The following is a 57,671-nucleotide window of genomic DNA, read 5'->3' as shown; positions in this document are numbered from 1 at the left end:
GAGCAAGTCCCGTCATCGATACTGCTGTTCGGCGCGTGTGGGGGCGTATACGCATGGACAACTCCTGCGGTTTCTAGGGCACTTCCGGGGCACGACCAGCACGTAACTCGCTGGTTAAGTGGAATTAATGTGACGCTTAACCTAGAAGGGTGCGGGCCTCTGAACAAGGCCCAGGGGCCGAGTGGTTGAGGCTCGTATCCGGGCATTTACGATGCATGGGCCGCATTTCGAGGCTGTGCGAGGCAGAAGGGGCGGCGCGATGAACGAGAAGCGCACAACGGGACGAGGCACCGGAGCGGGCTCCGACCGCGAGCCGAGCGACGCGCACGGCCCGGGCTACGACGATCCCGGAACCGTCGGCCGGCGCGTACAACGGCTGCGCGCCGAACGCGGACTGACTCAGCGACAGCTCGCCGAACCCTCCTACACCCCCGCCTATATCTCCACCCTGGAGGCGGGCCGGGTCCGCCCGTCGGAAGCGGCCGTGCGCCACCTCGCGGACCGGCTCGGCGTGACGTACGAGGAACTGGCGACCGGACGCCCCGCCCGTCTCGCCACCGAGCTGCGGCTGAAGCTCGTCGAAGCCCAACGGACACTGGCCACCGGAGCCGCCGAGGACGCCGCCGCCACCTACACCCGGCTGCTCGCCGAGGCCGAGGGGCACGGACTCGACAGCGAACGCGCCGCAGCCCTGCTCGGGCTCGGCCAGTGCGCACTGGAGACGGGCGATCTGCCCGTGGCCCGCGGCCACTTCGAGGCTGCGGAGAGGCTGCTCGCCGACGCACCGCTCCCCCGGCGCGCCCCGGCCGTCCGCGGCCGGGCGGTCGCCCATCTGCTGGCGGGTGAACTCCGTTACGCCTGCTACCTGCTGGAAAGCGCCATCGACGAGCTCAACGCCTCCGGTCTGCAGGACCCCGGCGCACTCCTGCTGCTGTACACGGCCGCGATCGCGCCGTACATGGACATGGGTGCCCATGCCCGCGCCGCGCAGGCGGGTGAGCTGGCACTGGCTCTTGCACCGCAGGTGTCCGATCCGGAGCTGGTCGCCGGACTGCACCGGAGCGTCGCGCGCACGCTCATCGCAGCGGGCCGCACCACGGAAGCGGACGCCTCCCTCGCCAAGGCGGCCGAGATCTACCAACAGCTGGAGATCCGTACGGAGTTGGCACACTGCCACTGGATGCGCGGCTACGTCCACGCACAGGACGGCGACCTGTCAGGCGCCGAGACCGAGCTGCGCGCCGCCCGCGACATGCTGGCGTCGAAACGGGCCGCCCTGTACACGGCGCAGGTCGAGGTGGAACTGGCGGATGTGCTGCGCCGGCGCGGCAAGGCGTCCCAGGCCCAGGAGTTGCTGCATCGGCTCCTGGGCGAACTGCACCCCGACCGGGGATCGGTCCACGCCGGCGGCGCGCACCGGCTGCTCGGCCTCATCCACGAGGAACAGGGCAACCTCGATTCCGCCGAGGAGCACTACGTCACCGCGCTGGCCCTGCTGGAGCGGGCGGGCGCCGCAGGTGATCTCGCGGACATCTGCCGGCTCCTGGGCGATCTGCTACGACGCCTGGGCCGGACCGAGGCGGCGATGGACGCCTACCGGACCGGGCTCGGGCACCGGACCTCTCCCGGCAGCACCACGCTGGGACCGGCGCCGGTGCGGCCGCCCACCGCCTGAGCTCGGTCCGGCCGAGTCGGACCGCCTGCCCTCCACACCCCTGGGCGAGGAACGCCTCGACGATCCAGACTCTTTCGCCGGCATCGCGCGCGGCACCGAACCACGGCTCGGCCTTTCGCAGGGCGGCAGCCTCCCGGCGGTGCTCGTGGGTGAAGCCGACACCGAGGGCTCACGCACGGGCTGATCAGGATCAGAGTGCGGATGCCTTCCCACGTGCGCAATTCGGTGGGCGGTAAATAGTAGCCATGTATATAGTAGCCATGTACTCTATCTTTCATGAGCAACACACCTCAGGGACCGACCCCCGGCTTCCTGGTCTGGCGCCTGTCCATGAAGTGGCGAGTGGCCGTGGACCGGGCGATCGCGCCGCTGGGCCTGACACATGCGCAGTACTCACTTCTCGGATCCCTGCTGGGGATGCAGCAGTCGGGGCTGCGGCCCAGCCAGCGCCGGCTCGCGGACCACACCGGGCTCGAACCCCTCTACGTGTCCAAGCTGGCCCGCACCCTGGAGACCGCCGGCCTCATCGAGCGCACCACCGATCCCGGCGACACCCGAGCCGTCCAGCTCTCGCTGACCGATGAGGGGCGCGCGGTCACGCTCCGCGCGGTCGATGTCGTACGAGAGCTCCTCGACCGGCAACTGGCCCCGCTGGGCGGCCTGGACGGTGCGGACACCGAGGCATTCACCCGCATGTTGACAGCACTTCTCGACGTACCGATTCCCGCAGTTCCGATTTCATCGACCAGATCGACCAAGGAGTAGCCATGCCTGTCACACCGACCGTCAACGGCCAGGTCATCGGCCAGGCCCACTACGCCACCCGGGCCGTTCTCGAACGGCTGCTGGGGGCCACCGGAACCACGTTCCATCAGTCGGTGGCACTGAACGTCATCGCGGACAGCGGCGAGGCGATCGAGCGCGGCCGGCTCATCGACCGTATGACCGGCACGCTGAAGATCGACGCAGAGGTCGCCGAAGCGGCGGTGGCCGAGCTGTCCGCCGCAGGGCTGCTGGAGGAAATCCCGGGCAGTACAGCCCGCGTCGGCCTCACACCCGCAGGTCGTGACCGCCGGCATGCGCACAGGACCGGCATCGCGGACATCACGGCCCGGCTGTACGCGGGTCTGCCGGCCGAGGACCTGGCTGTGGCAGGCCGCGTACTCACCGAGGTCACCGCGCGGGCGAACGCCGTCCTGGCCGGGGCCTGAGGCATACCGTCCGCGAGAACAGAGCCCGCACGGCGCACCGGGCAGCCGTCATCCGGCCGACCGGGGCGACGGCTCCGGCGCCGGCGCGGGCTCGGGTGTGGGCGGCTGCGGAATCGGATCCGGTGACGGGCCGGGCGGGACGGGGCCCGGCGGCGGGGGCGGCGGCTCCGGCAGCGGCGCCGGAGGCCCCGGCATCGGCCCCGGGGTGGGTGCAGGTGGCACGGGGTCGGGGTACGGATTGGTCATCGGGGGCCTCCGAGCGGTTCAGGGTGGATCTCCTTCCACCGTCCCCCGGAGCGGCTGCCCTCGCCTGGTGAGTCCATGCGTACAGGTTCCGAATGATCCGCGCGGGTCCGGGACCCGAACGGCAGGTCAGCGCGCGGCGGCGAGGCCCGGCCGGGGGACTGGAGAGCACCGGGATCCGGGTGGCCGTACGGGTGACCGCATCGGCCATGGACGCCTGCGCCGGCACTGGGGCCTGCCCTCGCGCTGCTCGCCGAAGAGACGGTCCCGGAGCGCTTCGAGGACCGGGACACGGACCGGAGAGGTGTACAGGGGGACGAGTGCCGTCCGCCAACCGCTACAACCCCCCGGCCGATGGGATCACTAGAGCTCGGGGTGGGACTTGAGCTGGACCTTCGCCTGCTCCACGAGTTCGGCCGGGGCTTCGGGAGCCCGGTCGGGGTGACGCTGCGCCCACTTCGCGGCGTACGGGCAGAGCGGGACGACGGGAACGCCCTCACGGCCCGCCATGGCGTAGAACTCCTGGACGAGGGCACCGGCGATGCCCTTGCCCTCATGGCCGGGTTCGACGACGGTGTGCACGGCCACGAGCGCGGCGGGGTCGCCGTCCATCACGAAGTACGCGATGGCTCCAACGGCCTTGCCGTTCTCGTACGCGAGCAGGTTGCCGCTCACACGGTCGTCACGGATGTCGAGTTCGATCCGGTCGGTCTGTTCTGCCATGACGGGTGCTCCCTCGGTGGTCGAGCCGGATCAGCGCGCCGCGGGAACGGTGTGCGGGCTCCGTTCGGTAGCGGTGCCGGGTACGGGCTCGGAGGCATCGGCGCCGAGCGCGACGATACGGTTGTCGGCGTCGACGTGCACGATGCGCGGGGTCAGTCCACGGGCCTCGGCGTCGTCGACCTGGGCGTAGCTGATCAGGATGACCAGGTCACCGGGGTGGACGAGATGGGCGGCAGCGCCGTTGATACCGATGACACCGGATCCGCGCTCACCTTCGATGACGTAGGTCTCCAGGCGGGAGCCGTTGTCGATGTCGACGATGTGCACCAGCTCGCCGGGCAGCAGATCCGCGGCTTCCATCAGATCGGCATCGACGGTGACGGAGCCGACGTAGTGCAGGTCGGCCTGGGTCACGGTGGCCCGGTGGATCTTGGACTTGAACAGCGTACGAAGCACGGAGAAACTCCCGATTTGTCGGCTCTCTGCCTGCTGTGCAGGTCAAGGGCGGTGCCCGCAGCGTACAACCATTCGCATATTCGGCCAGCTGTCGCCGGGCGTCTCAGGATTCACACTGGCCCTTTGCCGACTTCTGATGACCAATCATGCCGAGACCGAACTGGCCCATGCCCTCGGTTCCGATCACACACCCTCGGTTTCCAGCCCGTCCGGCCGGTGCCGACTGGACGGTCCGAGTGTGGGACGTGGCCCCGGGGCAGGCCATGGTCGGGGCGTTCGCCGGACACACAGGAAGCATCGAGGCCCTCGCCGTCGCCCGCCTGCACGGTCGGCCGGTGCTCCTCACCGGTGGCAGCGACAACGCCATCGCCGCCTGGGACCTGATGACATGAACCTTGATCGGCACCCACCCGGCGGCTCATGACGCAGCTCGGATCACGTACTCCGGCCCCGCGCCCGGTCAGTTGCTTCAGTTCGGCAATGGTCGCGACGGCGCGCAGCCAGGTGGCCGCGGTGTCGTCGGCGGCGATCCCGCCCATGAGTTCGGTGCCGGCTCGCAGCCACTCCCGTACCATGTCGGCCGCCTCTCGGCGGGGCAGGGGCTCGGGCAGCTCCGCGGCGTGGGCGAGCCCGCCGGCGCGCACGGTGTCGGCGAGGAAGGCGACCGAGCGCGGCTCGGTGCCGAGGCGGTCGAGGATGACGGCTGCGGCCGCGGCGCCGTCGCCGAACAGGGCGGTGCGCCGGGTGCCGGGCTCGGCGGTGAGGCCGTAACGCAGCAGGACGGCGATGTCGAGCCGGGCCAGCTCGTCGTCCGTGCGGTCCGGCGGGTACGGGGCGTCGTCGTTCATGGCGGGACCTCTGGTGTCTCGTCTCGTCTGACTGATCCGCAGGGGCTCAGTTGACGGTGACGGTGTAGGTGATGCGCTCGGGAGCCTGGGAGGGGGACCCCGCCCCCGTGGTCGGGGTGGCGGAGGGTCCGGTCGTCTCGGGGGGCAGCGTGGAGTTGTTGCCCTGACACGTGGTGAAGGTGCAGTGCAGCAGCGTGAACCGGGTGGTCCCCCCGCCCTTGGCCTCGAAGGTGAAGGTGAGCCGGCCGCCGGCACCGGCCACCGGCTCGTCGCCGGAGTCCGACGCGTAGTCCTGGCCGCGGCTGACGAGCACCGAGCTGTCGGGCTCGGGGTCGACCAGGTACCAGTACTCGCGGGTGGAGGCGTTCTGGTCGACGGTGAGCGTGAAGCGCTCGCCCGGCTCGGCGGTGATGCTGGTGTCCTTCACCGGGTGGCTCGTCGGGCGGCTCGTGGAGCCGCCGGCCGGTTCGTCGGTGCCCGAGCCGCAGCCCGTGGCGAGAGCGAGGAGCGCGGCCGCCGCGATCGCGGCACCGCCCCTGCTACCGCGGAAGACAGACGCTGTACGCGTTGGGGAGATCACTGTTGGAAGCCTTGCCCATGTGGCCGTTGATGAAGTCGTCCTCGCTGACCCAGGTGGTCGAACCCCAGGGGTTGTACACCTGAAGCATGTCACCCTCCTGGGCGATGATGGTCATCGCGTGGGCGCCCTCCTTGCCCGAGACGTCGACCGGCACCGGCCGCCCCTGCGCCACCGACTTCTCGACTTCGGTGAGGACCGCCCTGCGGTCGGCGGTGCTGTCCAGGTCCTGGCGCTCGTAGTCACTGCCGGTGGCACTGCCGACGGCGGCGTCGTTGATCCGTTCCTGCCCCTCGGACCCCATGCCGCCCCAGTTCTCGCCGCCGTCACCTTCGGTGTGCAGCCGGTGCTGTTCGGCCACCAGCCGCTGCCTGAAGGCGTCGGGGTCGTCCTGCTGCCCGTCGGGGCCGCCGGTGAGGTCGAGCGCGTACAGGGGGTCAACCATGGCGCGGAACGTGACGGTGGACGAGGCCACGCAGGTGCCCTCGGAGCCGTCACCGCCCTGGATCCACCGCTGGCCGTCGAACGTAACGAAGTCCTTGTTGTTGTTGTTCGAGCCGTCCGGCGCCAGGCCCTGGTCGTTCATGCTGTCCGGGGCGGGGACCACCGGAGTGAGATGCCGGCGCAGCCAGTCGGGGTCCTTGCCGTGGATCTCGTCCTGGAACGTGCCGATCTCGGCGACGCTGTGGCCGGCGGGCGCTCATCCCGGCCCAGGCGATCGGCCGCAACTCGCCGTAGGCGCGCAGCGCGTACGAGCTGACACCGCGGCGCACCCCGCTCTTCCTCAAACCCCGAATTGGCGCCTCCACGTTGTGGCCGGCCGTGTTCACGCCGACGCCGCCTGCCCGCAGCCACCGGGCTACGGAACGTCCTCGCCGGGGGTGGCCTGGCAGTACTCCGGCACCCTGGGCACAAGGGCGCACAAAGGGCCGGACGGAAACCGCCCGGCGGCGCGGCCTGGCGTGCTCTCCACGCAAGGGGCGGTGGGTCGCTTGTGATGGCGACCGGTATCGCCCATGCCATGGATGCGTCGAGGGTCAGACCGACACCTGGCAAGTGCCTCTCCGGTCGGGGCAGCGCGCAACCGAGCACGGAACTCAGTGGTCGGCTTTGGAAGTCCTTCGGGGGTTGACGTGCGGTCAGGTCGAGTGGGCGGGTGACGACGAGGTGCAGACCGCACATGCAGTCCAGTGCGTGCCCGGGCGAACCGTCGAAGCTGACGGTGGGCGGCCGGCCGGCCTGGTGTGGGGGTGACCGCGGGCAGATGCCGAACGGGAGGTCGTGCGAGGTGTGAATGTGCCGATCGGCAGGTGGTCCCGGTCTCCCCTGGACGAGCGAGGGAACACTCTGCATGATCAACTGGTGACCACCCCAGAGACCGTCGTCGAACGCCAGCTCGCCGCCTACAACAGCCATGACCTCGAAGCCTTCGCGGCGACGTACGCCCCCGACGTCTGCATCAACCGCCGCGGCGGCGACCGCCTGCTCGGGCGCGACGCCGTGCGGGAGGCGTACGCGGACATGTTCGCCAAGGGCCGCTGCCGGGCCGAGATCGTCGGCCGACTCACCGAGGGCGACTGGGTGGTGGACCACGAGATCGCCCACGGCATCACGGACGACCCCCTCCGCGTGCTGGTCGCCTACCGGGTCCGCGACGGCCTGATCGACCACGTCGACTTCCTCGGCTGACTGCCGAACCTCTCCGACCGAACGAACCGTCAGAGGGTGTTCGGTACCGGCTTGGCGGCCGGCTCCGGAAGTCCTCCGGGGTTGATCAGGTCGGCGGCGAGGCGGAGGATTCCTCTTGCCGGTCGGCGAGGGTGTGCTGGTCGAGCCGGGCCGGCAGATCGTCCAGGTGCAGTACTGCCTGGACCAGACGGTGCAGACGACGTCGGCGACTTTCGGGAAGCACAGGCCGGCGATCCAGGCACCTACCGGCGCCGAGCTCCTGGCGGGCAGTCAGGCGCCCTTGAGCGCGTCGCGGACGGCGTGCGGCGCAGGGTGCCTGACCGTCCTGAATGATCCATCCGAGATTGGCCGTTGTCCTCCATGACTGTGGCCCGAGCCGTGGCTCCTACCTTGACCGCCTCCGAGCGCCGCCGGTTGAAAATGATGGCCCACGGTCGCAAGATCGAATATCAGGCCAGGCAGCGGGCATCGATCGTGGGACGGCGTGACCTGGTTCAGGCGCCCTCGCCATTGAGCGCGGCAGTGGCTAAGCCGAACCGAGTCAAGTCTCGGCCGCGCAGCTTCGGAATCGAAGGAACGGGAACCGAAGGAACGGGAACCGAACGGGCTTCCATTCCGTGGGGAAGCACCGTCGTCTTCATCGTGGTCGCCCGCACGATCGGTGGGGGATCATGTCAAAGACGCGTGGCTGCCGGGGCAGGCGTCGGCGAATGAGAGCAAGGGAAGACAATGCTGCCGGGGTTGGGCCTTGATGCTGCCGAGTCGGAGTTCTACCGCCGATCTTTGACACGGTCGGCGTCGACCGCCAAGGGGGTCGGTGACTCCATGGGCCTGTCCCCGCAGGAAGCCCGCCTTGTCGCAGAGCGGCTCTTGGCCCTGGGGCTGCTCGCCGGCTCCGCGGAGGGAGAACTGCGTGCCGTCCACCCTGTCCTGGCCTGCCACCCGCTACTGGAACGCGCCGAACGGCGTCTGGCACGTCAACGAAAGGAGCTCGAGCTGGGCCGCGCAACGGTCGACGAGCTGGCCGCCGAGTTCAGCATGGAGACGTCCTCTTCCCTTTCCGAGGCGGAGGTGCACCGCGGGGCCGCCGCGGCCTGGTCGTTCCTGGAGCACGTCGCTGCTACCGCGTCGACGTCGGTGCAGTGCATTGCCGCCTCCGGCGCCGCACCGGGAGTGGGGGAGACGTCCGACTACACGGCGATCAGCGAGCTCGCGGCCTTCACGGCCCGGCGGGGCACACACGTCCAACTCCTGCTTCTGGAAAGCATCGACATCCTGCCCAGCCTGGTGGACGGCGCCCACGCGATGGCAGCGACCGGTGTCGAGATTCGCACCGTGCCCACTCTCCCGGTCTGGGTGTTCATCGTCGACGACGAGTACGTCGCCACCGCCCTGGACCCTGCCGACAACCAGGCAGGGTTCATGGTCGTCCGAACGCCGGGGGCGGTTGCGGCCGCCGCCGATCTCTTCATCCGCCACTGGCGCGGAGCCTCACCGCTTGCCACTCCTGACTACCAGACCGCCCGCGACCTGATGCAGAAACATCGCGAGCTCATCGCGCTGCTCGCCGACGAGGTGAAGGACGAGGCCATCGCGCGGCGCCTCGGTGTCTCGGCGTCGACCGCACGACGACGCATCAAGGACCTTTGCCGCGAGTTCGAGGTGAACACCCGCACTCAACTGGTGATCAGAGCATGCCGGATGGGCCTGCTCGACTGAGTCGGACTCTGCAGCAGGGCGAACGGACCGGACGACCCGACCCCGCACTCTTCGCGATCTTGGTCACCTGTGCTCATGCAAGAGCTCACCACGCCGACCTGCGCAGACACACTCATGAGGCGCCCTACGGTGGTGACAGACCGCAGGCCGCAGCGCTCGAACGCACAGCGACGTTCCACTCTGCGGTCGGTCCCCTCACCACCGGAAGGTCGACCATGCCTGCGCACATGCCCGTGGGGCCTGCGAGTACAGGTACCGCCCGCCTCGGCGCAGCCCTTATGTCCCTCTCGCTCGCCCTGCTGCCATCGCCCTGGCAACCCCACAAGCCTGTGCCGCCGAGCAAGGACCGGTGTGCTTCTTCCGCGACACCAACAGCGCCGGCGGGGCCGGACACGCCGACCGGGCGGGCAAGGACACCGTCCGCGCCGACCACCACATCTGGGAACCGTTCAAGGGCAGGCCGTGAGGCAGCCCCTCGCCATGGGAGCTCGCATCGCCAGCGGCACCTGGCACTACCTGAACGCAAGCACCAGCATCCTCCCGCTCTCGAAGTACGACTTCCACCCCTGCCAGACAACCGTCGGCGGCAGCATTGCGCGGGCGCAGCGTACGTACCGCGCCGGCCCGCACGCACTACAACCTCCTCACGAACAACTGCCTGACGGCTGCCTGCGAGCTCTTCCGGGCCTACAGCCCCGCCATGCGCACCCGGCACCTGCCCAACGGCCTGGGAGGACGCCCCAACGCAGGCGGGCCGGGCCCGGCATACATCAACCCACCTCGCCTCGCATGCCCGCTGCTGGGGCCGGCTCAACCGGTAATGACCACGGTGCCCCACGCCGAGTCACTCCGCTGTCCCCCCATGTCGCCTGCTCGTTTACCCGATTCTCCACGGAGGCCCGAAGACAATGCGAAGAATCCTCCTGATCCTCGGTGTGGCCCTGACGGCCATGACGACCGGAACATTCGGCTACCTGGCCTTCCGCGGCCACCAGCCACCCCACCCGCCGGAAGGCGGCAAGCCGCCAGGCGCGCCCGCACTGCCGTACAAGCCGGGTAAGCCCCTGCCCGCCCAAGCAGCCGACGCAGCCCAGGATCTGACGTCCAGCGACCCCGCGACACAGCGGGCGGCACTCACCCCCGAACTGGATCAAGCCCTGGCCTCTGGCCGCCTGCTCCCCGAAGGCACCCGCATCAACCTGTCGAAGGGCAGCTGGCACGAAGACAGTGGCTACGCCAACGCCCAGGCCACCCTGACGAAACCCGGGAAACCCGCACAGCACATCCTCATCGGGTTCGCCAAGAGGAACGCCGGATGGCACGTCACCGCAGTGGAGGTCGTCAAGTGACACGCTCTCCGAGCCAGGCGCGAATCCTCGCCCTGTGCGTCACCCTGATGACACTCCTCGGCCTCAACTCAGCGCTCCCCGCGGTCGCGGCCCCCGGAACCTGTTCCGCCGGCGGCAGGGTCGCGCAGGTGGAGCCGCATGAGCCGGTGGCCAACACCACACCGGTCCTCTTCGTCCACGGCATCGCCTCCGGAGCCACCACCTGGAACGAACCGAAGGAGGCATACGCGGCGGACAAGGCACAGAAGACAGGCGCGACAGGGAAAACGGACGGGCCGGACAAGGGCTACTTCCCCGTGAGAGTCGCCAAACTGGCCCGCGTCACGGCGTGGACGTACGACTACTACGAGGCCCAGCCGGAATGGGTGACCGACAGCCGCATCGGTCCGGGGCTCGCCAACGCCATCAACTGCCTGGCCCGTACCACCGGACACAAGGTCGTCGTCGTCGGCCACTCCATGGGCGGCCTGGCCACCCAGTACGCAGCCTCACGCCCCAACGGCCTGCCCAACGGCAAGACGTGGCAGAACATTGCTGAGGTCATCACCATCGGCACCCCGACGCTCGGCTCCAAAGTAATCACCCTCCTCCAGTTGGCCCCGGACCTCATCGGCGCCGTCAACCGGCCCACCGGCCTGGCGATCGAAGCCGTCCTCAGCTTCTGTGCGGGATACGCCCTCACATCCGACGACGATCTGTGCGGGGTGCTCAGCGCACTCAAAGCACCCCAGGGCCATGCACTGAGCTACCGGTCGGACGAGATCAGCAAACTGCCGCCCTGGCCCAGTGAACTCCCCGTCCTGGCGATCGCCGGCAGCATCAGGTACGTCCTCCCCGACGAACCCTTCGAAGCCGCCTCCCCGCCCGAGGCCGAACTCGGGGACATCGCCGTCACCCTCGACTCCGCCACGGCCTACACGAACCGGACCGGCAAGGCGCACGTCCTCACCTGCCGCTCGAGCACCCTGGGCGTCCTTCTGGGCGGCTGCAACCACGTCAACATCAAGACCCACCCAACCGTCATGGCGACAGTAATCAAGCAAATCGAACGCCTCCGGGACGCACCGCCCACCAAGCCCGCCACCGGGAACCCGTGTCCCACCCCCGCGGAACTGAAGACGGCGGTCACCCGCACTCTGCAAACCCCCTCCGAGGTGCACCTCGGAGACAGCCGGTGCGAACCCGGGTGGTCAGCCGTCGTCTGGTCCGACACACCCGCCACGGACTCCGTGATCATCACGGTCTTCACTCGGACGGCCGGCCGACTGAAACTGGCCACCCACCTTGTGCCGGTCATGGAGGACGACCGCGACCCGGACTGGGTCCGCGACTGCAATCGGCTCCGCGGCATGAACCCGCCCGCCCGGCTACTCAAGTTCACAGGATGCCCTGCCACCGCGCAACAGCCGGCCGCCGCTGTCGACGGCGCCGCAGCCCTGCGGCTCATCCGGCGGAACAACTTCAGCACCACCGTCACCGCAGAGGTGATCACCCGCATGACCGGCCCGCTGCGCGCCGTCACGGCCTCCTGCGTCGGCAGCGCCAACGGCAACTGTGTCAGCGTCTTCTTCTTCTACGGCAACAGGTACGTAGGCCAGGCAACCGGGGCCAGTCAGCTCCGCATCGCGACGCAGAACGGTACGGAAGCCACACTCACTCGACCGATCTTCAAGGACACCGACCCCACCTGCTGCCCCTCAGGCGGAACCGAGACACATCACGTCCGATGGGGAGGCACTGCCATCACGTCCAGCCCCTCCCTTCCCTACTTCGAGCCGTCGAACGACCAGCTGTAAACAGCCTTCTCCGCTGCGCGGCTGGGCCCGGGACGCGTGTGGGCCGGCAGAGGGCGCGAGGTCCGCGACCATGGGGGCGACATCGCCCAGATGGTCCGGCAGACCCGGACCGCCCTGGAGCAGGATCACGGCCGGCTGCACGAGTCGTGTCCCCCAGCGCCACCGTGTTTCGGAAGTGGCCGTTGGGGTGTGCGGATAGTCGAGCTGCTGCGATCATCCGTGCCATGACAGTCGATTGGGCCGGTTCCCGCACCACTTTTCGGCGTGCCGGCAGTGAGGGAATGGACGACGTGTTGAGCGTGCTCGATGAGGCAGCGGGATGGCTCGACATGCAGGGGATCAGCCAGTGGCCGGCGCTCTTTGAGGCCGCATTGGTCGAGGAGGCGATCAGCCGGGGCGAGACGTGGCCGGTGGAGGTCGGGGTCGAGGTGGCGGGCACCGTCACGGTGGACCGGTCGGACCCGTTGTGGGCGGATGCTGGCGGTACGGCGGCATATGTTCACCGGATGGCGGTGCGCCGCTGGGCGGCCCGGCTTGGGCGCGGTCATCCTCGGCTGGGCCACCGAGACCGCCCGGCAACAGGGAGCGGATGCGCTGCGGCTGGACTGCGTGAAGTCCAACGACCGGCCGCGGTCCTACTACGAGGAGCGCGGGTTCGTCCACCGCGGAGATGTGCCGGTGGGCGGGGCTCCGAGCGAGGCGACGGCGGGCTGGAGCTGTAGCTGACACCTCAACATGCGAGCCCAGCGGTCGGCGCCGGGTTTCGCGCTTCCGGAACCATGGTCGTGTTTCTCAAGTCCACTGTTCTACAGAGAAGATGGATCCGGCTACTGGTGAGACGGCAGGAGGGGCGCGGTGGCGGCGTTCGCACCGTTGACTTCGGGGGACCCCGAACAGGTCGGCCGATACCGGCTTGCCGCACTGCTCGGCCAGGGCGGCATGGGCCGCGTGTACCTGGCCCGGTCGCCGAGCGGACGCACGGTCGCGGTGAAGGTGGTGCGCGCCGCCTTGGCGGACGACGCCGGCTTTCGGAGGCGGTTTGTGCGGGAGGTTGCAGCGGCGCGCCGGGTGGCCGGGTTCTTCACCGCCGCGGTGGTCGACGCCGACGCGGAGGGCCGTCCGGCATGGCTGGCCACCGAGTACGTCCCCGGGCTTTCCCTGGGGGACGCGGTGGCCGAGTACGGGGCCTGGCCGGAGCATGCGGTGCGACAGTTGGGGGCCGCGCTGGCCGAGGCGCTCGGAGCCGTCCACCGGGCGGGCGTGGTGCACCGGGACCTCAAACCGTCGAACGTGCTGCTCGCGGCGGACGGCCCCCGAGTGATCGACTTCGGGATCTCGGTGGCGGCCGAGGACACCCTGCTCACGGAGACGGGCGTGGTCATCGGCACCCCCGGGTTCATCCCGCCCGAGCAGCTGCGGGGTGAGAAGGTCGGCCCGGCCGCTGACGTGTTCGCCCTGGGTGCGGTGCTGGCGTACACGGCGGCAGGCACCAGACCGTTCGGGAACGGCGCGGGGCATGCGGTCAACTATCGGGTCGTGCACGAGGAACCCGACCTCGGCGGACTGCCGTCCGCGCTCGCCGAGGTGACGGCCCGGTGCCTGGCGAAGAACCCGGACCAGCGACCCGGGATACGGGAGCTGCTGCATGAGCTGGGGCAAGTCCCGGGTCATATGCCGGACGGCCCGCTCACGGAGGATCACTGGCTGCCCGGACCGGTCGCCGCCGCGATCGCCCGTGTCCAAGCCGCCCCGCTGCCGCAAGCCGCCGGTCCGGCCCCGGACGGCAAGGCAACCCCCGAGGCCACCCCGGGGCCTTCCCCCGTCACGGCCTCCCCCGCGGCGGAGACCTTTGAGACGTCCGCCGCCGAATCCCCTGCCGCCGGCGGCCGGAGCCACCCCCTGACCCGGCGCCGTCTGCTGATGGGGCTCTCCGCCACCGCGGTTCTCGGCCTCGGCACCACGGCAGCGCTCCTGAACGACTTGGGTCGTCCCGGCGAGCAGGAGAAGCCCCCCAGCGCGCCGAAGCTGAAACAGCTGTGGTCCAGCCCGCTGGACGGCGGGCTGTCGCTCGACGTGGTGGCGGACGGCGCGGTCTATCTCAGCAGCGAAGACCAAGGCACCCTGCTGGCCCTGGACGCCAGGAACGGCAGTCGGCGGTGGCAGCGGCGGGCCACGGGGGGCCACACGGTCATCACCTCCGTCTCCGGCGGGACGCTCTACTACGGCAGCGGCGACTATATGTACGCCGCGGACCCGAACAGCGGCGAGATCCGCTGGAAGGACAAGGACTACAGCCTCCACACGGCGCCGATCACGGTCGGCGACACCGCGTACGCCCGCTTCCAGACATTCGTCTTCGTGTGGGAAGCCAGCACCGGCAAGCCACTGCGGAAGTACGAGGTCGGCGCCGGGGAAGACATCGTCGTTGCCGACGGCACGGTCTACGCTCACGGCGGCCAGGTGCTGCACGCGGTGGACCCCGGTTCCGGCAAGGAGAGATGGGCTCACGAGGCCGACAGCGCCGCGGTCACCCGCCCGGTCGTGGCGGGCGGCACGGTCTATTTCGGCAGCCGCGACGGCACCCTGTACGCCGTCGACGCCCGGACCGGCACGGAGAGGTGGCGGCGTGGCTTCACCGGCAAGCTGTGGGACCCCCGGATCGCGGGCGGCTCGGCCGACCCGGTCACGGCCGGCGGGGTCGTCTACTTTGAGAACAACGCCTATCTGTCGGCCTTCGACGCCGGCACCGGCAAGCCGCTGTGGCGCCACAGCCCGACTGCGGACGAGGTCGACACGCTGACGGTGACCGCCGGCACCGTCCACTTCACCGACCGCACCGGGACGCTGTACGCCCTCGACGCCCGCAGCGGCCGTCCGAAGTGGACGGAGAACCTGGCGTCCGTGAGTGGGTGGCGCCCGCACATCGTCGACGGCACCGTCTACTTCGAGGACGGCGACCGGCTGCGCGCCGTTTCGGTGGTGACTTAACCCGGGGCGACGGTGCCGCGCAACGCCGGGCGACATGGATCAGGGCGGAGCACGCAGGCGCGAGGCCGACGTGTGGTCGTGGGTGTACCAAGGAAGTCGGACGAGTCGAACCGTGCCGTGCACGGGGCAGTGAGGGGAGCGACGGGTGGCGGGGTGCGCACCGCTGGAAGCAGAAGACCCGGGCCAGGCCGGGCCGTATCGGATCGTCGGCCGGCTCGGCTCGGGCGGCATGGGCCGGGTGTACCTGGCCCGGTCGCCCGGCGGCCCGACGGTCGCGGTGAAAATCGTGCGGGAGGAGCTGGCGGAAGACCCCACGTTCCGGCGACGGTTCGTCCGGGAGGTCGAAGCCGCCCGGCGCGTCACGGGCTTCTTCACCGCCGCCGTTCTCGATGCCGCCCCGGAGGCGGACCCGCCGTGGCTGGCCACCGCCTACGTGCCCGGCCTCTCCCTGACCGAAGCAGTCGCCGCACATGGCGCCTGGCCGGAGAAACCGGTGCTGGAGCTGGGCACCGCGCTGGCCGAGGCGCTGGAGGGCATCCACGGAGCCGAGGTTGTGCACCGCGACCTGAAACCCTCGAACGTGCTGCTCGCCGACGACGGCCCCCGGGTGATCGACTTCGGGATCTCGGTGGCCGCCGGGGACACCAGACTCACTCTGACCGGCACCGCCGTCGGCACCCCCGGCTACATGCCGCCCGAGCAACTCGTCGGCGAAGACGTCGGACCCGCCGGCGATGTGTTCGCCCTCGGCGCGGTCCTGGCGTACACGGCGACCGGGACCAAGCCCTTTGCAGGAGGCTCCGCGCACGGGGTGAACTACCGGGTCGTCCACGAGGAACCCGACCTCGGCCGCGTGCCGGCCCGACTCGCGACGGTGGTGGCCCGGTGCCTCGCCAAGGATGCCAAGCAGCGCCCGTCGGTGCCGGAACTGATCGAGGAGCTGGGCCAGTTCTCGGAGGCCGGCCGTACCGCGGGCGGGTTCACCGGGGCCGGCTGGCTGCCCGCACCGGTGGCCACCGAGATCACCCGCATCCAGGACACACCGCTGCCGGACACGGCCCCCGGCACCGCCCCCATCGAGGCGCCCGCCACCGTAACCGTCACTTCTGAGCAGGCCACGGCCGGTGCCGTGCCCCCAACCGCCGTTGCCACCGCGGCACTCGGGGCCGCACCCGGCACGGACCTTCCCACACCACCGCATCGGCAGCCGTCCGCCGGCCGGCTTCGGGGCTTCTCCCGGCGCCACGCCCTGATCGGCCTCGCCGGCGCCACGATCCTGGCGGTCCCTGCGGTCACGCTGCTCGTGCGCGACGGCCTCATCGACAGTGGCCAGAGCGACGCACGGGGCAAGAAACCCGATGTTCCGGCACGGAAGTTGGCCTTCGAAGAGCTGTGGTCCTACGAGAAAGGCCCCGTCGGCCCACCGGTGTCGTCCGAAGGAAAGGTCTACTTCGCCGACCACGACGGCAGTCTGCGCGCCCTCGACGCCGACAGCGGCGCCCTGGTGTGGAGTTACAACGAGCTGAAAGGGGCCCGGAATTCAGTGGATCTTCCTGATGGAGCACGGCACCCCATCGTTGTCGACGGGGCGGTCTATGTGTCCACCGAGGATTCGGGCGCGTTGCACTCGGTTGACGCCGGCACCGGGGAGAAACGGTGGAGCTTCGAGATCGGCAGTGAGCGGGCAGAGGCGGGCTTCGTCACCTTCTCTCCTGTCGCCGTCGCCAAGGGAACCGCCTACGTGGTCAGCATGTACTTCCAGGCGGAATCGGTCCTGCATGCGCTGGACGCCGAGACCGGCGAGGAGCGGTGGCACCGCGATGTCGACCGCGGCCTGACGCACGCGCTGACCGTGGCGGACGGCGTGATCTACTGCGGTCTGGGACAGGATTTCAAGAGCTACCTCTACGCCCTGGACGCGGACACCGGCACCCCACGGTGGCGGATCAAGACTGCCGATGACATCTGGGGCAAGGTGTCCTCGATCGCGGTCGACGGCAGCACCGTCTACTTCGGCACCGAGAACGGCGCCTTTTACGCGGCCGACACCACCAGAGGCGAACTCCGCTGGAAGTACCGGACACAGTCCGACGGCGCGGAGTGGACCGACCCGCCCCTTGTCACCGACGGCGTCGTCTACGGCAGCGTCAAAAACAAGCACACCCCCACCGAGGAGGGCCCCGGCCGCGCGTACGCGTTCGACGCCGACTCCGGCGAACGGCTGTGGACCTACGAAACGACGTACTCGGCCTCGCCGGTCACCCTCACCGGCGGCGCGGTCCACTTCAGCGACACCAACGGTTCCCTGCACGCCCTGGACCCCCGCACCGGCAAGTCCTTGGGAGACGCTCGACTGGCCGACGACACGGACCCGAGCCTGGCCGTCTCCGGCGACCGCGCCTACTTCGACGGCGGCGACGGCCGCCTGCACGCGGGGAGGATCTCTCTGACCGAGGGCTGAGCGCCCTGATCGGCGCGACCATCGGGCGGCAAGGAATCCCGGTCGATCTCCGGCACTCCCCTCATCAAGCCAAGACGTCGAACACCCCGATGACTGCAGGCATGCGCCGCCACGCATGCTTGTGACTCTGCTGCCGGTGACAACGTGGGCTGCGGGTACGACATTGCACCGCGAAACACGACTGCCGCCCTGCTGTGCAGGCACTCATCACGGCGGCGGACATGTCGATAACGTACCGCCGTCATCACTCAGCGTGATTCGGGCTCGAGCGGAGGGACAGCGGCACGGTTGTGCTGTTCGTGCGGATCGCCTCACCGCGGGCTGAGACGCGGGAGGGCCTGAGAGGCCGCGTCGTCACAAGCCTGCTCCCCCACCCGTCGAAGGGGCGAGCCGCCCGGTTCGGCCAGTCGCACCAATGCCCGGGCCGCATGTGGTGGGAGTGGACGAAGAGGGCGGTTTCCGCAGGTCCTAAGCTCCTGCGCAGTCGAGCAGGGAGGGATGCCGTGCAGAAGCTGGACGGGTCGGATCAGCTGAACAAGCTGGAGGAGGTCGGTGCCTGGCTGCGCCGCCGGTTGCCAGATCTGCTCGTCGAGAGCCAGGTGCCCGGGGCAGCCGTGGCGGTCCAAGCCGGTGATGAATGGGTCGAATCCGCGGCCGGTGTGCTGAGCACGGCCACAGGGGTCGACGCCACGGTGGGCTCTCTCTTCCAGATCGGGTCGATCACCAAGGTGATGACCGCGACGCTGGTCATGCAGTTGGCCGACGAGGGACGACTGGATCTGGACGCTCCCGTACGGGCCGTCCTGCCGGAGTTCCGGATCGCCGACGAGGAAGCGGCGCGAGGGATCACCACGCGGCATTTGCTGAGTCACGTCGCGGGTTTCGAGGGGGACATCTTCACCGACACCGGCAAGGGTGACGACTGCCTGGAAAAGTACCTGGGCGTCCTGCAGGACGTGCCGCAGCTCTTCGAGCCGGGCGCGATGTTCTCGTACAACAACGCCGGGTACTGCGTGCTCGGGCGGATCGTCGAGGTGCTGCGCGAGGAGCCGTTCGACGTCTGCGCCCGGCGGCACCTGTTCACTCCGCTGGGTATGAGTCACACCGCGAGTGACCCCTACGAGGCGATCGTCCACCGCACGGCAGTGGGTCACATCGAGACGGTGCCGGGGGCGCCGCTCGAGCCGACGCCGGTGTGGGCCCTGGCGCGCTCGAACGCACCGGCCGGATCGATGCTGGCGATGCGTGCGCGCGATCTGCTGGCCTTCGCCCGGATGCACCTCGCCGGAGGCCGGGGCCCCGACGGGGTGACCGTGCTCGGCCCGGAGACCGTCCAGGCCATGCAGCGGCCGCAGGTCACGCTGCCCGACATCGACCAGGGCGCCGCCTGGGGGCTCGGCTGGGAGCTCTTCGACCTGTCGGGCGGCACGGTCATCGGACACGACGGGAACACCATCGGTCAGTCGGCGTTCCTGCGCCTGGTGCCGGAGCGGGATGTCGCGGTGGCGATCGTCACCAACGGCGGCCTGTCACGGCGCGTGTACACGGAGATCGCGGGCCGGGTCCTCGGTGAACTCGCCGGGGTCGGTCTGCCCGCCTCGCCGGTGCCGGACGTGGGCGCTCCCGTTGCGCAGACGTCCCGGTACATCGGTACGTACACGTCCAGCACCGCCGAGACCACGGTGAGCCGGGACACCGCGGGGCGGCTGTGGCTGGAGCGCACTCCCCGGGGAGCCCTCGCCGAACTGGACGAGGCGCCGTACCGCACGGAGCTGGTCGGCAGGCGCGGTGACACCTTGATCCCGGTCGAGCCGGAGCGCGGGGTCCACGCACCGCTCGCCTTCCTCGGTGACGACGGGCAGGGACACTCGCTGTATCTGCACACCGGCCGGGCCGAGCGGCGGGCACAGCAATGAACAAGATGCACCGACGCGCGATCGTGGCCGACATGCACAACGACCTGCTGTGTGCGGTGGTCGCCCGGCCGGTGGACCGCTGGGCGGAGTTCTTCCGGGAGCGCTGGCTGCCGCAATTGCGGGCCGGCGGGGTGAACCTTCAGGCGCTGCCGGTGTTCGTCGAAGATCCGTACCGGCCGGAGGGGGCGCTTCGCCGCACGCTGCGCATGATCGAGGCGGCGCATCGGCTCGCGGCCGGCAACGCCGATGCCGTAACGCTGTGCACGGACGGCGCCCAGGTCGACCAGACGCTGGCTGAGGGCCGGATCGCCCTGGTGCTGGCGCTGGAGAGCGCACCCGGCGTGGGCGAGGACGTGGAGCTGCTGGAGACCCTGTTCCGGCTGGGGGTCAGGATCGCGTCCCTGGCCCACTTCGGTCGCACCTCTCTGGCCGACGGCAGCGGCGAGGACGCGACGGGCGGCCGGCTGACCCGCTCCGGGGTCGCGGCGCTGGCCGAGATGGAGCGCCTCGGCATGCTCTACGACATCAGTCATCTCGGCGCGTCCGGGGTCGAGCACGTCCTGGAGCTGTCCTCACGGCCGTTGATCGCCACGCACTCCAGCGCACGGGCGCTCTTCGACCACCACCGCAACCTTGACGACGAGCAGATCCGGGGCGTCGCCGCGGGCGGCGGAGTGGTGTGCGTGAACTTCTTCGCTCCGTACCTGCACGAGAGCGACTACTCGATCGGCCGACTGATCGACCACATCGAGCACATTGCCGGGGTGGCCGGCGTCGAACACGTCGGGCTGGGTCCCGACTTCATCAAGGAAGTACTTGCCGACACCACTCCCCCGTGCTGCGAGCCGGCCTTCGTCGAGGGAGTGCCTGCCGACGCCTGTCTGCCCGGGCTTGCGGGTCCGGCCGGGCTGCCGCTGGTCACCGATGCGCTGCAACAGCGGGGTTGGCCGGAGCGCGACATCGTCGCGGTCCTGGGGGAGAACGTACGGCGCCTGCTGCGGAACGAACTGGGCCGGCCCGCGTCCGCCGGCTGAGCGCCGTGCGCGGCAGGAGATTCCCTTCGTGCGATCGGAACGACGCACACCTGAATGTTCAGTGAACCCGACGAACGACGCCTGAAGTACGTGTCTCGAAATCGTCGGATGGTCGAGGAGATGGGGAGCCATATCGTGCGCGCGAGCGATGGTTTTGAGAACGCACGTGAGCCCGCGGACGGCAGCCGAGTGCTGACGATCCGCAATCTGTCGGTCGAGATCCGCCGGGGCGACCGGATCGTCCACCCGGTCTCGGGCGTCGGTCTGGCGCTCGATCGCGGGGAGACCCTGGGGATCGTCGGGGAGACCGGATCCGGCAAGTCCATGACCGGCCTGGCCGTGATGGACATGCTGCCGGACGGTGGCCGGGTGACCGGCGGCTCGATCGACTTCGGCGGTACGGAGCTCGTCGGACTTCCCGCGGACCGGTACCGGGCCCTGCGCGGCAACGACATCGCGATGGTGTTCCAGGATTCGATGACGGCCTTGAACCCCACCCGCCGCATCGGCGAACAGGTCGCCGAACCGGTGCGGTTGCACCAGGGCGCGTCGAAGCGGGCCGCGCGCGCACGTGCCGCGGAGCTGCTCGACCTGGTCGGGATACCGAAGCCCCTCGAGCGGTTGGACGACTATCCGCACCAGCTCTCGGGCGGCATGCGGCAACGCGTGATGATCGCGATGGCCCTGGTGTGCGAGCCGCGGGTCGTCATCGCGGACGAGCCGACCACCGCGCTCGACGTCTCCATCCAGGCGGAGATCCTCGATCTCCTGGACGACCTCAGGTCCCGGCTGGGCATGTCGATGATCCTCATCACCCACGACATGGGAGTGATCGCCCGGCACGCCGACCGGGTGGGCGTGATGTACGCCGGGCGCGTGGCCGAGACCGGGCCGACATCAGCTCTTTTCAGCCATACCCGGCACCGCTACACCCATGCGCTGCTGTCCTCGATCCCCTCACTCACGCAGGACCGGCGCGAGCAGCTCTTCAGCATTCCCGGCACACCGCCGGATCTGGCCGCCTCCCCCGCGGGCTGTCCTTTCGCGCCGCGCTGCGCGGCCGCGACGGACCGCTGCCACGAGGAGCGGCCACCGCTCTCGGTGGAGGAGGACGGGCACACCCACGCGTGCTGGCACCCGGTCGCCACGGCAGCAGTCCGTACCGGCTCAGGGGCATCGGCCGTCGCTCGGCCCGCCGTCTCCCCCGAGGCCCCTGCCGCGAGCGAGACGACGCCGCGGCTGCGGATCGTCGATCTCAGACTTGAGTACCCGGTGGGCGGACGGAGCCTCCTCGGGCGGCGCCGCACGGTCAAGGCGGTCTCCGGAGTGAGCTTCGACGTGGCGCCCGGTGAGACGTTCGGCCTGGTCGGGGAGTCAGGGTGCGGCAAGTCCTCGCTGGGCCGCATGCTCGTGGCCCTGAACCGGCCCACGTCGGGCGAGGTGATCTTCGACGGTGCGTCGGTGACCGGTATGAGTGCCCGCGAACTCGCGCCACGCCGGGCCCAGTTGCAGATGATGTTCCAGGACTCGAACTCCTCTCTCGACCCCCGCATGCGCATCGGCGCGATCCTGCGCGAGCCCCTCGCGATCCAGGGCATCGGCAGGCGCGCCGCCCGCACCGCCCGGGCCCGCGAGCTCCTCGGGGACGTGGGGCTGCCGTCGGGCGTCCTGGAGCGCTACCCCCACGAACTCTCCGGGGGACAGCGCCAACGGGTGGGACTGGCCCGCGCACTGGCCCTGGACCCGAAGGTGCTGGTCGCCGACGAGCCGGTCAGCGCGCTGGACGTCTCCATCCGTTCCCAGGTCCTCAATCTGATGCACCGCGTCCAGCGTGAACGCGAACTGAGCAGTGTCGTGATCTCCCACGATCTCGCGGTCGTGCGGTACCTGGCCGACCGCGTCGGAGTCATGTACCTGGGCAAGTTGATGGAGACCGGCACCACCGAGGAGGTGTACGGGTCCACCGCGCACCCGTACACCGCGGGGCTGCTCGCGGCGGTTCCCGAGGCGGACCCCGCCGCGCCGCGCCCCCGGCCGGGCACGCGCGTGCGCGGCGAACTGCCCAGTCCCATCGATCCGCCCAGCGGCTGCCGGTTCCGCACCCGATGTCCACTGGCGACCGAGGTGTGCGCGGCGACGGAGCCCGCCCTCGCGCCCCTCACCGGTACGCACAAGGTCGCCTGCCACCACCCCCTGCGCTCGCCGGCCGCACAGCCCGAGGAGCTCTCCGCACGATGAACCTTCACTCACCACTCCCCTGCATATCAGGGACCCCACGGATCTCCCGGAGAGGAGATGGTCACGCATGAGCTGGTACGTGGTCCGACGGCTGGCGATCTCCTTCGTCGTCCTGCTGGGTATCTCCGCGATGGTGTTCGTCCTGCTGCACGTGGTCTCGGACGACCCGGGCCGCGTGGTCCTGGGACAGCGCGCATCCCCCCAGGCCGTGGCCGACTTCAACCGGGAGCACGGGTTCGACCGGCCGCTCGTCGTGCAGTACCTCAGCTATCTGGGCCAGCTCGCCCACGGCGACCTGGGCAGGTCCTACAAGCTCAACGAGAACGTGGGGGCGGTACTGCAGCAGAACGCCGGCCGCAGCGCGATGCTGTCGCTCGCCGGCCTGGTCCTCGCGCTGCTGATCGCCGTCCCGCTCGGCATCCTCCAGGCGGTCCGCCGCAACAGTCTCCTCGACCGCGCCACCACGGCGGTCTCCTATGTGCTCTACGCGACTCCGTCCTTCCTGCTGGGCCTGATCCTGATCGCCGTGTTCAGCCAGTCGCTGCCGTTCTTCCCTGCCGAGGCATCCCAGTCGCACTCCTCGTGGGTGGTCCTCACCGATCCCCGCGCCATGGCCCTGCCCGTCATCACGCTCGCCATCACCAGCGTCGCGATCTTCTCCCAGTACCAGCGCTCGTCGGCTCTCGACCAGCTCGGCCAGGACTACATCCGGGTCGCCCGGGCCAAAGGGCTCCCGGAGCGGAGCATCCTGACGCGCCACCTGCTGCGCAACGCCTGTCTGCCGCTGATCACGCTGGTCGGCACGCTCATCCCCAGCCTCCTGGCAGGCAACCTGATCGTCGAGTCGCTCTTCAACTACCCCGGCCTCGGCCTGCTGTTCCTCAACAGCCTGCAGCACGAGGACTACCCGGTGCTCCTCGCCTACACCCTGATCGGCGGCGTCCTCACCGTGGCCGGCAACTTCGTCGCCGACATCGTGGTCGCCGCCGCCGACAGCCGAATCGAGTTGAACAAATGACCTCACGACACACGGACACAGCGGGGGCCCTGGAGGCGGGCACCACAGCGCCGTCAGCAGCCGACCCGGTCGAACTGACCGACGTGCGCAAGCGGTTCACTCTGAGACCGGTGCTGCGCGCATTGCGGCACCACCCGCTGGGCCTCGCCGGCGGGCTGCTTCTGATACTCGTCGTCGGGTTCTGTTTCCTCGGCCCCCTGCTCCACCAGACCAACCAGACCGACGTGGATCTGGTGAACGCGGCTCTGCCGCCCAGCACCGAGCATCCGCTCGGGACGGACCTCAACGGGTTCGACGTGCTCGGCCGCCTCATGGCGGGCGGCAGGGTGTCCTTGCAGATCGGGCTGCTCGCCGCGCTGTTCGCCACCACGATCGGTACGGTCTACGGCGCCGTCGCCGGACTCGCCGGCGGGGTCGTCGACGGGTTCCTGATGCGGGTGGTCGACACCCTGCTGTCGGTCCCCTTCCTCTTCTTCGTCCTGATCCTCTCGGTGCGCTTCCACGCGAACGCCGTGTCGCTGAGCCTGGTCATCGGCGGGTTCTCCTGGCTGGTCTCCGCCCGGCTCGTCCGCGGCGAGGTCCTGACCCTGCGGGTACGGGAGTTCGTGCTGGCGGCCCGGGTGATGGGGGCCTCCCGCCCACGGCTCATCCTCACCCACCTGATTCCGAACGCGCTCGGCGTGATCGTCGTCGTCATCACCTTCCAGGTAGCCGACGCGATCCTCGTCGTCGCCGCTCTGGGCTTCCTGGGCTTCGGCCTGACATACCCGACCGCGGACTGGGGCAGCCAGCTTGCCAACGGCGCGACGTTCATCTCCGCCGACTACTGGTGGCTGGTGTATCCCGTCGGCATCTGCGTCATCGTCACGGTGCTGGGGCTCAACCTGCTGGCGGACGCGCTCCGCGACGCGGTCGGTCACCGGGCCGGCTGAGGCCGCTCGCCACAACCGTTACCTCTTCACCCTCTTCCACCACACCTCGCAGGGAGCCATCCATGACACATGTGCCCGGCAAGGCGCGAGGACGCCGCTTCGCGGTGCTCTTTGCCGTGCTCGCCGTACTGGCCACGGCGTGCACCGGCGGCGGCCTGGCCAAGGATCTGCAGGGCGGTTACAAGACCCTGCCGAAGGAGTCCGGGAAGCCCACGGACGGCGGCACGGCCACGGTCGCGCTGACTCCAGGGCTCAGCCCCAACTACATCTATCCGTATCCGCCGGCGTCCGCCAACGGCACCGTCATCGCCCGGGGGCTCCTGTGGCGCTCCCTCTACCGCCCCAGTGGTGAGGGCGACCAGATCGCGGACGCCGCACTGAGCCTGGCCGAGGCGCCCCACTACAGCAGCGACCGCAAGACCGTGAGCATCAAGATGAAGCACTACACATGGTCCAACGGTAGGCCGGTCACCGCCGACGACGTCGTCTTCTCCCTGGCCCTGCTGAAGGCCGCGCTCAAGGAGAGCCCGGCCAACTGGAGCTTCTACACCCCGGGGCAGTTTCCCGACGGCATCACCGCGAAGGTCACCGCGTCGGACGAGCTCACCCTCAGGTCCACGACCGCGTACAACCCGTCCTACCTGATGTCGATGCTGACCCTGCTGTACGTGATGCCCGCCAAGGAGTGGAACATCGCCCGCACCTCAGGGCCGCACCTGGACTACACGCAGCCGAAGAACGCCAAGGCCATCTACACCTATCTCACCAAGCAGTCGGAGTCCCAGGCCACATTCGCCGACAACCCGCTCTGGCAGGTGGTCAACGGCCCGTACCGTCTCAAGAGCTTCGACCCCACGACCGGCTCGTTCTCCCTGGTCCCCAACACGTCCTACAGCGGCCCGGGCGGCTCACGGCTCGACCGGGTCGACTTCAAGTCGTTCACCTCCGCCCCGGCGGTCCTCAACCAGTTCAAGGCCGGCAACCTGACCGTCGGAACGCTGGACTCCAGCTTCATCATGCAGATCGACGCGCTGAAGAAGAAGGGCTACCACGTCTACGGCGCCCCGGCGCCCGCCCGGTTCGACCCGCTGGTCCTGAACTTCGAGGACACCACCCACCACTTCGACAAGATGATCGCGCAGCCGTACTTCCGCCAAGCCCTGCAACACCTGATCGACCAGCAGGGCTACATCAGAAGCCGGGGCGTGTACAACGGTGCCGCCTCCCCCAACTACACCACCGCGGGCAGCGACTCCCCATACCCGCCCGCGTTCGGTGCCAAGGCGCCCTACCCGTACGACCCGGCCGCCGCCAGGAACCTGCTCGCCGACCACGGCTGGAAGGTCGAGCCGGGCGGCGCCACCACCTGCCGACGCCCGGGCACCGGGGCCGGCGAGTGCGGGGCGGGCATCCCGCGCGGGCAGACGATCGACTTCTCCCTCGCCTCCGCGAACACCCCGGCGTACGTCGGCGCCCGGGACACCGCCTTCGCATCGGAGGCCAAGAAGCTGGGCCTCAAGGTCACGCTCGTGAGCAAGTCGCTCAACTACCTGTACACCAACTACGGCAACTCCTTCGCGCCCGCCAACAAGAACAAGTGGGCGGCACAGGACTACGGACCGCTGTACCTGGCGGCCGGATACCCGAGCAGCAACACCGTGTTCAACGCGGAAGGCAGCTTCAATCTCGGCGGGTACCGCGACGCCGAGGCGGACAAGCTTATCGACGCGTCGACGTTCGGAGCGGATTCCAAGGCCCTGTCGGCCGAGGTGACCCACCTCGGCAAGGACCTGCCGGTGCTCTACTTCCCGACTCCGCACACCCTTGTCGTGTGGAAGAACAGCCTCTCCGGGCCGCCGTCGTCGTTCAGCTCACTGCTCAGCTTCCTGTACACGCCGGAACTCTGGTACTTCCACAACTGAATGCCGCGCGCGGGAAGGTGGTGAGCCGTCATGGATACGTTCCACGACATGTCTGCGGGCATGGCTGCGCTGCGCCAACTGATCGGCGGAGCACGGGTGGTGGCGCTCGGCGAGGGCGCGCACAACATCACGGAGTTCTACGGGCTCAGGGACCTGCTGTTCCGGTTCCTGGTCCGGGAGTGCGGGTTCACCGGGCTGGTCCTGGAGTCCGGTTTCGCCGAGGGGCTGGCCGTCGACGAGTGGATCGACGGCGGGCCGGGACGGGTCGAGACCGTCGCCCGGGACGGCGTCACCTACCGCTTCGGCGAATGCGAGCCGATGCGGAGGCAACTGCGCTGGATGCGTCGGCGCAACTCCGGCGGGTCGGCGAAGGTCGCCTTCTACGGAATGGACCTGCCCGGCTCGTCCACCTCCCCCGGCCCGGCGGTCCGTGCCTGCCTCGACCGGCTGCCCGCACGCCCGGGCGACGAGGAGTTGCTGCGGCTGAGCGATCTGGGCGACCGGTCGCAGGCGGCGGTCCGTTACGCGGCGATGTCCTCCTCGGACCGTGCCCGGCTGCTCGAAGGCCTTCGCGGACTGGACGAGCGCGCACTCCGCTCCCGCCGGCACAGCGGCCCGGACGACGAGGACGCCGAGATCGCCCTGTGGTGCGCGGCCTCGCTCGGAGCCTTCGTCGCCGAGGCCGACGAGGACGGGACCTCCTCGGAGGGTCCCTATCCGCGGGAGGCGTTCATGGCGCGCAGCGTGGAGTGGATCCTGCGCCGGGAGCGGCGCATCGTGGTGAGCGCCCACAACGCACACGTGCGCCGTACACCGCTGCACGGTCGGCCGACCCTGGGCGGTCTGCTCTCCTCCGAGCTGGGAGCGGACCTCGTCGTCATCGGGATGACGTACGGCTCCGGGCCCGAAGTCACCTTCACCCAGCGGTCGTCGCGTCCGTTCGACTGCGACGTCACGCTCGGGACGCGGACCCTGACGCCGAACTCCGTCGAATCGCGGCTCGACCGTCTCGGCCCGGAGGTGGCCCTCCTCGATCCGCGCCGCGCGCCCGCCGGGTTCTTCGACGGCGTCGAGGGGACGCTCGCCGGTGGGCAGCTCGACCCCGTCGACGACTTCCCGGCCGCCTACGACGCACTGCTCCACGTCCGGCAGGTGAACCGGATCCCCGGGGCGTTCGAGCGGCTGCGCGCCGAGTTCGTCGCGGCCGCGCGAGCGGGCTTCGAGGCGGCCCCGGATACAGATGCACCAGCAGATCAGTCCATGCGTCCTGGAGACCTTGCCGGTCTCCAGGACACCGAGGAGTCGGAGTCACAGTGAACAGCAGCCCTCCGCCGTATCCGCCCGCGCGGACCGTCGACGCCTTCGAGGACGTCGCGGGCGTCCGGGTGCCGGACCCGTACCGGTGGCTGGAGCCGGAGACCGACGAGGTACAGCGGTGGCAGCGCCGACAGGCCGAACTCGCCACTGCGATCGCCTACGACGGGCAGGACCCCGCGGCCGTGAGGAAGCTGATCGAGACCTACGATGCCGGGTCCCGCCCGGCACTGCCGAGGTTCGCGGCGGGCCGCTGGTTCCGCGCCGTGAACGCACCCGGTGCGGCGGCGCCCAGCGTGGTCGTCGCCGACCGGCCGTTCGGCGCGGGCCGACCGGTGGTCGACCTGACCGCGTTCGGCGACGGGCAGAACCCCGCGTTCCTGTCGTGGCTCGCGCCGTCGCCGAACGGTCGCGTCCTGGCCGTGGGCGTCTGCACCGACGGCAGCGAGCACAACACGGTCCGGCTCATCGAGGTGGACTCGGGGCGCATACTGGACGGCGCGCCGCGGCAGGTCCTGCACAGCGCGTGGGCCGGTGGCGTGTCGTGGCTGCCCGACAGCAGCGGCTTCTTCTTCCTCGCCCTGACCGGTTCGCCGCATGAGTTCCGGCAGGCCGTGTACCGTCACCTGCTCGCCACACGGGACAGCGCGGGCAGCACCGCGGTGGAACCGATCCCGGTCGGTGAGGGCTCCCAGGAGTACACACTCGTGCAGTTCTCGGCCGACGGCCGCTGGGTCGTCGCAAGTCACCGGGTGGGCAGTCCCGTTCCGGTCGCCGTACGCGATCTGTCCCGGCCCGCCACCCCCTGGCGTCCCTTCGTCACCGACTGCGCCGGGACCGTCGCCGGGCACATCGTCGGCGACCGCTACATCGCGGTGACCGATGTAGCGGCACCACGCGGGCGCGTGGTTGCGCTCCCGCTGGACGCCGCCGACCCCAACGACCCTGCCTCGTGGGCGGAGTTGGTGCCGGAGGGCGAGACGGTGCTGCGGTCCTTGTCTCCGGTCGGTGACCATCTGTACCTCAGTGAGTTCGACCAGACGTGCGCCCGGGTACGGATCCTCGACCGCTCCGGCGCCGTCACCGGGGAGGTTCCGCTGCCCGGGCAGGGGGCGCTCTCCGCACCGTTCTTCGCCCTGACCGGCCTGGCCGCGGGCTCTCCCCCGGACGACTTCGTCTTCGCCTTCTCCACCCCGACCAGCTCCTGGGGCGTCTATCGGCACCGTCCGGGAGAGGCGGACATCGAAACGCTGTCGGCCCCGGCGGTCACCCTCGACGCCGACGTGACGTTCGAGCGGGCCGTCGCACTCGACGGCGTGGAGATCCCTTACCACGTGGTGCGACCGGCGGGCAGCGACCCGACGCAGCCCGCGCCCACGCTGATCTCCGCGTACGGAGCGGCGAACGTGCCTCTGCTGCCGCAGTACCAGCCCGAGATGGCCGCCTTCGTCGCGGCCGGCGGCGTGCTCGTACAGGCGCATCTGCGCGGGGGCGGCGAGTTCGGCCGCGACTGGTACCTGGCCGCGCACCGGGAACGCAAGCACGTGCGCGACCGCGACCTCATCGCCGTCGCCGAGCACCTCGTCGCCACAGGGCTCACCACACCCGAGCGGCTCGCGCTGACCGGTGGCTCCGACGGTGGTCTCATGTGCGGGGTCGCCCTCACGACGCGCCCCGAGCTGTGGTGTGCCGTGCTGCCGATGGCGCCGCTCCTCGACCTCGTCGGGGGCACCCGTGATCCCTATCTGGACTTCGTCATCCGCAAGGCGTGGGCGGATCCGGACGATCCTGCGGAGGTACGGCGGCTGCTGCGGCTCTCGCCCTACCAGTTGGTCGGGCCCGGCGTCTTCCCGGCGGTCTATCTTCAGGCCGGGGCGACCGATCCGCGGTGTCCTCCCTGGCATGCGCGCAAGTTCGCCGCCCGCCTGCAGGCGGCACAGGAAGGGGACGCGCCGATCCTCCTGCACGTCTTCGACAACGCCGGGCATGGCGCGGCGACGTCGTACGAGGTCGCGACCGCACAGGACGCCGAGTGGCTGGCCTTTCTGATCAGGACACTCGGTCTGGGCCGTCAGGAAGCTTCCGGATGAGCGGGCGGGACGGCCTGTCCGCTCCGCCGTCCGGGGCGGACCTGAGCGACATCAGGTGCAGTTGCAGCATGGCCGAGAGGCGTGCGGACGGATCGTTGAGGTCGATCCGGCCGACCTCCGCCGCGCGCCGAAGCCGGTAGCGGAACGTGTTGGGGTGCACGAACATCGAGGCGGCGGCCGTGGCGACATCGCCGAAGGCGTCGAGCCAACTCCGCAGCGTCTCGGCCAGGTTGGTCTCATGGATCTCGTCGTAGGCGATGACGCGTGCGACGACGCCGCTGGGCAGGTCCCCGCGCGGGACGAGGTCGGCGAGCTCCAGCAGCAGTGCCTCGACGTGGACGTCGTCCAGGCGGGCGACCGGCTGCCCGGCGGTTCCCGACCGCAGGACGCGCGAGGCCCGTTCGGCTCCGGTACGCGACCGGGCCAGCGCCGCACTGTCCTCGGCGTACGGCCCTACGCCGATCGCGGGGCGCAGCCGGGAGCCCACGCGGGCCAGGAAATCGGTGGCGATGCGGGCCGCCCGTTCCTCGGCGTCGTGCCGGTTCTGCGGAAGAAGGGGCAGGATGCCGTACGCGATGTCGCCGATCAGCGCCGCGGTGGCGCGCGGGTGCACCGCGGCCAGATGCATGGCGAACGCGTCGGTGAGGCGTTTGCGTTCGGTGGCGGTACGGGCGGGCAGCCGGTGTTCATTCGCCGCGTCGACGACGGTGAGTGCGAGAACGACGGCGGGCTCGTCCTTCAGGCCGAGGCGGCGGATCGCCTCGGGTGATCCAGGGCCGCTCTCCAGTGCGGTGGCCAGCAGCTCCGCGCGCTGCCGCCTTTCCATGTCCGCGTCCGCGCGCTGCCACACCATGTGCATCGCGACCAGCTTGGACGCCTCGTAGAGCGCTTCGCTGCGGTCCTCGCTCAGCGGCTCGGCGACGACCACCCAGATCGCGCCGAGGATCTCGTCCCCGGCGCGCACGGCGATCGCCGCGCGCGGCAGTTCGGGCGGCTGTGTCGTGTCGCCCGACTCGGGGAGAGACGCGACGAAGACGGGGCGGTCGCTGCGGTAGATCGCCTGGAACACCCCGCGTTCCTCAAGGATGCGCGTGTAGTGCTCGGGGACCTGCCGGCCCAGGATCGTCTGGACCCGCGAGGGGTCGATGTCCTCCTGCCGACTGGAGAAAGCCAGCAGGCGCGAGTTGCGGTCCTCGATGGTGACGGGCGCGTCCAGCAGCGCGGCAATCGCGTTGGCGACCGCGAAGAGGTCGCCGGACTCGATCCGGTCGGCCGTGTGACCATCCATGTCATGCCGGCTGCTGTCGGTCGTCAGCGTCCGGAGCATCCCCGCCAGGTGCGTCCAGGAGGCGCCGCGGGCGAAGGAGAGCACGGCCACGCCCGACGCCTCGGCCGAATCGATCAGCGCCTCGTCGGCGGTGAGGGGCGCGCGTACCACCAGGGCGGCGGCGCCGCGCCGCCCCAGGCGGGTGACGACTCGGGCGATGTCGGAGAGGTCGTGCAGGGCTACGCCCAGTACCAGTGCGTTGTCCGGGAGTTCCGGCTCGTCGAGCGGGTCGTGGATGACGACGCCGCCGATGCCGTCGGCGCGTTCTACGTCACCGCAGACCACGTCGAGCAGGGTGGAACCGAGTTCCTCCAGGACACGCGCGAGGCTCGCTCGCGGAAGGCTGGTCACGGGAATGAGCACGGGGCCGAAACTAGCCCGGCCCACCGGCATCGGAGTTGGTCGCGCATGACGTAATGATGCCAGCCCGTTCGTCCACACGGACGAACGGGCCGGCGCGGTGAGGGCCTCAGGGGACGGGCACCCAGGTTGTCGAGTCCGTCACCTCGTCCAGAATCTCCGGGACGGGGGTGACGCCGAGGCCCGGCCCGGTCGGCACGGCGAGATGTCCGTCCACGAGGTGGAACGGTTCGGTGATGTCGGTCCGGTAGTAGCGGTCGGAGGCCGAGGTGTCGCCGGGCAGCACGAACCCGGGCAGTGCGGCAAGCGCCACGTTGGCGGCGCGGCCCAGTCCCGTCTCGAGCATGCCGCCGCACCAGACGGGGACGCCGTGCGCCGCGCAGACGTCGTGGATCCGCCGCGCCTCCAGATAGCCGCCGACGCGGCCCGGCTTGATGTTGACCACGTGGCAGGCGCCGAGCGCGAGCGCGTCGGCGGCGGCGCGGGCGGAGACGATCGACTCGTCGAGGCAGATCGGGGTGGTGATGCGCTTAGCGAGTTCCGCGTGGCCGAGGAGGTCGTCCTCCGCGAGAGGCTGCTCCAGCATCAGGAGGGCGAACGGGTCGAGCCGGGCCAGATGGCGGGCGTCGCCGCGGCGATAGGCGGCGTTGGCGTCCACCTGCAGCAGGATGTCGCCGAACCGTTCGCGGACGGCGCGCACCGGCTCGATGTCCCAGCCGGGTTCGATCTTCAGCTTGATCCGCAGATAGCCGGCGTCCAGATATCCGGCGACGGCGTCGAGGAGCGCGGGGACCGACTCAGTGATCCCCACCGACACCCCGCACGGCACTCTGTCGCGGACCGCGCCGAGGGCGTGTGCGAGGGGCACTCCCCGGGCCCGGAGGTCCGCGTCCAGCACCGCCGTCTCCAGGGCGGCCTTGGCCATGCGGTGCCCCTTGAACGCGGCCAGAGCCGGGGCGACCCGGTGGGCGTCGAGGACGGCCACCCCGGCGAGCGCCGGGACCAGGAAGCGGCTGAGGACGTCCGCGGCGGCGTGCGTGTACTGCGACGAGTACTGAGGAGCGGTGCCCGCGCCGCACTCGCCCCAGCCCTCGGCCTCGTCGGTGACGACGCGCACCAGGAGGGCCTCCCGCACGGTCTCGGTGCCGAACGAGGTGCGGAACGGGGATACGAGGGGTGCCTTGATGGTGCGCAGTTCGACTCCGGTGACCTTCACGCTGTCTCCTGTGGCGCTTCGTTGTGGTGTGTTCCGTGCCGGTGCGTGCCGCCGGCGACCTGCGTCGGGCTTCCGCGGTCCACGACATACCAGCCCGCCGGGTCGAAGCCGCGCACCCGCGCGCCGTCGGCGAGCAGTCCGCCCAGCACGTCCCGTACCGCCGTGCGCCAGCTCACGGCGCACGCCGGGTCGCTCTCGCGCAGTGCCTCGATGTCTTCGGGTACGGCCACCAGTACGGTGCGTGCGTTGCCGCCGGTGCGCCCCACCGACGGCGCGCCCGTGGCGGAGACTCCGAGGGCGACGGTCGCTCCGCGCGACCGGGCGACTTCCGCGTCGGCCGGTCTGGGCCGCCCGGCGCAGACCGACTCGGCGTCCAAGGACGCCAGACGCCACCGCACCAGAATCCGGTCGCTGTCGTCGCTGCGGTTGATCCCGTCGTCGATGGGGCCGTAGAAGTCCGGCAGGTACTCGGCAGGCTCGGCAGCCAGCTTGGCGATGTTGAAGTACGCGTTGCGGCGCACCAAGGGGTCGTACGTCCAGCAGATCTCGCCCACACCCCGCGCCAGCGTCCAGGCCCGCTGGTGCAGTTTCAGGGCGAATCCGACGTTGCGCCGCCGCACGTGGGGCAGCACCCCTGCGATGTGGCTGTGCAGGGCCGCGCGCGCCGGCGGGGAGAAGAACCCGAAGCAGGAGCCGACCAGTTCGCCCCCCACGAAGGCGCCGCTGACGTAACTGCCCGCCTTCGCCAGCGCACGCAGCAGGTCGGCGGTCACCACCGGACTGTTCTCGCCGGTGCGCCAGATCTGCTCGTACAGGCGCCGAACGGCCTCAAGCTCACTGACACTGTCCAGGGAACGGATGTCGATGCCTGCGACGCGCGCGGCGGTCTCAGCCGCGGCGTACGCCGCGGCGACGGGCGGGGATTCGGTGCGGTCGCGCAGGAGATCGGTCACGCAGGTCATGGTTTCAACCCCGGTCTTCGCGCAGCTGGTTCGAGGGCACAGGATGCGGGCTCCCGCTTCGTCCGGGCGGACAGCCGTCCTGCGGTGCCAGGAGGTCGGCCACCAACGCGGTGAGCAGTCGGGTCCGGCGCGGCAGCTCCGCGACGAGCAGATGTTCGTCGTCGGCATGCGCGCCGCCGCCTACCGCTCCCAGGCCGTCGAGGGTGGGGGTGCCGACTCCCGCGGCGAGATTTCCGTCGGAGGCGCCGCCGACGGCCACCTGCGTGAGCGGGCCGAGCCCGAGGTCCGTCGCGAGCCGGCACGCCCGCGCAAAAAGATCCTTCGATGCGGTGGCCTGCAAGGGCAGCCGGTTCGGACCACCTGTGACCTCCACGGATGCGCCGGCCAGCCGGACCCGCAGGTCGCGCATCGCTCGGTCCACACGGTGCTGCTCTGCCGCGTCCCGTATGCGGACGTCGACGTCGAAGCGTGCCGAGGCGGGGACGGTGTTGCTCGTGGTGCCCGCCTCCAGGCGGGTCGGCGTGACAGTCGTACCGTGTGCCGCATCGCCCAGTGCGGCCACGGCCAGGATCTGGTGGGCGGCCTCGATCGTCGCGTTCACGCCACGCTCCGGCTCGAGGCCGGAGTGAGCGGCACGCCCTCGAACCAGCACCTCGTAGCGCGACACCCCTTTGCGTTCCGTCTTCAGGGCCCCACCCGGTCCGGCGGCCTCCAGTACGAGGGCGGCAGCGCAGGAGCGGGCCTCGCCCTCGATGAGCTCCCGGGACGAGGGCGAACCCGGCTCCTCGTCACCGGTGATGAGGAGGGTGACACCGTCCAGCGGATGCGCGGCCCCGGGTCCGGACACACTTGTCCGTGCCCCCGTGCCGATCAGGTCCGCCAAGGCGTGGAACGCCATCACCAGGCCGGCCTTCATGTCGAAGCAACCGGGGCCGCGCAGCACTCCGTCGCGAACCTCGAACGGATGGCTCTTCAACGACCCGACCGGCCACACCGTGTCGTGATGCCCGATGAGCAGCACGCGCGGGGTCCGGCCGAAGCGCCACCGCAAATGCGTGCATCCGTCGATGACTATCCGCTCCGCCTCGGCCCCGAGGTGACCGGCGCCGATCCGGGCCACCAGCTCGGCGCTGCGGGCGACTGCGGCCAGGTCGTCCGAGGGGGACTCGCAGCGCACCAGCCGCTCGACGTCTGCGATCATCGCGGCCGCACGCTCTCGTTCCCGGCTCTCCGGCCGGGCACCGTCCTCCTGCCCAGTGGTTCGATTCACCACGGCGCGGTGTTCTGTCACGGCGGACACCTCCAGTCGACGCATCTGCCCAGCATCGTGAGCTGCGCCGCGGTGGGATCTGTCCGGTCGGCCAATATCGATGTGCTCGATTGGGGTGGGGCGATGAACCGGGCCTCCAGTGCAGTGACCCGGCTCAGGCCGTACCGCCCATTGCCGCGGGGACGGCAAACCATCTGACCATCCGGTGCAAGACCTCGCCCTGGTAGTCGAACTCGGCGACAGCCGGCAGTCGCACCGCCGCCCAGCGGTAGACACGCGGTCCCTTCGCGCCGTCTCCGCATGAGATCTTCTCCCACGCCTCGGGCGGGGCCTGTGCGAACAGGCCCTCGATGCGGGGACACCCCACGGTGAACCGGGACTTGGGCACGGCCAGCACATAGCCGACGCCCGGCTGCTCCGGCAGCCGGCGAAAGCGGCTCTCCTGTCCGTAGGCGGAATCCGCGGTGACCCAGGTGATGGGCAGCGGCGAGCCGAGGACACGCGGCGCCATGCGCCGGGCCGGTCCGCCCTTGGTGGCGAACTCCCGATCGTCGGGGACCTTGGCCGCGCGGCAGCGTCCGCGGCCCGCGCACTCGCACCAGACGCGACCTCGCTGCGTAGGCGACCGAGTGAGCCGCTGAGGTGTCCGCACGGCAAGGAAGGCGGCCGGCGTCCGGTGCCGCCGGGGTCAGCCCGACTTCGGCGGCTTCTGCGTGTCGAAGGCGAAGAGAGTGTTCTTGGCCGCGGCCACGATCACTGCACGCCCCGCGACGGTCACGCGCGGGCTTGCGCCCTGCTCGCCCGTCAAACCATCGGCCTGCGGATCTGTTGTCCACAGGGGTTTGCCATCGTACGGCGACAGCGCGACCACCCGGCCGGTGGCCGAGCTGAAATACAGCGCGTCGGCTCCCTCCACTGGACCCGACGCGCCCTCCACGCCCATCTGCCGGGACCACTTCTTCCGGCCGGTCGCGGGGTCGAGCGCCGTGACGAGACCGGTCTGGCTGCTCACGTAGAGGGTGCCGTCCGCCATGCCGGGCGTCCCCGAGTATGTCTTGGCCAGCCGGGAGTACGTGACCTTCCGCGAGGCCGGGTAGACCCTTGCCACCCCGTCGTAGCCGGCCAGCGCCGTTCCCTCCATGTGCCCCTGAAAGAGTACGAGCCCGTCGTTGGCGACGCCCATCGGCACGGCGGGGCCGTCAACCGCGATGGGCCTGCCCAGTGTCCCCGAGGCGCGGTCGACCGTGTACAGGGTGGAGTGGCGCACCTCCAAGGCATCCACCTCCGCGTTCGTCGCGCACATCGCCAGGAACTGCGCGCCCATCGGTACGGGAGCGCACTGCGTACCCGCGGGGAACGCCGTCGTCCAGGTAACCCTGCCACTGTGCGCGTCCCGGGCCTCGAAGCGGGAGTTGGAAGCGTCGACCGTCACAACGGCGGAGCCGACCACAAGGGCGTCCTGAGTCCGACCCGTGACGGCCCTCGACTGGGCGCCGGACGGCACGGACCACAGCTCCCGGCCATTGTTCGCGTCGATGGCCACCACCTCGCTGGGAGGGTCCTGCGGGGCGTCCTGGGCGGCGAAGCGGTAACCGAGCACCGTGTCGTCGGTGGCGCCCACCAGGTGCATGCCCTGGACGGGGACACCCGGGCTCTTCGCCGTCCACACCCGCGAGCCGTCCAGGGCCCTGATACGGGTCGCGACAACACCACCGCCCCCGCAGAACAGCGCGTCGCCGCGCGCGACGCAACGCAGCTCGTCGGTGATGTCCTCGAGACCGCCCTGCACAGTCTTGCGCCACGGCCCGAAGCCGTCCGGAAGTGCGGCACCCGGCGCCGCAACGCTGTTGCCCTTGTCGCCGCCGCTGTTCCCCCCGAAGCCGCCCGCCTTCAGCGCGGCGGCTCCCCCGCCGATCGCTGCCACCGCGACCGCGGCCGCGAGCACGGGACGCCATCGGCGACGCAGACGGCCGCCGATGGTGGTGCCAGTGCTCCCTGTATCGGGACCGGCCGGGGCGGTGGCCGGGGCAGTCGGCACCGGGGTGGCCCGCGTCGCGAAGTGATGCTGGGTGATCATGTCGCGGGTGCGGCCCGCGCCAACCCCGTTCGCGTCGGTCCCGCCGAGGTCGGCCGGCAGGTCCCGCAGCAGCACGAGGAGTTCGTCCGCCGAGGGGCGCCCCTCGGGCTCCTTGTCCAGGCACGACTCGACGACCGCGCGCAAGGCCACCGGCACGGCAGCCAGCGACGGCTCCTCGTGCACCACCTGATACGCCGTCATGTATGGACTGTCCGCGTCGAAGGGCCCGTGGCCCGTCGACGCGTACACCAGCAGCGTCCCCAGCGAGAAGACATCGGACCGCGGCCCCACACCACGCGGCGCCTGCAACTGCTCCGGCGACATGAAGGGCGGCGTACCGATGACCCGCCCTGTCATCGTCAGCGTCTGCTGGTCCACGGCGCGCGAAATGCCGAAGTCGATGACGCGCGGGCCCTCGGGCGAGAGCACGACGTTCGAGGGCTTCAGGTCACGGTGGACGACCCCCACCCGGTGGATGTCGCGCAGCGCCTCCGCCAGCCCGATGGCGAGCCTCCTCAGCTCCGCCCCGTTCAGCGGACCGTTCGTGGCGATGCGCTGGGCGAGCGTGTGCCCCTCGATATAGGTCGTCGCCATCCACGGCTGCTCGGCCTCAGGGGCAGCGTCGACCACGGCGGCGGTGAACGCGCCGCTCACCCGCCTCGCCGCCGCCACCTCCTGCCGGAAACGGATGCGGAACTCGTCGTCCCCCGCGAACTGCTGGTGGATCAGTTTGATCGCGACAGGTCGCCCCGAACTCGTACGGGCCAGAAAGACCGTGCCCATGCCACCCGAACCGAGCCGCGCCTCAAGCGGATAACCGCCGATCTCGACTGGATCACCTCCGCGCAGCGACACTCTTCCCGACCTCCCGTCCCCCGTGCACCTCTGCCACCACGGGTCTGCATACCTGTCCTGCACACAAACTAGCCGCAGGGCAGTACGGCAGAGCAAAGCGGGTGACGAACAGGGAGCCCAGGGCTGCTCCCGTGCCGCACGCGACGAAGCCCCGCCAAGAGGGAGCTTCGGTTCCAGTGGTCGTCCAGAAAATGTTCCACCACGATCGGCATGACGGTATTCAGCTTCCGCGAGCCCATGCGCGGAACTTTGTGGACGTCGATGGAGCTATTGACATGTCGCCCGTGGAGCACTCCGTCATCTTCCGCTGTCGCGGCTGCCACGGCTTGGCGTATTCCGCCACCGTATTCTGACCCAACTCGCGGCGGGCCTCCGCCACGGACGGCGCCGTACGCTTCTTCTCCGGGTGAATCTGCGTAGGGCGCTCGATCGCGTCGTCCTGCGTGCCGAAGCCGGCCTCCTCGCGCTGCTTACCGAGCCCGTCGCTGAAACGGATCGTGCAGGGGTGCGGGGATGGGACGGCCGGGCGCACCGCAGCGGCCGCGGCCCGGTACGGCACACCACCGCGACAAGGAGCGACGCGGGTCAGCCGTCGGGGAGTTGTCCGGCTACTGGAGCTGCGTTGGAAGCGCCCGGCTGCACCAGACGGTTGAGCTGTCAGAACAGCGTCAACGGAAGGGGGAGGGCTCACCTTCGTCCTGGAGGTCGCACGCCCTGGTCCTCCGGGCTGTCCGGGGCATGTCCCGGACATGTCCCGGACAGCCCGGCTGAGGTGAAGGGAGCGTTCCGTCTCTACCTTCGGTTGCTATGGACACCACACGGAGAACCATCCTGCGCGGTATGGCAGCGGCCCCGGTCGCAGCGGCGGTGGGCGGTCTGGCCCTTCCCACGGAAGCCGCGGCGGCGGCCGGCAAGTACAGGTTGAAGGGCCGCAGCGCTCCCCGGTGGGCGCCGGGGCACAGCTACCGGAGCGTGATCAACCGGTTGAGTCCCTTACTCGGCGGCCCGGTTCCCGTCGCCGAGGTGCTGACGAGGACTCCGGCCCTGGAGGCGAAGCGGATCCCCCATTGGCCGACACGTGACGACGACGACGGGACGAAGCCCCGTCCGGACAGCGAGCCGGAGGAGCTGCTGCACGCCTTCAGGTGGGCCGACACGGATTTCTTCACCACGGAGTGGCGGCCGCAGGGCATCACGACCAACTACGACGCGAACGGCTCGGCGCCCCGCACACTGCTCGTGTCCTGGTACGGCCGACTCGGCGCCAGGAGGCAGGGCGCCAGGATCAGCATCGTCAAGTGGGATGCTGCCGGTGAACCGACGTACCAGCACGTACTGCTCGTGGAGCCGAACCGGGTCCGAACCGAAGAGAGCGAACACGACGACTTCATCGGGACAGACCTGCACGCGGGCGGAATCGCCTGGTATGGCAACAAGCTGTACGTCGCGGACAGCACCGAAACACGTCCCGGCTTACGGGTGTTCGACCTCAGCCGTATCTTCAAGGTCACCAGAGGCCCGGGGGTGGGCCGCCAGCCGGACGGCACGTACCAGGCGTACGGATACGACTACGTCCTTCCCCAGTGCTACGCCTACGACGCGAGCGGGAGCGCGACCAAGGGGCTCACGTTCTCCCAGGTCTCGATGGACCGTACCGGCCGCCGCCCCGCGCTGCTGGTGAGCGAGTTCACCGGCGCCCACTGCCGGCTCGCCCGCTGGGAGCTCAGAGGGGAACGAAGCGGCTACTTGCACAGTGTGAAGTCCTCCTGGGAGGGCACCGCGAACGGTGAAGACGGCGTGCAGGGTGCGGTCAGGGCGAACGGCAAGTACTACTTTTCCGCAAGTCGTACCAGCAAGAACCCGGGGGAGCTGCGCTCCTGGAGCGGGGGGACGCGCCGGGGAAAGCGAGAGTCGTTCCTCAACATCGGCTGTGAGGACCTGAGTTACAGCCGTATGAACGGCCGGGCGGCGCTGTGGAGCCTCGGGGAGTACGCCAACGACGAGAGCGACGACCGCCGGGCGCCGTTCAGCCGCTACGTGTACGCCGTCAGGCCGTAAGTCGGCTCGATCTCCCGAACACGACACGTCACCCAGGCCGACCACGGCGGAACCGGGCCCGGCACCACATCGCCGTCCAGGTAAGCCGAGGACGGCCCTGCGGGCACCGCCCGAGGGGACATCAGCACATCCATCGCCCGACGGGCGGCGCTGCGACTTCCGCGATCCACGGCACACCGAGGGAAAGCTCTGCTGCGTGGGGGCGAGGAGACCGATTCCTGCATCGCCGCCCGCTTCGATGTCGGCTACGGCTGGTTCGTCGACATCCCGGTCCAGGCGCTCGTGGTGGGCGATGAGTACTTGGCCCTGGACGGCCTGGCGCTCTTCCACGGCGACCGGATCGACACCATGGCCTTCTCGGCGGACGAGAGCGGCGAGGAGGCGGACGTCTTCCACGTGCGGGCCACCACCGGCCGAGGGACCGTCGCCTCCCGCCGAGGTCACCCTGGACGAGCTGATCACCGTGGCCGGTACCCGCCGGGCGTCGGACTGTCACTCGGCCCGGGCGGGCGGGCCGTTCACAGGAAACCATGCTCGCGCTCGTGCGATCAGGGCGGCGGGGTCGGGGCGCGCCTGCAGCGCGTTCAGGACCAGGAGCCACCACTGGTCGAGCCGGGACCCGAGTTCTCGCTCCCCCGCCACCTCGTCGGTGAGGCTGTACAGACCGAAGAGCGCGCACACGAGTGTCGTGGCGGTGCCCGACGGCTCGACCCCCGCGGCAAGTTCGCCCCTGGCCCGGGCCTCGGCCAGAAGTCTCGTGACGGCCGCGGTCCAGGCGGCAAACGGTGCGGGCACGGGCGCGTCGATGCCCCGGCGCTCGGCCCACAGGCGGGCGCCGGCGCGGGCTACGACGTCCTCGCGCAGGACTCTGGCGATTTCAAAGCTCAGAGCGACGAGCTTCTCGAGCGGCGGGACGCCCGGGGCCGTGTAGTGCTGGGTCAATTGCGGCCATGCGGCGAACTGTTCACCGACGACGGCCAGGGCGAGCTTTTCCTTGCTGGAGTAGTGAAAGTAGATGGCTCCACTGGTCTTCCCCGAGCGGCCACTTATGTCGTTGATGCTGGTGCCTGCGTATCCCTGTTCGACAAAAAGTTGTGCTGCCGCTTCCAGTAGGGATCTCCGGGTCGCTCTCGCCCTGTCTTGCACGTATGTTCCACCTTCGTTCATTCATGCAATGAGTTTGATGCAGGGGGGTAGTGCGCCCGCGCGTTGGCGGCACTCGCCGCTGGCCGCGGAGCTTTTATTATTCTTCGACCGTGCGTGCATGTGGGTGACATCGGTGAAATTTGCGACCCGATCCCGATGACTCCGCGAACGGGACCGCACCCGTGCGTCCGTTGCAGCAGCATTTGCATCAACTGATCTACGTCACAAGGCAGTTGATCGGTCTCGCGGCGCTCCGCAGCCGCGCACCGGCCACCCCGTCCCTCGCGTTTAACCTGCGACCGGCCTGCCGTCAAACACCCGAAGGAGTGATTGCGTCCCTCTTCGGACAAAATTAACGTAGTGACCACGATGTTTTCGGGCTCGACTCATGAGACGGACGATGTCCGGAGCGATGGGCCCCACGCAGAAGCATCGACCACCTTCGCGCGCGTCAGGAAAGACCGTTCGGCATCCCAGGCCGAACCGTCGAGTGCATCTCTCCCGCAGTCCGACATCTCACGAACCCGGCGACAGAACGGGGTCGGCACACTCTCCGAGAACGGCAGAGAAATGACAGCTCATCGCATCCTTGGCTGGTCCCCGGCCGCGATCGTCTTCGATTGCGACGGAACCCTGATGGACACCGAACGCCACTGGCAGGACGCACGCAACAGAGTCTTCAGAGAGTTCGGTCTCAAGCCCCCGGCCGGATTCGCCGAGCGAGCCAAGGGGGTGCACTACACCGAGTGCGGGAGCCTCATGGCCGAGGCGACCGGAAAACCTGATCTCACCGACGATATGACCCATTCACTTCTCCGACACTTCACGGCGTTGGTCGCCGCGGACCCCGTCACCATGCCGGGCGCGGCAGCGCTGGTCCGTCTGGCCGCTCGCCATCTGCCACTCGCGGTTGCCAGCAACTGCCCTCTGGACATGGTGGAGTCCAGCCTGGACCGGGCCGGACTGCTGGGCCACTTCGGCCATGTCGTCGTCGCGGGCGGCACACTGCGGCCCAAGCCCCATCCGGACGTCTATGCCGCCGCGGCAGATCTCTGCGGCGTGCAGCCGCAGGACGCGCTGGCGGTGGAGGACTCCGTCACCGGTATCGACTCGGCGCGTAGCGCCGGCCTGCGCGTGCTGGGGGCCGGCCCCCGCCCTGCCGGCCGGGGTGCGGACCGGGTCGACTTATGGGTCAGCACCCTGAGTGACCCGAAGCTGGTGGCCTGGGCCAACACCCGGATCGCCATGGCAGGGCCGCCCCGCGAATGAGGTGCCGGGCACCTCGTCGAGATCTGCGCGCACGCTCTCCACCCACCGGTATCAGTCCGCACGTGCGCGGATGCACCGGTGCGAACACCGGGCGACTGTTCGACCCGGCGCTCACACCGGGGCACCCGGTAGCCCTGCGCCGCCGACGCACCCGCGATCCCGACGTACGCGTGCGGCTGCTGAGGTTCCGTCACACCGATGACCTCACCCGCCGCCATGCATGCCGGACGGGGGCCGCCCTTGACGAATGGGAGTTGTCCCGAGGCGGCGTGCGGACCCTCCGTCCGGCCCCGCAGGCACGAGCGGGCCTCACGGCAGTGACTTCGGCTCGGGCGAGCGGATCGAAGCCGTCCGTTTCGCTCGACCTGAGGGTGCATGAGCCGTAGGCACCGTCACCGACGTCGAATGCGTCCGGCGTCGGCGCGGTTGCCGCCGTGGCAGCATGACCCGAAGACATACACGACGGCAGCACAGGCGAAGAGTGGTGGCGATGACCTCGGACAGCCGTACCTCGCAGCGAGCAGTGCTCGGAACCTGGCCGACCCCTCTCGAGCCCATGCCACGGCTGGCCCGGGCCATTGGTCTCGGCGCGGGTGACCTGTGGGTCAAACGTGACGACCTCACCGGCCTGGGCGGCGGTGGAAACAAGGTACGCAAACTCGAGTGGACCTGCGGCGCAGCACTCGCCGCCGGCGCCACGGCCCTCGTGACCACCGGTGCGCCACAGAGCAATCACGCGCGTCTGACCGCCGCTGCCGGCGCCCGGCTGGGGCTCGACGTCGTCCTCGTGCTGGCCGGCGCGCCCGGATCGTCGACATCCGGCAACCTCGCACTCGACGGTCTCTTCGGCGCCACGGTCGTGTGGGCGGGTGATGTCGACGACGAGACGCTCGGCTCCACTGCCGAGCAGGTGGCAGAGCAGCTGCGGCTGCGCGGCGCTGTCCCGGCGTTGATCCCCTTCGGTGGTTCCAGTGTGCTCGGCGCGCGCGGTTACGCCGAGTGCGGGCGTGAACTCCTCGTCCAGGCACCCGACCTGGCGACCGTCGTCGTCGCGGTGGGCTCCGGTGGAACCATGGCCGGCCTCCTCGATCCGCTCGGTTCCGCGCGCGTGCTCGGTATCCATTGCGGTGCCGTCACCGATCCCGCCCGGACCGTGTCCGAGCTGGCCTCCGGCCTGTCCGGCACACTCTGCAAGCCGGAGACGTTGAGGCTGCGGCTCGATCAGGTCGGCGACGGATACGGCACATTGACCGCAGCGGCCTCGGCCGCCCTCACCCTGACCGCCCGCACCGAAGGCATCGTGCTCGACCCGATCTACACCGGACGCGCGATGGCCGGCCTGATCGCGGCGGTCGAGGACGGCGACGTGGTACCCGGGCAGCGCACGGTCTTCCTGCATTCGGGCGGCATGCCAGGTCTCTTCGGCCACGCGGCAACGCTGGCGAAACTGGAGGAGGCTCTGACGCTCTCAGCTCCGTAGGCGGCAGGTCACCGTCACGTTGCCACGGGCCGCGACGGCATCGGGAACCGGCTGTCCGGCCCTCCGCGAGGCGGACCTTCTTGCGCACCGGTCAAGCTGCGCTTCAGCTCCTTCGCGACGATGCCGGAATCGGCCTTGTCCCTCGCGTCACCGCCGCCGACGTGGCTGCCGGTTCGTCGCCCTGGAAGATCTCGCGCAACGCGCACCGGGGTTGAGCCCGGTCAGAAGGCCATGAAGTCGCTCGTGTGCTCGCTGTGCTCCACCGGCTGGGCTCCGTTGCACACGAAGGACGGCGAGCACCCGGCGGGCCGGAGAGAAACGTACCCGGCCGGTACCGGCCGGGTACTCCCCGGGGGGTGGGCTCCCGCTCGGGTCCGGTCCGAGCCGAGCAGGCTCCCCCCACCCTCTCCGGCGCAGGCCTCGGCCCTACACTCACCCGGCTCGGCCGAGTGCTGCCGCCCGGCCACCGGCGGCCGGCTCGGGCCACCGGCTCCGCCCCGGTCTCACTATTCAGCCAAATTTGACATTAGCTCGCCTTATGAAAGATAAAGAAGGTCCTTTGGGTTGAAGTTCACGCAGCGTGACATTCGAGGCGTGGCAGCCGACGAACGTCTACGTGAATGAGTAACGCCGTGTCCCACGCCGCCGTAGCCCCCGACCAGCCGACCGATCCCGCCGGGGACTGGGAGGCCTGGCGCGCCGGGCGGCGGCGCTCCGTCACCTCGGCCGCCGGAAATCTCGCCCTCGTAGAGACCCGCTGGGCCCCGGCCGGTGAGCGCCCCGACCTCGATGCGGCCCGTGCCGGACAGCCGGATTCTGTGACCGTCACCACAGTCGAGCGCACCGACTTCGTCACCGGCGAGCCCGAGTACGGTCTCCGCTTCTGGGACGCGCAGTCCCCCGCGATCCAGAACTTCGATCGCACCGATGTCTTCCCGTACGACCCGGCCTGGGTGCTGGAGGCCTCTTACACCCCGGTGTCGGGTGCCAGGAGGGTCGGGTTCGAGCACATCCGGGACAACGGCGGCACCCGTGACCTCGTCGTGCCGGGCGACATCGAGCTCACTCTGGACGGCCGGGAGTACACACTGAGCGCCTTCGATGACGACGGCACCCTGCTGCTCGTCTTCGGCGACCCCACCAACGGCGACATCACCTACGGTGCCGGGCGCTTCCTCTTCGTCGACCACACCGGCGAGGGCCGTGTCCTGCTCGACTTCAACCGTGCCTTCGTGCCGCCCTGCGGCTTCTCCGACCAGTACAACTGTCCGATGCCGCCGCGGCAGAACCGTTTCCACCTGCCTGTAGAGGCCGGAGAGAAGCGGCCCGTCTTCCGCGACGGCTTCCCCGCGCAGCACTGATCAACCCCGCACTCCCCGCCTCGCAGCACGAAAGCGCGTACTCCTCATGAGCATCAAGAAGACTTCCCTGTACGGCGGAGCCACCGCGACCGCCCTCGCCCTGACCCTCACAGCCTGCGGCGGGGGCTCCAACGCGGGCGGCGCCGCCGGAGGGGCGCCCGACAAGAACGCCACAGTCAACATCGGTTCGCTCTACGAGCCGCAGAATCTCGACAACACCGCTGGCGGCGGCCAGGGCGTCACCGAGGCACTCAACGGCAACGTGTACGAGGGGCTGTTCAAGCTCACCGACGACGGCAGGGTCGAGAATCTGCTCGCCCAGGACTACAAGGTCAGCGGCGACGGACTCACGTACACCTTCACCCTGCGCGACGGTGTGAAGTTCCACAGCGGCAAGAAGCTCACCAGCCAGGACGTCAAGTACAGCCTGGAGAAGGTGATAGCCAAGGACTCGCAGTCCGCGCGCAAGAGCAATCTCGAGGTCATCAAGTCCGTCGAGACGCCTGATCCGCGCACGGTGGAGGTCCGGCTTTCGAAGAAGTCGATCTCCTTCGTCTACAACCTCTCCTACGTGTGGATCATCAACTCCGACGCGAAGGGCCTCAAGACGACCGAGGACGGCACCGGCCCGTACAAGCTGAACAAGTGGACCCGCGGCTCAGCTCTCAGCCTCGCCCGGTTCGCCGGCTACTGGGGCGACGCTGCCGCCAACAAGCAGGTCGTCTTCCACTACTACAAGGACGCCACGGCGCTGAACAACGCGCTGCTGACCAACGCAGTGGATGTCGTGACGAGCGAGCAGTCGCCCGACTCCCTCGACCAGTTCAAGAGCAACCAGAACTACAAGGTCAACGACGGCGACTCGACGACCAAGCTGCTGCTCGCCTTCAACGACAAGGCCAAGCCCTTCACGGACGTCAAGGTCCGCCAGGCCGTCTCCTCCGCCATCGACGACAAGAAGCTGCTGGAGTCGGTCTGGGGCGGCTACGGCAAGATCATCGGCTCCATGGTGCCGCCCACCGACCCGTGGTACGAGGACCTCACCAAGGTCAACGCGTACGACACCGCGCGCGCCAAGAAGCTGCTCGCCGAGGCCGGATACGAGAACGGCTTCAGCTTCACCCTCGACACCCCGAACTACGACCCGCACCCGACCGCCGCGACCTTCATCAAGTCCCAGCTCGCCAAGGTCGGCATCACCGTCAAGATCAACACGATCACGCCGGACGAGTGGTACACGAAGGTCTACAAGAACCACGACTTCACGGCCACGCTCCAGGAACACGTCAATGACCGCGACCTGGTCTGGTACGGCAACCCCGACTTCTACTGGGGCTACGACAACAAGCAGGTCACCCAGTGGGTCGATGAGGCCGAGCAGGCGTCCAGCACCGCTGAGCAGACCGAACTCCTGAAGAAGGTCAACCGCAAGACCGCCGAGGACGCCGCCGGCGACTGGCTGTACCTGTACCCGCAGATCGTCGTGGCCAGCAGCAAGCTGTCCGGCTACCCGGTCAACGGCCTCAACTCCCAGTTCTTCGCCTACGACATCAAGAAGGGCTGATGGGCCGGTATCTCCTGCGCCGTCTGGCCTTCCTGCTGGTGTCGCTGGCGCTCGCGAGCGTGGTCCTGTTCGCGCTGCTGCGGATGCTGCCGGGCGACCCCGCCAACGCGCTCACCTCAGTGGGCGCCAGCCCCGAGCAGATTGCGGCGGCGCGGCACTCCATCGGCTCCGACAAGCCGCTGCCCGAGCAGTTCGTCCACTGGATCGGGCAGTTGGCGAGCGGTGACCTCGGTACGTCGTTCGTCAGCTCACTGCCGGTCGGGCCCGAGATCGCCGCTCGGCTGAACGTCACCATCCCGCTCACACTGGCCGCGTTCGTCCTGGCGGTGCTCATCGCCGTTCCGGTCGGCTTCGTGGCCGCGCACCGGCGCCGGAGCTGGTACGGCGCGCTGCTCAACGGAGTGTCCCAACTGGGCATCGCCGTCCCCGTGTTCTGGCTCGGCATGATCCTCATAGCCGTCTTCGCCCTGAACGCCGGCTGGCTTCCCGCGGGCGGCTTCCCGCAGGACGGCTGGTCACAGCCGGTCGAGGCGATCCGCTCGCTCGCCCTGCCCGTCATCACCATCGCGCTCGTGATGAGCGCCTCGCTGATCCGCTACGTCAGGTCGGCCGCACTCGACGTACTGGGCAGCGACTACCTGCGCACCGCGCGAGCCCTGGGCTCGTCGTTCGGACAGGCCATGTGGCGCCACGGGCTGCGCAACGCCTCCGTACCGGTGATCTCGATCCTCGGTATCGAGCTGGCGTCCACGCTGCTGGGCGCGGTGGTCGTGGAGTCCGTCTATGCGCTGCCGGGCCTCGGCTCCCTGCTCGCGACCGGCATCGCGCAGCACGACTATCCGGTGATCCAGGGCGTGCTGTTCGTCTCCACGCTCACGGTGCTGATCATCGGCTTCGCGGCCGACTTCGCACAGCGGATCATCGATCCGCGGCTGCGCGGCAGGCTCTCGGGAGGTGCCCGATGAAGCAGTCGACGAAGCGCTCGTACACGTTGACCGTCGGATGTGTGCTGGCCGGCCTGATCGCCGTGCTTGCGCTGGTATCGCTCTTCTGGCTCCCGTACGCCGCGGACGACACATCCGGCGGACGCCTCACGGGCCCCGGTGCGGGCCACCTCCTCGGCACCGACAAGCTCGGCCGCGATCTGTTCACCCAACTGATGACCGGCTCCCGTATCGCCTTCGAAGCGGGCCTGGGATCGGTCCTCATCGCGGCCGCCCTCGGTGGCGCGCTGGGCGTGCTGGCCGCGTTCGCGCAGGGCTGGCTCGACGACACGCTCTCCGCGTTCCTCGACATCCTGATCGCCTTCCCGACGCTGCTGCTGGCCATGCTCATCGTCGCCGCCCGCTCGGCCACGCTGGGGTCCGCCGTGCTGGCGATCGGCCTCGCGCAGAGCGCGGTAGTGGCACGGCTGGTGCGGATCCTGGTCAAGCGCGTCCTGGCACAGGACTACATCACGGCCGCGCGCACATCGGGCACGTCGTGGCCGCGGATCGTGGCCGGGCACGTACTGCCCAACATCTGGCCGACGCTCGTGGTGAACCTGGCCCTCCAGTTCGGGCTCGCGGTGCTGGCCGAGGCCGGCCTGTCCTACCTGGGCCTGGGCGCGCCGCCACCCAACGCCTCGTGGGGCCGCATGCTCCAGGAGGCACAGGCCACCTTCACCACGGCCCCGGCGGGCGCGCTGGCCCCCGGCATCCTTCTCGTCCTGCTCGTCATCGGCGTGAACCTCATCGCCGACGGACTGCGCGACACCCTCGACCCTGCGGCCCGGCGGAGACGCGCATGAACATTCTCGACGTACGCGACCTCACGATCCGTACGGCCGACGGGCGCATCCTCGTCGACCGCCTCTCGCTGACCATCGCCCCCGGCGAACGACTCGGCCTCATCGGAGAGTCGGGCTCCGGGAAATCGCTGACCACTCTCGCCGTGCTCGGCCTGCTGCCAGACAGCATGACGGCCACCGGCAGCGCCGAGCTCGCCGGCACCCAGATCGTGGGCGCGAGCGAGAAACAGCTCATGGGTGTGCGCGGCCGGGACGCCGCCATCGTCTTCCAGGAGCCACTCACCGCGCTCGACCCGCTGATGCGCGTCGGCAGGCAGATCGCCGAACCGCTGAGCAGAAGACGAGGGCTGAAGGGCGCCGAACTGAAACGGGCTGTCGTAGCAGCGCTGGAGCAGGTACGGCTGCCCGAGCCCGACCGCATCGCCCGCGCCTTCCCGCACGAGATCTCCGGCGGACAGCGGCAGCGCGTCGCACTCGCCATGGCACTGGCCTGCGACCCGAAGCTGCTCATCGCGGACGAGCCGACCACCGCCCTCGACGTCACCGTGCAGTCCGACATGCTCGACCTGCTCGACACCCTCGTACGGGAGCGGGACATGGCCGTCCTCTTCGTCAGCCACGACCTCGCGGTCGTCTCGAAGGTCACCGACCGCGTCCTGGTCATGAAGGACGGCCGCGCCGTCGAGGAGGGCGACGTCCGCGAGATCGTGCGCACCCCGCGTGAGGAGTACACCAAGGCGCTGGTGGACAGCGCGCGGCAGCTGGAATCGGCTCTGGACCTGAGGAGCGCGCGATGACGCCCGTACTGGAGCTGAACGGAGCCTCCTTCAGTTACCGAGGACACGCCGCGCCCGTCGTCGAGGACATCTCCCTCACCGTCGAGACCGGGCAGAGCCTCGCTCTCGTCGGCGAATCGGGCGCGGGCAAGACGACTCTGCTGCGGCTGCTGCTCGGCCTCGCCCGGGCAACCACCGGCGCCGTCCGGTTCGACGGCGAGGAGCTGAAACCGCGCAACAGCGAACAGATACGGCGTTTCAGGCGCAGTGTGCAGTGCGTCTTCCAGGACCCGTACTCGTCGCTGGACCCGCGTCAGCGCGTCGGCAGCATCGTGTCCGAACCACTGCGCTCCCTCGGCATCGACAGCCGGAGCACGGCCGGGCCCAAGGTGGCCGACGCCCTGGCACGGGTCGGACTCCCGGCCGACGCCGCCGAGCGCTATCCGCACGAGTTCTCCGGCGGCCAGCGCCAGCGCATCGCGATTGCCCGCGCGACCGTGTGCGACCCGCGAGTGCTGCTCGCCGACGAGCCCGTCAGCGCGCTCGACGTCACCACTCGCGTCAAGGTCGTCGACCTGCTCAACGAGTTGAAGCAGAAGCAGGGCCTGACTCTCGTCATGGTCTCCCACGACCTGTCGGTGGTCGCCTCGCTGTGCGAACGCACCGCCGTCCTGGAGAGCGGCCACATCGTTGAACAGGGCGAGACCGCACAGGTGCTGGGTGCTCCCGCGCACCCGTACACGCGTCGCCTCGTCGAAAGCGTGCCGCGACTGCCCGCCTGACCGGTGAGTGCGTGCCTCCGACGACTCGATCACTTCGGTGTCCGGGTCCGTATCGAGCACGCGGCGGCGGTCGGCGGTCGGCGAGTTCCTTGCCGGCGTGCGGTGTGTTCCTGGACAACTTCACCGCACCGGAGGCCTTCGCCATGTTCAAGGCCCATCGGTGTCGACGAAGCCCGTGATCAATACACCCGGGTCACGCCGCGACTGCTACCCGGTCCCAGAACCAGTACAGACTGACGATCACGATGGGCGCGGTCATCGCGGGCAGGGCCCAGCGGTGTGCGGGAGTCCGGCGAAGGAGTACCAGCAGCGGGAACACTGCGGCGATGATGCCCAACTGCACCGCCTCGATGCCGACGTTGAAGCTCAGCAGCGACAGCAGCAGCTCCCAGGACCAGCTCTCGTCGATGCCGAGCGCGCCCGCGAAGCCCAGACCGTGGACGAGGCCGAACAGGAAGACGGCCGGCAGCCGCCAGCGTCCGGTCCCCTCCCGGTCCCGCAGGAGAATGCCTGCGAGCGCCACGACGGCGATGGAGGCCGCGATGACCGGCTCCACGACCGATCCCGGCGCGTTCACCACGCCCGTGGCCGCCAGCAGGAACGTGACGCTGTGCGCGGCCGTGAAGGCGGTCGCCGTGAGGACGACGTCGCGCAGGCCGCGGGCGCCGATGAGCAGCGACAGCAGGAAGAAGATGTGGTCCAGGCCGAACAGCAGGTGCTCGGTGCCGAGCAGGAAGAACTCCACGATCTGGTGCGACTCGTGGTGTCCGCCGGTCTCCAGGGTCGGTTCGGTGGCCGTCAGGACCTGGGAGCCCCGCTGCCCGTCGATGTCGTAGTGGACGATCGTCTCCGTGCTGTGGACGAAGCTCTCGGCGTCGGGGAACAGGGCGCTGGAGATGGTGTAAGTGCCGTCGGCGCCGCCCGCGCAGTCGTAGGCCAGGGCGAGGACGGCGAACGGCCGGGTGCCGCGGGTGCGGACGTCCGCGTCGCCGACGCGGCGGGGGGTGCAGGAGGTGCCGTCGCGCGTGACGGCGAAGCGTCCGGTGACGTACTCGGTCACCGCTTCGGCATGGGTGTCGAGCTGATGCAGCTGCTCCGCGCGGTCCTTCGCCTCGTACGCATCGGCGTACAGCCAGGCCGACTTCATGAGCAGGTCGTATTCGAGGTCGAGGGTCGCCTCGACGCGGGCTCCGGTGCCCTCCACCTCGACGTACGCGGTCGAGGTCGCGTCGTGCGCGGCGGCGGGGGCCGGGTGGGCGAGGGCGGCGGCGAGCGCGGCCACCAGGGCCGCGACGGTGGTGAGAAGCGCGGCGGGCAGCCGGCGCTGCCGGAGCCGGGACAGCCAGGAGGAGTGCCGGGGCGCCGGCAGGGGCAAGGGGGCGGGGCGCATGGAGGTCTCGGTTCTCGTTGTCGAGGGCCGGGCAGTGGTGGGCCCGCCGTCCCGGACCGCTCGGGTCCGGGACGGCGGGCGTGGGTGCCGGACAGGTGCTACCGGCGGGTCAACCGGTCACCGCCGGTCGGCGGACGACGTGAACCACGGGTAGGCGGGCACGTCCGGTCCCCAGGTGCCGGGCCGGCCGTGGGCGTCCTTGGTCACGAAGGCGCTCGGCGCGGAGGCGGTCACGCCGCCGCCGGTGGAGCGCGCCGTGACGAACCACGCGTGGGTCGTGCCGGGCTTGAGTCCCTTCCAGGTCACCGAGGCGACCTCACCGGAGCCGGCCTTGGTCTTCCCGATGACGCTCACGGGGTTGTAGAGCGCCAGTGAGTCGGTCTTGAAGGTCGTCTTGCGGGTGCTGAGGTCGATCGGGAGGACCATGTTGTCCTCGGTGCCGTCGTAACGGTGGTCGGTGTCGTACTCGGTGGCGCCGAACTCGTCGAGCAGCGGGGAGTAGGTGTCCACGGTCAGCTCGGACCGGTCGACGTCGAACTGGAGCATGCGGAAGAAGCTCGCGCCGAACTGCAGCTGGTCGTCGGGCTGGTAGCCGCCGATCTCGGTGAGCCCGAGCCGGTCCGCGGACACCGTGTAGAACTGGTAGTCCGCGAGCAGCTCGACGACGTCGTGACCGACCTCGCCGACCCTCGGCTTCACGTTGGTGCCGACGCCGTGCTCATGACCGGCGAGGATCAGGAACACGTTGGGGTTGTCCTGGACCACCGTCTTGTACAGCATCGAGCCGTCCGGCGCGGAGAACTTGGCGCCGCGTCCGTCGGGGTTGCTGCTCGGGGCGAGGTAGTCGTGCGAGAGCAGGATGCCGTTGCGGTCGGGGTAGCGTTTGAAGACGGAGTCGGCCCATTCGGCTTCCTCGCGCGTCACCCCGTAGGACAGGCCGACCACGACGAAGTCGAGGCCTCCGGCGGAGAACAGATCGTAGTGGTTCTGGTTGTCGCCCTCGCGCCAGGGGCCTCCGTACTCGGCGTGCTCCCAGCCCTTCGAGAGCGCCTGGTAACGCTCGGGCCCGTAGTACTGGTTGTAGATCGCGTCCGGACCGTTCTCGGTGCCGGACTGGTTGTCGTGGTTGCCCGCGATCACACCGTTCGGCACACCCGCGTCGTCCAGGATCTTCTGCTGCTTCGAGGACACCTCCAGCTCGCCGGTGACCTGGCGCCGGGTGGCTTCGTCGGCGGGCTTGCGGATGTTGTTCTCGATGATGTCGCCGGTGTGGGCGACGTACGCGATCTTGCGCTTGTCCTTGTTGTCCGCGATCCAGCGCGAGACGTCGCCGTACGCCTTCTCCCAGACCGCGCGCTCCTCGGGCGTCTCCTGTTCCACCGCGCCCTCGGAGAGGTACTGCGTGTCGGTGTAGTGGACGATCGAGAAGTCGTACGAGTCGGGGTCGGCGAACCCGTTCGGGTCACCGGCGTCGATGTCGTCGGCGAACGGGTCCTCGCCGGTCACCATGACGTGGACCCGCTGCCGGTCGACGTACTTGCGGTCGACCACGGCGGTCAGGACGGTGTCGCCGTCGGCGGCGCCGCGGGCGCTGGTCAGGACATCCCACTGCTTCGTCCCGGTGTTCCACACGCGCAGCGCGGCGAGCCGCTCGGGGTCGATGACGCCCTCCCAGCGCAGCACCGGCGCGTCGACATGGCCCTTCACCCGGACGTCGAACCGCTGGTACGTGACGTCCTCGGCGGCCGGCGCGTCGAGCGTCCTGCCGTCGGCGGGTGCGAGGCCGTCGGCCTTCACCTTCTTCTCGCCCTTGACCTTGAGCGTCGTGGGAACGGACTCGGCCGTGCCTTCGTACACCTGGTCGGGGGTGAGGATCTCGGCCTCGGAGAAGGTGGCGCTCACCGTGCCGCCGTCGGGCTCGGCCACCTTCGCCGACAGTTCGACCCTGCTGCCCGCGTCGGTCGTGCCGGACTTCGGCGTGAGGTCGGCGGGGGTGTCCGGGATGCCGGCGGAGGTGAACTTCACCTCGCGTGTGCCGCTGTTGCCGACGCTGTCGGTGCCGGACACCGACAGCGTGTGCTCGCCGGCGGACAGACCGGGGCCCACGAAGGCACCGAGCTGGATCGGTTTGCCGTCGAGCTTCACGTCCGGGCCGTTCACCACGCCGGAGAGGTCCTCGAGCCGGACGTCGAGGACGACCGACGCGGTGATCCTCCGGCCGGCGGCGGGGGTACTGGTGGAGACCCGGGGCGCCGAGTTGTCGGTCACCAGGACCCGGTTCGCGGTCCTGCCGGTCTTCGAGGTCGCGGCCAGGGTGTGCTTGCCGTCGTCGATCTTCGTGGTGTCGAGGTCTGCGCGGAGGCCCTGGGCCGGGCCCTCGACGAAGAACTCGAGGTCGATCTCGGTCAGCGGATTGACGTTGTCGCCGCAGTTGCCGTCGCCGAAGCCGTACGAGCCCTTGACCATGCGGCCGGTGGCGGTGCCGTTCGCCGGTGTGACGGTGATGCCGGAGAGGGCGAAGTCGTCGCGGTTGTCGCCGCACGACGACGGATACGTGCCGGTGACGAAGTCGATCGTGTTCCAGCCGGGGACGAGCCACTCGTTCGGGAAGGTCAGATCGACCTGCCGGCTGACGAAGTCGCTGTCGAGCACGAGCTTCTGACCGTTCACCAGGATGTGGTTCTGGTAGCGGGCCTCGATCGAGTTGCTGCCCACGGTGAAGCCGAGGGTCGCGTTGCCGGATCCGAGAGTGTCGGAGACTCGCACGGCCGGGGCGTCGATGGCGTAGTGCAGTTCCACTTCGCGCAGGCGGGTGTCGCTGTTGCCGCAGGTGCCGTCGCCCAGGGCGTACGAGTCCGCGATGTCCTGGCCCGTGACGGTCGCGCCGTCGAGGGTGAGGGCGAGCCGCGCGATGTCGAAGTCGTCGCGGTTGTTGCCGCAGCTCTCCTTGTACGGGCTGGTGACGACCGTGATGGTGTTGTCGCCGGGCACCAGGTGGCGCGCCGGGATCGCTATGTCGACGCGCTGACTCACCCAGGTGCCGCCCAGGTCGATGCGCTTGCCGTTGACGAGCAGGTAGTTGTCGTTCCGGTCGTCGATCGAGTTCGACCCGACGTCGAAGGAGAAGGTCGCCGCGCCGTTGCCGAGGTGCGGATCGGTGGCGGGCGCGTCACCGTCCACGGTCAGCGACTCGACGTCGCCCTCGGCGCCCGCCGGGAAGTTCGCGAACACCGGCTGCGGGCCCTTCACCAGCGTGCCGTCCTTGGGCAGCAGCCGGGGGGCGCCCGCCGGGGCGTTGTTCACCGTCACGGTGTTCTTGACGGTCTTGCCCGAGGCGGTCCTCGCGGTGAGGGCGTGCTCGCCGTTGGCGAACTTCGTGGTGTCCAGATCGGCTCGGAGGCCGGTGGTGCCCTGCGGGTCGCCCAGTACGAAGAAGCTGAGCGTGGCCTTCGTCAGCAGCGAGGTGTTGGAGCCGCAGCTGCCGTCGCCGAAGGAGTACGTGTACTCGTTCTCCTCGCCGTCCGCGACCTCGCCGAGCAGGTCCAGGCTGATGTCGGACAGCACGAAGTCGTCGTAATTGGTGCCGCACGAGCTGTCGACCGTACCGGCCAGGATCTCGATCTTGTTCTCGCCCTTGACCAGGTGCTGGTTCGGGATCTCGATCGTGCCCCGCTCATTGACGAGGTCGCCGATGTCGGCCCGGTACTCGCCGTTGACCAGCACGTGGTTGTGGTAGCGGGCCTCCGTCGAATTCGACCCGACGTCGAAGCTGAGCCGGGACACCCCGACCGTCCGCTCGGCGTCGATCGCCTTCCCGTCGACCGTGAGCCCCGTCACGGAGTCACCGGCCAGCGTCGGCGTGGCCGCGGCCTTCTCCGTGCCCTCCAGATACGCCCCGTCGCCCGGGGTCAGGACCGGCAGACTCGTGACGCCCGCCGACCCGCTCCGCCCTGGTGTGCGCTGCTCCGAACCGGTATCGGCGTACGCCGTCGTCAGGTTGCCGCTCACGAGGAGCAGCGCGGTGAGAACCACCCCCGCGAGCCGTCGTCCGCCCGATCTGCCACCCGGCCGTGTTCGCCGCTCTGCTGGCCGCATCAGCAGCCGTCCTTCCTGATCGCCGCAAGGTGAAGGGCACGCCGTGAAGATGTACGACATGCCCATGGCGAATCCTGGGCGGCGCAGGTGAACGGAGTTGAATCACCTGTGAACCATCAGCGGAAGGATCCCCGTCCGCGGCCACGGCCGGAACAGCTGCACGAGCATCGGTCCCAGGGCATACCCCAGCGGCGAGCCCAGAGGACGGCTTCGGCCGGGACGGCTTCGGCCGGGACGGCTTCGGCCGGGACGGCTTCGGCCCGCTGAATCTCCGGCCGCGTCCCGGGCGGCTCACCGCGTGCGCAATCGATGTGCGGGAGTCCGCAGATGTCCCGCGCGGGAGGCCTGCCGTCATCCTTCAGGGTCTTTCCCGATCCCTTGTACGCGCCATGCGGCCGCTGTTGATCCTGGACGCGGAAGGATCAGCGCCATGAGCATTCCCACCCCGAACGTCATGCTCAACAAGAACGTCGTAATGCCGCAGCTGGGTTGCGGATCGCACGCTCGGCTCCGGCGGAGCGAGCTGCGCGCCTTCTCCCAGTGCCACGCCGCCACCGAGGCATGGAGCCCGCTCGCTCAGGGAGCCCTGCTCAGGGACCGGGGGCGTTCTCGAGAACCTCGACGTCTTCGGCTTCGAACTCACCGCCGCCGGCACCGAGGCGGATGTATTCGCCCGTCGCGCGCTCGCCTGCTCCCGGCATCCGAACACGGTTGCACCGACCGGCAGCGACGGGCCGCGTCCGCACCGACCTCGTGACTCAGGAGAAACCCGTGCTCATCGATCTCACCGGCAAGACCGCACTTGTCACCGGATCCACGCAAGGTATCGGCTTTGCCATTGCCGCAGGGCTGGCCAGCGCCGGGGCTCGTGTTGCCGTCAACGGACGCCGCCGGCAGTCCGTGGACGATGCCATCGGCGAACTGCGGCAGGAGACGGACCGTGACGCCTTCATCGCCGCTCCCGGCGACATCACCACCGACGACGGCGCCAGGCAGGTCACCGATGCGGCCCCGGACGTCGCCATCCTTGTCAACAATCTGGGCATCTTCGGGGCGGCCCCTGCCCTGGAGATCAGCGACGAGGCGTGGCGCCAGTACTTCGACGTGAATGTCCTGTCCGCCGTCAGGATGATCCGCACCTACCTCCCGGCCATGAAGGACCGCTCCTGGGGGCGAATCCTGAACATCGCCAGCGATTCGGCGGTGGTCACCCCGGTGGAGATGGTCCACTACGGCGTGTCGAAAACTGCTCTGCTCGCCGTCACGCGGGGCTTCGCCAAGGACGCCGCCGGGACCGGAGTCACCGTCAACTCGATTGTCGCCGGGCCGACTCGCACCGGAGGCGTCGAGGAATTCGTGTACGAACTCGTCGACCCCGGTCTTCCCTGGGACGAAGCGCAGCGGGAGTTCATGGTCAAGCACCGGCCTCAGTCGCTCCTGCAGAGGCTGATCGAGCCTGAGGAGATTGCAAACATGGCCGTATATCTCAGCTCGGCCCTCGCATCCGCCACGACCGGCGGGGCCCTGCGCGCGGACGGTGGATACGTCGACTCCATCCTCCCCTGACAGGTCACGAACGCCAGGAGACCCTGATCAGTAAGCCGAAGGACCGGCGTGGGCAGCGGTGCTGCTGCCTGTGCCGGTCCTGGCTTGTGGGGTGGGGGCTGAGTCTGTGGCTCAGTATGCGGAGTTGAC

The 57,671-nt window shown here is 69.7% G+C and carries 45 protein-coding genes (1 of these 45 running past the window's edge); 28 read left to right on the top strand and 17 right to left on the bottom strand.

Annotation, left to right across the window (positions count from 1 at the left end; translation table 11 throughout):
- Positions 1 to 16, bottom strand: partial view of a M64 family metallopeptidase gene (locus tag ACFVYE_RS19195; RefSeq protein ID WP_383962067.1) — the 5' portion only. It extends 1,361 nt beyond the left edge of the window; 16 of the gene's 1,377 nt are visible here — the first part of the coding sequence; it begins with the start codon at positions 14 to 16; its stop codon lies off the left edge, out of view.
- Positions 17 to 259: 243 nt separating this feature from the next.
- On the opposite strand from ACFVYE_RS19195, the gene ACFVYE_RS19190 reads away from it, so the two are divergent.
- From ACFVYE_RS19190 to ACFVYE_RS19180, 3 genes are all read left to right on the top strand, one after another.
- A complete protein-coding gene (locus ACFVYE_RS19190; protein ID WP_389606524.1) occupies positions 260 to 1,675 on the top strand; it encodes a tetratricopeptide repeat protein in 1,416 nt (471 codons plus the stop codon).
- Between the two features lie 276 nt (positions 1,676 to 1,951).
- A complete protein-coding gene (locus tag ACFVYE_RS19185) occupies positions 1,952 to 2,440 on the top strand; it encodes a MarR family winged helix-turn-helix transcriptional regulator (protein ID WP_383962072.1) in 489 nt (162 codons plus the stop codon).
- Between the two features lie 2 nt (positions 2,441 to 2,442).
- Positions 2,443 to 2,886 carry a hypothetical protein gene (locus tag ACFVYE_RS19180; RefSeq protein WP_383962075.1) on the top strand — a complete coding sequence of 148 codons (444 nt, stop codon included), beginning with the start codon at positions 2,443 to 2,445 and terminating at the stop codon, positions 2,884 to 2,886.
- 606 nt (positions 2,887 to 3,492) lie between these two features.
- Here ACFVYE_RS19180 and ACFVYE_RS19175 read toward each other — a convergent pair.
- The 5 genes from ACFVYE_RS19175 to ACFVYE_RS19155 form a co-directional block, all read right to left on the bottom strand.
- Positions 3,493 to 3,852 carry a GNAT family N-acetyltransferase gene (locus tag ACFVYE_RS19175; protein ID WP_383962078.1) on the bottom strand — a complete coding sequence of 120 codons (360 nt, stop codon included), beginning with the start codon at positions 3,850 to 3,852 and terminating at the stop codon, positions 3,493 to 3,495.
- A 30-nt stretch (positions 3,853 to 3,882) separates the two neighbouring features.
- Entirely contained in the window at positions 3,883 to 4,308 is a 426-nt protein-coding gene (panD, locus tag ACFVYE_RS19170; protein WP_383962082.1) for an aspartate 1-decarboxylase, read from the bottom strand.
- A gap of 110 nt (positions 4,309 to 4,418) precedes the next feature.
- Positions 4,419 to 5,156, bottom strand: coding sequence for a hypothetical protein (locus ACFVYE_RS19165; protein WP_389606521.1), 738 nt, complete (start codon positions 5,154 to 5,156; stop codon positions 4,419 to 4,421).
- Between the two features lie 46 nt (positions 5,157 to 5,202).
- Positions 5,203 to 5,583, bottom strand: a complete 381-nt coding sequence (locus ACFVYE_RS19160) for a protease inhibitor I42 family protein (RefSeq protein WP_389606519.1) — start codon at positions 5,581 to 5,583, stop codon at positions 5,203 to 5,205.
- Between the two features lie 112 nt (positions 5,584 to 5,695).
- A complete protein-coding gene (locus ACFVYE_RS19155; protein ID WP_389606517.1) occupies positions 5,696 to 6,319 on the bottom strand; it encodes a hypothetical protein in 624 nt (207 codons plus the stop codon).
- A 776-nt stretch (positions 6,320 to 7,095) separates the two neighbouring features.
- Between ACFVYE_RS19155 and ACFVYE_RS19150 the strand changes: the two genes are divergently transcribed.
- Positions 7,096 to 7,422: a nuclear transport factor 2 family protein gene (locus ACFVYE_RS19150; protein WP_383962093.1), complete on the top strand. Its 327-nt coding sequence runs from the start codon at positions 7,096 to 7,098 to the stop codon at positions 7,420 to 7,422.
- Positions 7,423 to 7,507: 85 nt separating this feature from the next.
- Here the strand turns inward: ACFVYE_RS19150 and ACFVYE_RS19145 are convergent, their stop codons facing one another.
- On the bottom strand, positions 7,508 to 7,645 hold the full coding sequence (locus ACFVYE_RS19145; protein ID WP_383962095.1) for a hypothetical protein: 138 nt from the start codon (positions 7,643 to 7,645) through the stop codon (positions 7,508 to 7,510).
- Between the two features lie 560 nt (positions 7,646 to 8,205).
- Here ACFVYE_RS19145 and ACFVYE_RS19140 point away from each other — a divergent pair.
- The 14 genes from ACFVYE_RS19140 to ACFVYE_RS19075 all read left to right on the top strand — a co-directional run bounded on the left by ACFVYE_RS19140 (position 8,206) and on the right by ACFVYE_RS19075 (position 30,199).
- Positions 8,206 to 9,141 (top strand): hypothetical protein, encoded by a 936-nt coding sequence (locus tag ACFVYE_RS19140; RefSeq protein ID WP_389606515.1) that lies wholly within the window; start codon positions 8,206 to 8,208, stop codon positions 9,139 to 9,141.
- Between the two features lie 908 nt (positions 9,142 to 10,049).
- Positions 10,050 to 10,490 carry a hypothetical protein gene (locus ACFVYE_RS19135; RefSeq protein ID WP_383962101.1) on the top strand — a complete coding sequence of 147 codons (441 nt, stop codon included), beginning with the start codon at positions 10,050 to 10,052 and terminating at the stop codon, positions 10,488 to 10,490.
- Positions 10,487 to 12,286, top strand: a complete 1,800-nt coding sequence (locus tag ACFVYE_RS19130; RefSeq protein ID WP_389606513.1) for an LppP/LprE family lipoprotein — start codon at positions 10,487 to 10,489, stop codon at positions 12,284 to 12,286. Before ACFVYE_RS19135 ends, ACFVYE_RS19130 begins: the two co-directional genes overlap by 4 nt.
- 534 nt (positions 12,287 to 12,820) lie before the next feature.
- Complete coding sequence (locus tag ACFVYE_RS19125) at positions 12,821 to 13,012, top strand: hypothetical protein (RefSeq protein WP_389606511.1); 192 nt, start codon at positions 12,821 to 12,823, stop codon at positions 13,010 to 13,012.
- Positions 13,013 to 13,141: 129 nt separating this feature from the next.
- The gene (locus tag ACFVYE_RS19120) at positions 13,142 to 15,274 is read left to right on the top strand and encodes a PQQ-binding-like beta-propeller repeat protein (RefSeq protein WP_389606509.1); all 2,133 of its coding nucleotides are present in this window, start codon (positions 13,142 to 13,144) and stop codon (positions 15,272 to 15,274) included.
- Between the two features lie 145 nt (positions 15,275 to 15,419).
- Positions 15,420 to 17,735, top strand: a complete 2,316-nt coding sequence (locus ACFVYE_RS19115; RefSeq protein WP_389606507.1) for a PQQ-binding-like beta-propeller repeat protein — start codon at positions 15,420 to 15,422, stop codon at positions 17,733 to 17,735.
- Between the two features lie 503 nt (positions 17,736 to 18,238).
- Positions 18,239 to 19,651 carry a serine hydrolase domain-containing protein gene (locus tag ACFVYE_RS19110; protein WP_383962116.1) on the top strand — a complete coding sequence of 471 codons (1,413 nt, stop codon included), beginning with the start codon at positions 18,239 to 18,241 and terminating at the stop codon, positions 19,649 to 19,651.
- Entirely contained in the window at positions 19,648 to 20,685 is a 1,038-nt protein-coding gene (locus tag ACFVYE_RS19105) for a dipeptidase (protein WP_383962118.1), read from the top strand. Before ACFVYE_RS19110 ends, ACFVYE_RS19105 begins: the two co-directional genes overlap by 4 nt.
- 135 nt (positions 20,686 to 20,820) lie before the next feature.
- The gene (locus tag ACFVYE_RS19100) at positions 20,821 to 22,923 is read left to right on the top strand and encodes a dipeptide ABC transporter ATP-binding protein (RefSeq protein WP_383962121.1); all 2,103 of its coding nucleotides are present in this window, start codon (positions 20,821 to 20,823) and stop codon (positions 22,921 to 22,923) included.
- 67 nt (positions 22,924 to 22,990) lie between these two features.
- Entirely contained in the window at positions 22,991 to 23,941 is a 951-nt protein-coding gene (locus ACFVYE_RS19095) for an ABC transporter permease (protein ID WP_383962125.1), read from the top strand.
- Positions 23,938 to 24,873 carry an ABC transporter permease gene (locus ACFVYE_RS19090; protein WP_389606504.1) on the top strand — a complete coding sequence of 312 codons (936 nt, stop codon included), beginning with the start codon at positions 23,938 to 23,940 and terminating at the stop codon, positions 24,871 to 24,873. Before ACFVYE_RS19095 ends, ACFVYE_RS19090 begins: the two co-directional genes overlap by 4 nt.
- Before the next feature lie 62 nt (positions 24,874 to 24,935).
- On the top strand, positions 24,936 to 26,795 hold the full coding sequence (locus tag ACFVYE_RS19085; RefSeq protein WP_389606502.1) for an ABC transporter substrate-binding protein: 1,860 nt from the start codon (positions 24,936 to 24,938) through the stop codon (positions 26,793 to 26,795).
- Between the two features lie 30 nt (positions 26,796 to 26,825).
- Positions 26,826 to 28,112 carry an erythromycin esterase family protein gene (locus tag ACFVYE_RS19080; RefSeq protein WP_383962135.1) on the top strand — a complete coding sequence of 429 codons (1,287 nt, stop codon included), beginning with the start codon at positions 26,826 to 26,828 and terminating at the stop codon, positions 28,110 to 28,112.
- Positions 28,109 to 30,199: a prolyl oligopeptidase family serine peptidase gene (locus ACFVYE_RS19075; RefSeq protein WP_383962139.1), complete on the top strand. Its 2,091-nt coding sequence runs from the start codon at positions 28,109 to 28,111 to the stop codon at positions 30,197 to 30,199. The genes ACFVYE_RS19080 and ACFVYE_RS19075 overlap by 4 nt, the downstream gene beginning before the upstream one ends.
- On the opposite strand, the gene ACFVYE_RS19070 is transcribed toward ACFVYE_RS19075, so the two are convergent.
- The 6 genes from ACFVYE_RS19070 to ACFVYE_RS19045 all read right to left on the bottom strand — a co-directional run bounded on the left by ACFVYE_RS19070 (position 30,159) and on the right by ACFVYE_RS19045 (position 38,266).
- A complete protein-coding gene (locus ACFVYE_RS19070) occupies positions 30,159 to 31,877 on the bottom strand; it encodes a PucR family transcriptional regulator (RefSeq protein WP_389606499.1) in 1,719 nt (572 codons plus the stop codon). The two genes, ACFVYE_RS19075 and ACFVYE_RS19070, sit on opposite strands and share 41 nt — an antisense overlap.
- 118 nt (positions 31,878 to 31,995) lie before the next feature.
- The gene (gene menC / locus ACFVYE_RS19065) at positions 31,996 to 33,102 is read right to left on the bottom strand and encodes an o-succinylbenzoate synthase (protein ID WP_383962145.1); all 1,107 of its coding nucleotides are present in this window, start codon (positions 33,100 to 33,102) and stop codon (positions 31,996 to 31,998) included.
- Positions 33,099 to 34,055 (bottom strand): GNAT family N-acetyltransferase, encoded by a 957-nt coding sequence (locus ACFVYE_RS19060; protein WP_383962147.1) that lies wholly within the window; start codon positions 34,053 to 34,055, stop codon positions 33,099 to 33,101. The genes menC and ACFVYE_RS19060 overlap by 4 nt, the downstream gene beginning before the upstream one ends.
- Positions 34,056 to 34,068: 13 nt before the next feature.
- Positions 34,069 to 35,265: a M20 family metallopeptidase gene (locus tag ACFVYE_RS19055; protein WP_383962187.1), complete on the bottom strand. Its 1,197-nt coding sequence runs from the start codon at positions 35,263 to 35,265 to the stop codon at positions 34,069 to 34,071.
- A 223-nt stretch (positions 35,266 to 35,488) separates the two neighbouring features.
- A complete protein-coding gene (locus tag ACFVYE_RS19050) occupies positions 35,489 to 35,986 on the bottom strand; it encodes a transposase (protein ID WP_389606497.1) in 498 nt (165 codons plus the stop codon).
- A 36-nt stretch (positions 35,987 to 36,022) separates the two neighbouring features.
- Positions 36,023 to 38,266, bottom strand: coding sequence for a PQQ-binding-like beta-propeller repeat protein (locus tag ACFVYE_RS19045; RefSeq protein WP_383962153.1), 2,244 nt, complete (start codon positions 38,264 to 38,266; stop codon positions 36,023 to 36,025).
- An 807-nt stretch (positions 38,267 to 39,073) separates the two neighbouring features.
- Between ACFVYE_RS19045 and ACFVYE_RS19040 the strand changes: the two genes are divergently transcribed.
- Positions 39,074 to 40,324: a hypothetical protein gene (locus tag ACFVYE_RS19040; RefSeq protein ID WP_389606495.1), complete on the top strand. Its 1,251-nt coding sequence runs from the start codon at positions 39,074 to 39,076 to the stop codon at positions 40,322 to 40,324.
- 245 nt (positions 40,325 to 40,569) lie between these two features.
- Here ACFVYE_RS19040 and ACFVYE_RS19035 read toward each other — a convergent pair whose 3' ends face one another.
- On the bottom strand, positions 40,570 to 40,734 hold the full coding sequence (locus ACFVYE_RS19035; RefSeq protein WP_383962159.1) for a hypothetical protein: 165 nt from the start codon (positions 40,732 to 40,734) through the stop codon (positions 40,570 to 40,572).
- A gap of 82 nt (positions 40,735 to 40,816) precedes the next feature.
- The gene (locus ACFVYE_RS19030; protein WP_383962162.1) at positions 40,817 to 41,491 is read right to left on the bottom strand and encodes a ScbR family autoregulator-binding transcription factor; all 675 of its coding nucleotides are present in this window, start codon (positions 41,489 to 41,491) and stop codon (positions 40,817 to 40,819) included.
- Between the two features lie 549 nt (positions 41,492 to 42,040).
- Between ACFVYE_RS19030 and ACFVYE_RS19025 the strand changes: the two genes are divergently transcribed.
- From ACFVYE_RS19025 to ACFVYE_RS18990, 8 genes are all read left to right on the top strand, one after another.
- Positions 42,041 to 42,739 (top strand): HAD family hydrolase, encoded by a 699-nt coding sequence (locus ACFVYE_RS19025; RefSeq protein ID WP_389606492.1) that lies wholly within the window; start codon positions 42,041 to 42,043, stop codon positions 42,737 to 42,739.
- A gap of 490 nt (positions 42,740 to 43,229) precedes the next feature.
- Positions 43,230 to 44,219 (top strand): pyridoxal-phosphate dependent enzyme, encoded by a 990-nt coding sequence (locus tag ACFVYE_RS19020; protein WP_383962168.1) that lies wholly within the window; start codon positions 43,230 to 43,232, stop codon positions 44,217 to 44,219.
- A 620-nt stretch (positions 44,220 to 44,839) separates the two neighbouring features.
- Complete coding sequence (locus ACFVYE_RS19015; protein WP_389606490.1) at positions 44,840 to 45,580, top strand: DUF1684 domain-containing protein; 741 nt, start codon at positions 44,840 to 44,842, stop codon at positions 45,578 to 45,580.
- A gap of 46 nt (positions 45,581 to 45,626) precedes the next feature.
- Complete coding sequence (locus ACFVYE_RS19010; protein WP_389606488.1) at positions 45,627 to 47,144, top strand: ABC transporter substrate-binding protein; 1,518 nt, start codon at positions 45,627 to 45,629, stop codon at positions 47,142 to 47,144.
- Positions 47,144 to 48,109, top strand: coding sequence for an ABC transporter permease (locus ACFVYE_RS19005; RefSeq protein WP_389606486.1), 966 nt, complete (start codon positions 47,144 to 47,146; stop codon positions 48,107 to 48,109). The genes ACFVYE_RS19010 and ACFVYE_RS19005 overlap by 1 nt, the downstream gene beginning before the upstream one ends.
- Positions 48,106 to 48,933 carry an ABC transporter permease gene (locus tag ACFVYE_RS19000; RefSeq protein WP_383962179.1) on the top strand — a complete coding sequence of 276 codons (828 nt, stop codon included), beginning with the start codon at positions 48,106 to 48,108 and terminating at the stop codon, positions 48,931 to 48,933. Before ACFVYE_RS19005 ends, ACFVYE_RS19000 begins: the two co-directional genes overlap by 4 nt.
- A complete protein-coding gene (locus ACFVYE_RS18995) occupies positions 48,930 to 49,730 on the top strand; it encodes an ATP-binding cassette domain-containing protein (protein ID WP_383962181.1) in 801 nt (266 codons plus the stop codon). Before ACFVYE_RS19000 ends, ACFVYE_RS18995 begins: the two co-directional genes overlap by 4 nt.
- Positions 49,727 to 50,491, top strand: coding sequence for an ABC transporter ATP-binding protein (locus ACFVYE_RS18990; protein WP_389606483.1), 765 nt, complete (start codon positions 49,727 to 49,729; stop codon positions 50,489 to 50,491). Before ACFVYE_RS18995 ends, ACFVYE_RS18990 begins: the two co-directional genes overlap by 4 nt.
- Positions 50,492 to 50,684: 193 nt before the next feature.
- On the opposite strand, the gene ACFVYE_RS18985 is transcribed toward ACFVYE_RS18990, so the two are convergent.
- Positions 50,685 to 51,881, bottom strand: coding sequence for a HupE/UreJ family protein (locus tag ACFVYE_RS18985; RefSeq protein ID WP_389606481.1), 1,197 nt, complete (start codon positions 51,879 to 51,881; stop codon positions 50,685 to 50,687).
- 117 nt (positions 51,882 to 51,998) lie between these two features.
- On the bottom strand, positions 51,999 to 55,889 hold the full coding sequence (locus ACFVYE_RS18980; protein ID WP_389606479.1) for a metallophosphoesterase: 3,891 nt from the start codon (positions 55,887 to 55,889) through the stop codon (positions 51,999 to 52,001).
- 858 nt (positions 55,890 to 56,747) lie between these two features.
- Here ACFVYE_RS18980 and ACFVYE_RS18975 point away from each other — a divergent pair.
- Positions 56,748 to 57,542 (top strand): SDR family NAD(P)-dependent oxidoreductase, encoded by a 795-nt coding sequence (locus ACFVYE_RS18975; protein WP_389606477.1) that lies wholly within the window; start codon positions 56,748 to 56,750, stop codon positions 57,540 to 57,542.
- The last annotated feature ends 129 nt before the right edge of the window (positions 57,543 to 57,671 follow it).

It is taken from the genome of Streptomyces sp. NPDC058239 (genome assembly GCF_042882185.1).
Lineage (GTDB): Bacteria > Actinomycetota > Actinomycetes > Streptomycetales > Streptomycetaceae > Streptomyces.
Note: the sequence above shows the minus strand (reverse complement) of the source record. Positions and strands in the feature narration are given on the sequence as shown.

Excerpts from the sequence above, each read along its gene's own strand:
- ACFVYE_RS19020 (WP_383962168.1), top strand. The coding sequence starts at position 43,230 with ATGACCTCGGACAGCCGTACCTCGCAGCGAGCAGTGCTCGGAACCTGG.
- ACFVYE_RS19090 (WP_389606504.1), top strand. The coding sequence starts at position 23,938 with ATGACCTCACGACACACGGACACAGCGGGGGCCCTGGAGGCGGGCACC.
- ACFVYE_RS19055 (WP_383962187.1), bottom strand. The coding sequence starts at position 35,265 with ATGATCGCAGACGTCGAGCGGCTGGTGCGCTGCGAGTCCCCCTCGGAC.
- ACFVYE_RS19105 (WP_383962118.1), top strand. The coding sequence starts at position 19,648 with ATGAACAAGATGCACCGACGCGCGATCGTGGCCGACATGCACAACGAC.
- ACFVYE_RS19175 (WP_383962078.1), bottom strand. The coding sequence starts at position 3,852 with ATGGCAGAACAGACCGACCGGATCGAACTCGACATCCGTGACGACCGT.
- ACFVYE_RS18985 (WP_389606481.1), bottom strand. The coding sequence starts at position 51,881 with ATGCGCCCCGCCCCCTTGCCCCTGCCGGCGCCCCGGCACTCCTCCTGG.
- ACFVYE_RS19000 (WP_383962179.1), top strand. The coding sequence starts at position 48,106 with ATGAAGCAGTCGACGAAGCGCTCGTACACGTTGACCGTCGGATGTGTG.
- ACFVYE_RS19135 (WP_383962101.1), top strand. The coding sequence starts at position 10,050 with ATGCGAAGAATCCTCCTGATCCTCGGTGTGGCCCTGACGGCCATGACG.
- ACFVYE_RS19005 (WP_389606486.1), top strand. The coding sequence starts at position 47,144 with ATGGGCCGGTATCTCCTGCGCCGTCTGGCCTTCCTGCTGGTGTCGCTG.
- ACFVYE_RS19085 (WP_389606502.1), top strand. The coding sequence starts at position 24,936 with ATGACACATGTGCCCGGCAAGGCGCGAGGACGCCGCTTCGCGGTGCTC.
- ACFVYE_RS18990 (WP_389606483.1), top strand. The coding sequence starts at position 49,727 with ATGACGCCCGTACTGGAGCTGAACGGAGCCTCCTTCAGTTACCGAGGA.
- ACFVYE_RS19025 (WP_389606492.1), top strand. The coding sequence starts at position 42,041 with ATGACAGCTCATCGCATCCTTGGCTGGTCCCCGGCCGCGATCGTCTTC.
- ACFVYE_RS19010 (WP_389606488.1), top strand. The coding sequence starts at position 45,627 with ATGAGCATCAAGAAGACTTCCCTGTACGGCGGAGCCACCGCGACCGCC.
- ACFVYE_RS19030 (WP_383962162.1), bottom strand. The coding sequence starts at position 41,491 with ATGAACGAAGGTGGAACATACGTGCAAGACAGGGCGAGAGCGACCCGG.
- ACFVYE_RS19080 (WP_383962135.1), top strand. The coding sequence starts at position 26,826 with ATGGATACGTTCCACGACATGTCTGCGGGCATGGCTGCGCTGCGCCAA.
- ACFVYE_RS19165 (WP_389606521.1), bottom strand. The coding sequence starts at position 5,156 with ATGAACGACGACGCCCCGTACCCGCCGGACCGCACGGACGACGAGCTG.
- ACFVYE_RS19040 (WP_389606495.1), top strand. The coding sequence starts at position 39,074 with ATGGACACCACACGGAGAACCATCCTGCGCGGTATGGCAGCGGCCCCG.
- ACFVYE_RS19190 (WP_389606524.1), top strand. The coding sequence starts at position 260 with ATGAACGAGAAGCGCACAACGGGACGAGGCACCGGAGCGGGCTCCGAC.
- ACFVYE_RS19180 (WP_383962075.1), top strand. The coding sequence starts at position 2,443 with ATGCCTGTCACACCGACCGTCAACGGCCAGGTCATCGGCCAGGCCCAC.
- ACFVYE_RS19155 (WP_389606517.1), bottom strand. The coding sequence starts at position 6,319 with ATGAACGACCAGGGCCTGGCGCCGGACGGCTCGAACAACAACAACAAG.
- ACFVYE_RS19185 (WP_383962072.1), top strand. The coding sequence starts at position 1,952 with ATGAGCAACACACCTCAGGGACCGACCCCCGGCTTCCTGGTCTGGCGC.
- ACFVYE_RS18995 (WP_383962181.1), top strand. The coding sequence starts at position 48,930 with ATGAACATTCTCGACGTACGCGACCTCACGATCCGTACGGCCGACGGG.
- ACFVYE_RS19095 (WP_383962125.1), top strand. The coding sequence starts at position 22,991 with ATGAGCTGGTACGTGGTCCGACGGCTGGCGATCTCCTTCGTCGTCCTG.
- ACFVYE_RS19015 (WP_389606490.1), top strand. The coding sequence starts at position 44,840 with ATGAGTAACGCCGTGTCCCACGCCGCCGTAGCCCCCGACCAGCCGACC.